Annotated in this window: 55 protein-coding genes and 1 tRNA gene (2 of these 56 only partly in view); 28 read left to right on the top strand and 28 right to left on the bottom strand. The window is 61.6% G+C overall.

All coding sequences use genetic code 11. The features are described from left to right. On the bottom strand, nt 1-233 hold the start of the coding sequence (locus QNM96_RS09560) for a thiamine pyrophosphate-dependent dehydrogenase E1 component subunit alpha (RefSeq protein ID WP_283835959.1). The gene continues 925 nt to the left of window position 1, outside the view; the window shows 233 of its 1,158 coding nt (coding positions 1-233); its start codon is at nt 231-233; its stop codon lies off the left edge, out of view. Nucleotides 234-429: 196 nt separating this feature from the next. Here QNM96_RS09560 and QNM96_RS09555 point away from each other — a divergent pair, with 196 nt between their 5' ends. From QNM96_RS09555 to QNM96_RS09545, 3 genes are all read left to right on the top strand, one after another. Beyond that, a complete protein-coding gene (locus tag QNM96_RS09555) occupies nt 430-843 on the top strand; it encodes a universal stress protein (protein ID WP_283835957.1) in 414 nt (137 codons plus the stop codon). Between the two features lie 130 nt (nt 844-973). Beyond that, nucleotides 974-1,585, top strand: coding sequence for a VOC family protein (locus QNM96_RS09550; RefSeq protein WP_283835956.1), 612 nt, complete (start codon nt 974-976; stop codon nt 1,583-1,585). 93 nt (nt 1,586-1,678) lie between these two features. Beyond that, complete coding sequence (locus tag QNM96_RS09545; protein ID WP_283835955.1) at nt 1,679-2,542, top strand: SDR family oxidoreductase; 864 nt, start codon at nt 1,679-1,681, stop codon at nt 2,540-2,542. Nucleotides 2,543-2,583: 41 nt separating this feature from the next. Here QNM96_RS09545 and QNM96_RS09540 read toward each other — a convergent pair whose 3' ends face one another. The 5 genes from QNM96_RS09540 to proS all read right to left on the bottom strand — a co-directional run bounded on the left by QNM96_RS09540 (nt 2,584) and on the right by proS (nt 12,295). After that, entirely contained in the window at nt 2,584-4,227 is a 1,644-nt protein-coding gene (locus tag QNM96_RS09540) for a hypothetical protein (protein WP_283835953.1), read from the bottom strand. 1 nt (nt 4,228) lies between these two features. Next, on the bottom strand, nt 4,229-5,104 hold the full coding sequence (locus QNM96_RS09535) for an ABC transporter ATP-binding protein (RefSeq protein WP_283835952.1): 876 nt from the start codon (nt 5,102-5,104) through the stop codon (nt 4,229-4,231). 170 nt (nt 5,105-5,274) lie between these two features. Next, a complete protein-coding gene (locus QNM96_RS09530; protein WP_283835951.1) occupies nt 5,275-5,496 on the bottom strand; it encodes a hypothetical protein in 222 nt (73 codons plus the stop codon). A 274-nt stretch (nt 5,497-5,770) separates the two neighbouring features. Beyond that, nucleotides 5,771-10,321, bottom strand: a complete 4,551-nt coding sequence (gene gltB, locus QNM96_RS09525; protein WP_283835949.1) for a glutamate synthase large subunit — start codon at nt 10,319-10,321, stop codon at nt 5,771-5,773. Between the two features lie 486 nt (nt 10,322-10,807). Continuing rightward, on the bottom strand, nt 10,808-12,295 hold the full coding sequence (proS, locus tag QNM96_RS09520; RefSeq protein WP_283835947.1) for a proline--tRNA ligase: 1,488 nt from the start codon (nt 12,293-12,295) through the stop codon (nt 10,808-10,810). 255 nt (nt 12,296-12,550) lie between these two features. On the opposite strand from proS, the gene QNM96_RS09515 reads away from it, so the two are divergent. Together QNM96_RS09515 and QNM96_RS09510 are read left to right on the top strand one after the other, a co-directional pair. Next, entirely contained in the window at nt 12,551-14,521 is a 1,971-nt protein-coding gene (locus QNM96_RS09515; RefSeq protein WP_283835945.1) for an alpha-amylase domain-containing protein, read from the top strand. Between the two features lie 197 nt (nt 14,522-14,718). Continuing rightward, nucleotides 14,719-15,690, top strand: a complete 972-nt coding sequence (locus tag QNM96_RS09510) for an NADPH:quinone oxidoreductase family protein (protein WP_283835943.1) — start codon at nt 14,719-14,721, stop codon at nt 15,688-15,690. Nucleotides 15,691-15,795: 105 nt separating this feature from the next. Here QNM96_RS09510 and QNM96_RS09505 read toward each other — a convergent pair whose 3' ends face one another. The 4 genes from QNM96_RS09505 to QNM96_RS09490 form a co-directional block, all read right to left on the bottom strand. Further along, on the bottom strand, nt 15,796-16,284 hold the full coding sequence (locus QNM96_RS09505) for an 8-oxo-dGTP diphosphatase (protein ID WP_283836365.1): 489 nt from the start codon (nt 16,282-16,284) through the stop codon (nt 15,796-15,798). Nucleotides 16,285-16,365: 81 nt separating this feature from the next. Further along, nucleotides 16,366-20,181, bottom strand: a complete 3,816-nt coding sequence (locus tag QNM96_RS09500) for an ATP-dependent DNA helicase (protein WP_283835942.1) — start codon at nt 20,179-20,181, stop codon at nt 16,366-16,368. After that, on the bottom strand, nt 20,174-21,217 hold the full coding sequence (locus tag QNM96_RS09495) for a PD-(D/E)XK nuclease family protein (protein WP_283835941.1): 1,044 nt from the start codon (nt 21,215-21,217) through the stop codon (nt 20,174-20,176). The genes QNM96_RS09500 and QNM96_RS09495 overlap by 8 nt, the downstream gene beginning before the upstream one ends. Beyond that, complete coding sequence (locus tag QNM96_RS09490) at nt 21,210-23,555, bottom strand: hypothetical protein (protein ID WP_283835940.1); 2,346 nt, start codon at nt 23,553-23,555, stop codon at nt 21,210-21,212. The genes QNM96_RS09495 and QNM96_RS09490 overlap by 8 nt, the downstream gene beginning before the upstream one ends. A 193-nt stretch (nt 23,556-23,748) precedes the next feature. On the opposite strand from QNM96_RS09490, the gene QNM96_RS09485 reads away from it, so the two are divergent. Both QNM96_RS09485 and QNM96_RS09480 read left to right on the top strand, forming a co-directional pair. After that, entirely contained in the window at nt 23,749-24,162 is a 414-nt protein-coding gene (locus QNM96_RS09485) for a CBS domain-containing protein (protein WP_283835939.1), read from the top strand. 278 nt (nt 24,163-24,440) lie between these two features. Next, a complete protein-coding gene (locus QNM96_RS09480) occupies nt 24,441-25,079 on the top strand; it encodes an NAD(P)H-binding protein (RefSeq protein ID WP_283835938.1) in 639 nt (212 codons plus the stop codon). Between the two features lie 114 nt (nt 25,080-25,193). On the opposite strand, the gene QNM96_RS09475 is transcribed toward QNM96_RS09480, so the two are convergent. Next, nucleotides 25,194-26,642, bottom strand: coding sequence for an APC family permease (locus QNM96_RS09475; protein WP_283835936.1), 1,449 nt, complete (start codon nt 26,640-26,642; stop codon nt 25,194-25,196). A gap of 214 nt (nt 26,643-26,856) precedes the next feature. Here QNM96_RS09475 and QNM96_RS09470 point away from each other — a divergent pair, with 214 nt between their 5' ends. Next, the gene (locus tag QNM96_RS09470) at nt 26,857-27,012 is read left to right on the top strand and encodes a hypothetical protein (RefSeq protein WP_283835934.1); all 156 of its coding nucleotides are present in this window, start codon (nt 26,857-26,859) and stop codon (nt 27,010-27,012) included. 199 nt (nt 27,013-27,211) lie between these two features. After that, nucleotides 27,212-27,655 (top strand): hypothetical protein, encoded by a 444-nt coding sequence (locus tag QNM96_RS09465; protein ID WP_283835933.1) that lies wholly within the window; start codon nt 27,212-27,214, stop codon nt 27,653-27,655. A gap of 295 nt (nt 27,656-27,950) precedes the next feature. Here QNM96_RS09465 and QNM96_RS09460 read toward each other — a convergent pair whose 3' ends face one another. Next, complete coding sequence (locus QNM96_RS09460; RefSeq protein WP_283835932.1) at nt 27,951-28,361, bottom strand: VOC family protein; 411 nt, start codon at nt 28,359-28,361, stop codon at nt 27,951-27,953. A 211-nt stretch (nt 28,362-28,572) separates the two neighbouring features. On the opposite strand from QNM96_RS09460, the gene QNM96_RS09455 reads away from it, so the two are divergent. Next, a complete protein-coding gene (locus QNM96_RS09455) occupies nt 28,573-28,974 on the top strand; it encodes a hypothetical protein (protein WP_283835930.1) in 402 nt (133 codons plus the stop codon). A 52-nt stretch (nt 28,975-29,026) separates the two neighbouring features. Here the strand turns inward: QNM96_RS09455 and QNM96_RS09450 are convergent, their stop codons facing one another. From QNM96_RS09450 to tuf, 7 genes are all read right to left on the bottom strand, one after another. Continuing rightward, complete coding sequence (locus QNM96_RS09450) at nt 29,027-29,242, bottom strand: hypothetical protein (RefSeq protein WP_283835928.1); 216 nt, start codon at nt 29,240-29,242, stop codon at nt 29,027-29,029. A gap of 625 nt (nt 29,243-29,867) precedes the next feature. Next, complete coding sequence (locus QNM96_RS09445) at nt 29,868-30,293, bottom strand: type II toxin-antitoxin system VapC family toxin (protein ID WP_283835927.1); 426 nt, start codon at nt 30,291-30,293, stop codon at nt 29,868-29,870. After that, nucleotides 30,293-30,517 carry a hypothetical protein gene (locus QNM96_RS09440; protein ID WP_283835926.1) on the bottom strand — a complete coding sequence of 75 codons (225 nt, stop codon included), beginning with the start codon at nt 30,515-30,517 and terminating at the stop codon, nt 30,293-30,295. Before QNM96_RS09440 ends, QNM96_RS09445 begins: the two co-directional genes overlap by 1 nt. A gap of 636 nt (nt 30,518-31,153) precedes the next feature. Next, a tRNA-Ala gene (locus tag QNM96_RS09435) sits at nt 31,154-31,225 on the bottom strand. Nucleotides 31,226-31,324: 99 nt separating this feature from the next. Next, nucleotides 31,325-31,960, bottom strand: a complete 636-nt coding sequence (locus tag QNM96_RS09430) for a rhomboid family intramembrane serine protease (protein ID WP_283835925.1) — start codon at nt 31,958-31,960, stop codon at nt 31,325-31,327. An 89-nt stretch (nt 31,961-32,049) separates the two neighbouring features. Beyond that, on the bottom strand, nt 32,050-32,358 hold the full coding sequence (gene rpsJ / locus QNM96_RS09425) for a 30S ribosomal protein S10 (RefSeq protein WP_049953579.1): 309 nt from the start codon (nt 32,356-32,358) through the stop codon (nt 32,050-32,052). A 5-nt stretch (nt 32,359-32,363) separates the two neighbouring features. Then, nucleotides 32,364-33,632, bottom strand: a complete 1,269-nt coding sequence (gene tuf / locus QNM96_RS09420) for a translation elongation factor EF-1 subunit alpha (RefSeq protein WP_283835924.1) — start codon at nt 33,630-33,632, stop codon at nt 32,364-32,366. 412 nt (nt 33,633-34,044) lie between these two features. On the opposite strand from tuf, the gene QNM96_RS09415 reads away from it, so the two are divergent. Beyond that, the gene (locus QNM96_RS09415) at nt 34,045-34,566 is read left to right on the top strand and encodes a VTT domain-containing protein (protein ID WP_283835923.1); all 522 of its coding nucleotides are present in this window, start codon (nt 34,045-34,047) and stop codon (nt 34,564-34,566) included. A gap of 62 nt (nt 34,567-34,628) precedes the next feature. Here QNM96_RS09415 and QNM96_RS09410 read toward each other — a convergent pair whose 3' ends face one another. From QNM96_RS09410 to QNM96_RS09385, 6 genes are all read right to left on the bottom strand, one after another. After that, entirely contained in the window at nt 34,629-35,576 is a 948-nt protein-coding gene (locus tag QNM96_RS09410; RefSeq protein ID WP_283835922.1) for a homoserine dehydrogenase, read from the bottom strand. Further along, nucleotides 35,576-36,169: an amino acid-binding protein gene (locus QNM96_RS09405; protein ID WP_283835921.1), complete on the bottom strand. Its 594-nt coding sequence runs from the start codon at nt 36,167-36,169 to the stop codon at nt 35,576-35,578. The genes QNM96_RS09410 and QNM96_RS09405 overlap by 1 nt, the downstream gene beginning before the upstream one ends. Before the next feature lie 311 nt (nt 36,170-36,480). Continuing rightward, the gene (locus QNM96_RS09400; RefSeq protein WP_283835920.1) at nt 36,481-36,846 is read right to left on the bottom strand and encodes a NifU family protein; all 366 of its coding nucleotides are present in this window, start codon (nt 36,844-36,846) and stop codon (nt 36,481-36,483) included. 139 nt (nt 36,847-36,985) lie between these two features. Further along, the gene (locus tag QNM96_RS09395; protein ID WP_283835919.1) at nt 36,986-38,389 is read right to left on the bottom strand and encodes a hypothetical protein; all 1,404 of its coding nucleotides are present in this window, start codon (nt 38,387-38,389) and stop codon (nt 36,986-36,988) included. A gap of 121 nt (nt 38,390-38,510) precedes the next feature. After that, the gene (locus QNM96_RS09390) at nt 38,511-39,491 is read right to left on the bottom strand and encodes an ROK family protein (RefSeq protein WP_283835917.1); all 981 of its coding nucleotides are present in this window, start codon (nt 39,489-39,491) and stop codon (nt 38,511-38,513) included. Nucleotides 39,492-39,690: 199 nt separating this feature from the next. Next, nucleotides 39,691-40,146 (bottom strand): universal stress protein, encoded by a 456-nt coding sequence (locus tag QNM96_RS09385; protein ID WP_283835916.1) that lies wholly within the window; start codon nt 40,144-40,146, stop codon nt 39,691-39,693. 114 nt (nt 40,147-40,260) lie between these two features. On the opposite strand from QNM96_RS09385, the gene QNM96_RS09380 reads away from it, so the two are divergent. Both QNM96_RS09380 and QNM96_RS09375 read left to right on the top strand, forming a co-directional pair. Continuing rightward, complete coding sequence (locus tag QNM96_RS09380; protein WP_283835915.1) at nt 40,261-41,001, top strand: SDR family oxidoreductase; 741 nt, start codon at nt 40,261-40,263, stop codon at nt 40,999-41,001. Nucleotides 41,002-41,224: 223 nt separating this feature from the next. Then, nucleotides 41,225-42,016: a CPBP family glutamic-type intramembrane protease gene (locus QNM96_RS09375; RefSeq protein ID WP_283835914.1), complete on the top strand. Its 792-nt coding sequence runs from the start codon at nt 41,225-41,227 to the stop codon at nt 42,014-42,016. A 64-nt stretch (nt 42,017-42,080) separates the two neighbouring features. Here QNM96_RS09375 and QNM96_RS09370 read toward each other — a convergent pair whose 3' ends face one another. Continuing rightward, nucleotides 42,081-43,313 carry a digeranylgeranylglycerophospholipid reductase gene (locus tag QNM96_RS09370; RefSeq protein ID WP_283835913.1) on the bottom strand — a complete coding sequence of 411 codons (1,233 nt, stop codon included), beginning with the start codon at nt 43,311-43,313 and terminating at the stop codon, nt 42,081-42,083. 363 nt (nt 43,314-43,676) lie between these two features. Here QNM96_RS09370 and QNM96_RS09365 point away from each other — a divergent pair, with 363 nt between their 5' ends. From QNM96_RS09365 to QNM96_RS09310, 12 genes are all read left to right on the top strand, one after another. Beyond that, on the top strand, nt 43,677-44,096 hold the full coding sequence (locus QNM96_RS09365) for a DUF2267 domain-containing protein (protein ID WP_283836363.1): 420 nt from the start codon (nt 43,677-43,679) through the stop codon (nt 44,094-44,096). Nucleotides 44,097-44,165: 69 nt separating this feature from the next. After that, a complete protein-coding gene (locus tag QNM96_RS09360) occupies nt 44,166-44,597 on the top strand; it encodes a universal stress protein (RefSeq protein WP_283835912.1) in 432 nt (143 codons plus the stop codon). 104 nt (nt 44,598-44,701) lie between these two features. Then, the gene (locus QNM96_RS09355; protein ID WP_283835911.1) at nt 44,702-44,941 is read left to right on the top strand and encodes a hypothetical protein; all 240 of its coding nucleotides are present in this window, start codon (nt 44,702-44,704) and stop codon (nt 44,939-44,941) included. 94 nt (nt 44,942-45,035) lie between these two features. Beyond that, nucleotides 45,036-45,542: an AsnC family transcriptional regulator gene (locus tag QNM96_RS09350; RefSeq protein WP_283835910.1), complete on the top strand. Its 507-nt coding sequence runs from the start codon at nt 45,036-45,038 to the stop codon at nt 45,540-45,542. 124 nt (nt 45,543-45,666) lie between these two features. Beyond that, nucleotides 45,667-45,969 carry a HalOD1 output domain-containing protein gene (locus QNM96_RS09345; protein ID WP_283835908.1) on the top strand — a complete coding sequence of 101 codons (303 nt, stop codon included), beginning with the start codon at nt 45,667-45,669 and terminating at the stop codon, nt 45,967-45,969. Then, nucleotides 45,953-46,153 (top strand): hypothetical protein, encoded by a 201-nt coding sequence (locus QNM96_RS09340; protein ID WP_283835907.1) that lies wholly within the window; start codon nt 45,953-45,955, stop codon nt 46,151-46,153. The genes QNM96_RS09345 and QNM96_RS09340 overlap by 17 nt, the downstream gene beginning before the upstream one ends. A 159-nt stretch (nt 46,154-46,312) precedes the next feature. Further along, a complete protein-coding gene (uvrA, locus tag QNM96_RS09335; RefSeq protein WP_283835905.1) occupies nt 46,313-49,270 on the top strand; it encodes an excinuclease ABC subunit UvrA in 2,958 nt (985 codons plus the stop codon). 243 nt (nt 49,271-49,513) lie between these two features. Continuing rightward, nucleotides 49,514-50,218 carry a helix-turn-helix domain-containing protein gene (locus tag QNM96_RS09330; RefSeq protein ID WP_283835904.1) on the top strand — a complete coding sequence of 235 codons (705 nt, stop codon included), beginning with the start codon at nt 49,514-49,516 and terminating at the stop codon, nt 50,216-50,218. Nucleotides 50,219-50,326: 108 nt separating this feature from the next. Continuing rightward, nucleotides 50,327-51,424, top strand: coding sequence for a hypothetical protein (locus QNM96_RS09325; protein ID WP_283836361.1), 1,098 nt, complete (start codon nt 50,327-50,329; stop codon nt 51,422-51,424). A gap of 175 nt (nt 51,425-51,599) precedes the next feature. Beyond that, complete coding sequence (locus tag QNM96_RS09320; RefSeq protein WP_283835903.1) at nt 51,600-51,926, top strand: 30S ribosomal protein S24e; 327 nt, start codon at nt 51,600-51,602, stop codon at nt 51,924-51,926. Between the two features lies 1 nt (nt 51,927). After that, complete coding sequence (locus QNM96_RS09315) at nt 51,928-52,062, top strand: 30S ribosomal protein S27ae (RefSeq protein ID WP_283835901.1); 135 nt, start codon at nt 51,928-51,930, stop codon at nt 52,060-52,062. A 3-nt stretch (nt 52,063-52,065) separates the two neighbouring features. Continuing rightward, nucleotides 52,066-53,805 carry a bifunctional N(6)-L-threonylcarbamoyladenine synthase/serine/threonine protein kinase gene (locus QNM96_RS09310; protein WP_283835900.1) on the top strand — a complete coding sequence of 580 codons (1,740 nt, stop codon included), beginning with the start codon at nt 52,066-52,068 and terminating at the stop codon, nt 53,803-53,805. A gap of 60 nt (nt 53,806-53,865) precedes the next feature. On the opposite strand, the gene QNM96_RS09305 is transcribed toward QNM96_RS09310, so the two are convergent. Beyond that, complete coding sequence (locus QNM96_RS09305; protein WP_283835899.1) at nt 53,866-54,087, bottom strand: DUF2892 domain-containing protein; 222 nt, start codon at nt 54,085-54,087, stop codon at nt 53,866-53,868. Nucleotides 54,088-54,182: 95 nt separating this feature from the next. Here QNM96_RS09305 and QNM96_RS09300 point away from each other — a divergent pair, with 95 nt between their 5' ends. The 3 genes from QNM96_RS09300 (at nt 54,183) to QNM96_RS09290 (ending at nt 56,010) form a co-directional block, all read left to right on the top strand. Then, the gene (locus QNM96_RS09300; RefSeq protein WP_283835898.1) at nt 54,183-54,839 is read left to right on the top strand and encodes a helix-turn-helix domain-containing protein; all 657 of its coding nucleotides are present in this window, start codon (nt 54,183-54,185) and stop codon (nt 54,837-54,839) included. 134 nt (nt 54,840-54,973) lie between these two features. Next, nucleotides 54,974-55,615 (top strand): pyroglutamyl-peptidase I, encoded by a 642-nt coding sequence (locus QNM96_RS09295; protein WP_283835897.1) that lies wholly within the window; start codon nt 54,974-54,976, stop codon nt 55,613-55,615. 101 nt (nt 55,616-55,716) lie between these two features. Beyond that, nucleotides 55,717-56,010, top strand: coding sequence for a DUF5808 domain-containing protein (locus QNM96_RS09290; protein WP_283835896.1), 294 nt, complete (start codon nt 55,717-55,719; stop codon nt 56,008-56,010). A 128-nt stretch (nt 56,011-56,138) separates the two neighbouring features. Here the strand turns inward: QNM96_RS09290 and QNM96_RS09285 are convergent, their stop codons facing one another. Continuing rightward, a protein-coding gene (locus QNM96_RS09285) for an NADH-quinone oxidoreductase subunit D (RefSeq protein WP_283835895.1) crosses the window boundary here: on the bottom strand, nt 56,139-56,362 show its end. The gene runs 1,468 nt beyond the window's last position; the window shows 224 of its 1,692 coding nt (coding positions 1,469-1,692); its start codon lies beyond the right edge, outside the window — the gene reads right to left on this strand; the stop codon is at nt 56,139-56,141.

The following is a 56,362-nucleotide window of genomic DNA, read 5'->3' as shown; positions in this document are numbered from 1 at the left end:
CCGATCTGAGAGCCCTCCTGTCCCGCGAGCGAGGCGTAGGTCCCCAGCCGACCCTGTCGCTGCAGGCTGATCATCCGCTCGTCAAAGCGCCGGCAGAACTTCATATCCCGGTACATCGAGTAGAGCGTCTCCGCCTCGAGATCGGGCACGAGATCCGGCGCGACCACGTCACCGGTCGGGTCGAGAATCTGCACACGGTCGTCGGGGTCCCGATCGAGCACGTCGCGTGACATCTGATACTCCCACGGTGGCAGTGAACCACCTTAAAATCGAGTGACGAACGGTGACCGTCAGAGAGACCGACCGGTCGAACAGAAGCGTCGTCGACCGGTCCACGAGAGCGAGTCGGGCTACTCGGTGAGAGAACCCACTCGATCGGGTTCGAAACCCGGAGTCGATTTTATAGTTGCAGAAACCGAACCGTACGGCATGTATCAGGTTCTGGTGCCTGTCGATACGGACGAAGACCGCGCTCGAGCGCAGGCGCAGTACGTCGCTTCGCTTCCACATGAAACGGACGACATCGAAGCGACCCTCCTGTTCGTCTTCGGTGACGACGACGAGATTCCCGAGGAGTACAGCCAGTACAAGACCGCGACTCGAGTCGCGTCGGTGCGTCGAGCGAAAGAGATCCTCGAGAAAGCGGATATCGAGACCGTGATTGCAGAGGATAGCGGCGACGCGGCCGAAGACATCCTCATCGAAGCCGACGACCGGGACGTCGACCTGATCGTCCTCGGCGGCAGAAAGCGTTCCCCGGTCGGCAAAGCGGTCTTCGGGAGCGTGACCCAGTCGACGATCCTCAACACGGAACGGCCGGTCGTCGTCACCGGCGGCGGGTAGCGTTCGGCTCATCTGATGGGAGTTTCAACTCCTCGAGTGTGCCGTTCTCCCGTCGGGGCGAGTACAGAAACCCGAACATGCGGAAGGGACTACAGGTATACGGATGGCACCCGTAGGCCGAACACGAACGATGACCGACGAACCCGAGATCACCGCGACGCCGCCGAAGAGTCCGATCAGCGTCACCGGAACCGACCACATCACGCTCATCGGAAGTAACGAGGAAGACACCATCGAATACTACCGCGACCTGCTCGGTATGCCGCTGGTGCTTAGACAACCGAACCTGGACGATCCGAACTCCACGCACCTGTTTTTCGACACGGGCGACGGGCGAATCCTCACCTTCTTCGTGACCGACGACCGGCAGTCAGATCACCGACCGCTTCGCAATCAGGTCGGCTCGGTCCACCACCTTTCCTTTTCTATCGACGCCGAAGAGTTCGTCGAGATCCGCGACGCGCTCGAGGAGTCCCGGTACGGTTACAACGAGTTCGATCGGGGTATCTTCCACTCGCTGTACACGCGGGATCACAACGGCCTCACGATCGAACTCTCGGCCGACAAGTACGACATCCCGGACGACCGCCGCGCCGAAGTGCTCGCGACGACCCAGCGCATCCGCGAGGAAGACGGCTCGGAGTTCGCCGAAGACGAGCATCTCGCCGCCGCGCTCGAGGAACTCGGCCTCGACGCCGAGCCGGCTGACCTGCCGGACGCGCCAACTGGCGCGGGAATCTGAGTCGTCCCCTCGCGTCCTCATCATCACCACTGACAGCGGAGACAATTCTCCACTAGGTTGAAGTTTTATAGTCCTGCTGAGCAATAGTATATCATGGCACTCGAGAAGCCGGATCTATCCGGACAGACGGCGTTCATCACTGGAACGACCCGAGGAATCGGCAAAGCGATCGCGCTCGCACTCGCCGAGCAGGGCTGTAACATCGTCTCGACCGGGAAGACGAGCGAGGAGGACGACTACGGCGAGGACCGAGACCTCGAGGGGACGATCGAGCAAACCGCTCGAGAGGTTCGCGAGAAGGGCGTCGACGCCCTGCCGATCCAGGTGAACGTCCGTGACGAAGCCGAGGTCGAGGCCGCCGCCGAACGGGCGATCGACGAGTTCGGCGAGGTCAACATCGTCATCAACAACGCGAGCGCGATTCAGATCGCCAACGTGGAAGACCTCCCCGCAGACCGCTTCGACTTGCTGACCGACGTGAACGTGCGCGGAACGCACCTCACTTCTCGAGCCTTCCTCGAGCACCTCAAAGAGGTCGAGAATTCGTGGCTGTTGACCAATGCACCACCGGTCACCGTCGACCGAGCGCCCGGCGAGGCGCCCTACGCCTGGTCGAAACTCGGCATGACCTTCCTCACGCTCTCGCTTGCGAGCGAACTCGGAAACCACGATGTCGGCTGTAACGCCTTCTGGCCCGTCACCGCGATCGACACTCGCGCAACGCGGTACTTCGGGCTCGGCACAGAAGACGACTGGCGGACACCCGAAATCGTCTCCGATACCGTCCTCGAGATTCTCAGTCGCGACCCCGCAGAGTACACCGGCAACGCCGTCTACGACGAGGAACTGCTTCGGGAGGCCGGTCTCGAGGACTTTGCTGCATACAACCTTACTGACGGAGATCCAGCCCCGATGTCGGCCCAGATGTTCGATCCCGAGTTCAGTCGCTCGGAGTGATATCCCGTCCAGCGATCGACGGCTCGAGCCGAAGAACTCCCTCAAGTCTGGCGGTATCGGTGGGTCAGCGCCGCGACCAGTGCCCCGACACCAACCGCGCCGAACAGCAGCGGCGTCGCGGTCCCGGCCGTTTCCGCGGTCGCGCCCGCGAAGTCAAGCGCCGGAACGCCGTTGAGCGGGCCGACGTACCAGAGAAGGAGGTAGAGTAACTCGAACAGGCGTCGCGTTCGGCTCCAGAGACCCATCGCCTGTGCGAGCGATGGAACGAAGACGACCGCGCCGAGGAGCACGATGATTCCGCCGATCCCCGTCTCGAGGACAACGGGCCAGAGCGCGACGCCGAAAAACGCCGCGGTCATGATCGCACCGGCGGTCCACTCCGCGAGAAGCTGTCCGTACGGTTGTCTCGAGGAGATGATAAACGGCGTCATCCGGTGTCGAATCATGCGAACACCCATCGACGACCACAGGAAGATCGGCCACACTGCCGCGGCCGAGACGATCGCTTCGGGAGGGGCCGATCCGGTGAGTCCAATAAATCCGATCAGAAGCGCGCCGGCGTACCACCACCAGGGCTGATCGCGGACGAGCAACCGAAGCTCCTGCCCGAGGAGCCGACCGAACCCGCCGGCGGATCGGTCCGTTACCGGCGTCAAGGTCGCCTCGTTCGGACGCCGAACCGTTTCGTTCGGCTCGTCGGCCGCCGATCCCAGGGACGGAACTACTCCTCGGAAGCGATCGACTAGACCGGTTCCGCTCGAGGAACTGGCGGACGAGAATCGGTCGTACGGAACGGTCGCAGCGAGCGCGAACCCGGCGCCGAGCAGAACCAGTCCGAAGCGATTCGCGTAAAACCAGAGCGGCCACGAGTCGCCGGTCCAGTGGAACCTGACGACTTCCGCGCCGGCCGACCCTGCGCCGAAGTTCGCCACGCCCAGCCCGTCGTAGCCCGACTCGATTTCGAGAACCGCGTCGTAGGTCAGTTCGCCCAGTGCGAACAGTCCGATCGTATCGGTCATCCGGGCCCAGAGCGGGATCTCCGTCGGCGCTCGATCTCCCACCGCCGGAACCGCCGCGACCGCGAGCATCATGGCGCCGAAGAAGTACACCACGTTGCCGACCGTCCCGCGCAGTCGGTCGGTCGACTGAAACAGGAGCGTAACGCCGGCGACGAAACAGCCGATCGGAAGGCCGAGCAAGAAGACCGATCCGAGGATCCAGAGCGGGTCGGTCGAGCCGGTCCCGTGAACGAGGTGATTGAGCAGGGCGGCTGCCCCGAGCGTTCCCAGTAGGACGACGACGAGGCCGACGTGACTGAACCACTTTCCGAGTAGCAATTCTCGGTCGGTGGTCGACGTACTGCCGACGAGACGCTCGACGCCGGTCGTCCGATCGCGCTCGAGCGACCCGCTGAGGACGTAGTAGCCGGCGAGAAACAGGATCGATGCGCCGGTCACGGCGGCAGTGAGACCGATGTACGCCGATGTCGGTTCGCCGGCGTACTGGTAGAGTTGTTCGTTGCTCGAGTCCTGATAGAAGATTTCGACGGTTCCGACGTTGACCAGGTAGCCGACGTACGCAATCACGGCCAACACGACGAGCAACCGGCGGGAGCGGATTCGCTGGAGAAAGTCCGCTCGAGCGACGTGGTACACCCGTCGAGTCGACAATCCGCCCGATCGCATATCAGGCCGCCCCGCGCCGTTCGATCCGGTCGAGGTAGGCGTCCTCGAGCGTCGGCGTCACGGCCGTCGCGTCGGGAGCCGGTCGCTCGTCGGCGATCACCCGCACGCTGACGCCGTCCGCCCGCTGAACGGTGCCCGAAACTTGATATTCGCGTCGAACGTCCCCGAGGTCGTCGCGGGGTACGACGTACTCGTAGACCTTGCCGTCGGTCGCCTCGACAAGCGATTCCGGATCAGTGTGGGTCACGAGTTCTCCCTCCTCGAGCAGCGCGACCGTCGTTGCCGTCGCTTCGATGTCCGGCACAATGTGGGTCGAAAGAAGGACGACGCGATCGCTCGCAGTCGAGGAAAGGACGTTTCGGAACCTGACCCGTTCCTCCGGATCGAGGCCAACCGTGGGCTCGTCGACGACCAGCAGTTCCGGATCGTTCACCAGCGCCTGCGCGATGCCGACTCGCTGGCGCATGCCGCCCGAAAACGTCCGCAGTCTGTCGTCTCGAGCCTGCTGGAGGTTCGTCAGCGCGAGCAGTTCCTCGATCCGGGCGTCGGCGGTCTCCCGATCCAGTCCGCGGAGCGCGGCGATGTACTCGAGAAACTCCGTCGCGGTCAGATCGGGGTAGACGCCGAACTGCTGTGGCAGGTAGCCGAGCACGTCCCGGACGGCAGCGGGCGTCTCACCGGTATCGGTTCCGTTCCAGTAGGTGTTCCCGGTAGTCGGTTCGGCAACAGTCGTGATGATTCGCATCAGCGTCGACTTGCCAGCACCGTTGGGCCCGAGCAGTCCGTGAATTCCCTGCTCCAACTCGAGGTCGACTTCGCGGACGCCCCAGACGCCTTCGGCGTACCGTTTGCCGACGTTCGTCAATCGCAGATTCATTGATCGAGTTAGATAGCGAACACAAATAAGTGCTAGTGAATATCATGAAGAGGACACCCGTACTGGCGTATACGACTACCGACGGCTACCTCGAGCGGCGAATTGGACGACAGCGAACAAAACAGCAACCCGCGACGACAGAAACAACAACAGCGTGCCTCGTAGCACTGTCAAATCCGTTCGTCGATGTGAGCGGCCACGTATACAAAAGAGAGGATGAGCGCCGTGACGGTTCCCACATAGTGCACGAACTCAACGAGTTCGGAGTCGAAGGGGAAGACGAAAACCCTAATCGCAGATCCGAGAAAAACGGCCAAAAGTCCGCTCGAGAGGAGGAGCCAGCCGTTGTTCCACGCTTTTCTCGTAAGCAGCTTTTTCAGTCTACTCGTCATTTGTCACTTCCCGTGACAGTCCAGTCGATAGTGTCTCTTTTATTTGTTGTTGTGTCTATGGGAATCGGTCGAATTAATGCGGTTGTGATCGGTCAGATCGGGTTAATACTCGAACTCATGCCTATTGTACCAGTATAACGTTACCGCACAGACCTATCACGTACCGAGCGAATACCGACCACTCGAGACGAGGTTCGCAAAATTGACCGACTGGATCGCTCATACAGGGAATGAATCGCTCACACCCGAAATTCAATCCAAGAAAAACCGCCGATCAGTCGTCGCTCGCCGCGTATCCCGCCGATTCGGCTTCGGCCGGACTCTCGGGCGTGGCCGGGAGTTCGGCGCGAACGTCGTCGCGGCCGTCCTCGGTGATCGCCTCGTGGTAGGCGTCGGGCATGATTTTCACGAACGACTCGAGGGTGCGTTCCCAGTTCTCGAGCAGTTCCTGCCCGCGCTCGGAGCCGGTGTAGGCGACGTGGTTCTCGACGAGTCGGCGGAGCATCGCTTCGTCCTCGTCGTCGAGCGTTTCGTGGAGGGTCACCATGCCGGTGTTGGCACGGTTGTCGAAGTCCTCGTCGGGGTCGTAGACGTAGGCGACGCCGCCGGACATCCCGGCGGCGAAGTTCTTGCCCGTCTCGCCCAGTACGGCGACGACGCCGCCGGTCATGTACTCACAGCCGTGGTCGCCGACGCCTTCGACGACCGCTTTGGCCGCGGAGTTTCGCACGGCGAATCGCTCGCCCGCGACGCCGTTGACGTAGAGTTCGCCGCCCGTCGCGCCGTAGAGTGCGACGTTGCCGATGGCGACGTTCTGAGCCGGATCGTAGCTCGCGGAGTCGGGCGTCCGGATCGTTAGCTTGCCACCGGAAAGGCCCTTGCCGACGTAGTCGTTCGCGCTGCCGTTCAGGTGCATCGAGACGCCGCTTGCGAGGAACGCGCCGAAACTCTGTCCGGCGGTTCCCTCGAGGTCGACGGTCAGCGTGTCCTCGGGCAGCCCCGCTTCGCCGTAGCGGTCGGTGACGCGGTTCGAGAGCATCGCACCGACGGCGCGGTCGACGTTCGACACGTCGGTCGCGAGCGTGACCGGCTTCTCGTTCTCGATCGCCTGCTCGCCCGCGTCGATGAGTTTGCGGTCGAGTTGCTCCTCGAGTTCGTGATCCTGTTCACGAATCTTCCGGCGGACATCGCCCTCGGGGTTGGCAAGCAGTGCGGAGAGGTCGAGCTTTCGAGCTTTCGGGTGCTCGACGTCAGTTCGTTGCTCGAGCGCTTCGACGCGGCCGACCATCTCATCGACCGTCTCGAAGCCGAGTTCGGCCATGATCTCGCGCAGTTCCTGGGCGATGAACGTCATGTAGTTAATGACGTGTTCCGGTTCGCCGGGGAACCGTTTTCGGAGGTCCTCACGCTGGGTGGCGACGCCGACCGGACAGGTGTTCTTGTGACACTGTCGGGCCATCACGCAGCCGCTGGTGACCAGCGAGCCGGTGCCGAAGATGTACTCCTCAGCACCGAGGAGTGCGGCGACGGCGACGTCGCGACCGGTCTTCAGTCCGCCGTCGGTCGAGACGCGGATCCGGTCGCGCAGTCCCGTCTCCCGGAGCATCTGGTTAGCTTCGGCGAGGCCGAGCTCCCAGGGGAGGCCGGCGCTCTTGATCGAGGTTCGGGGCGAGGCACCCGTGCCGCCGGAGTGGCCCGAAATGTGGACCACGTCGGCGTTTGCCTTCGCGACGCCCGCGGCGACCGTGCCGATGCCGGCTTCGGAGACGAGTTTGACGTTGATGTCGGCGTCCTCGTTCGCCGCTTTGAGATCGAAGATCAGCTGTTTGAGGTCCTCGATGGAGTAGATGTCGTGAAGCGGCGGCGGCGAGATGAGGCCGACGCCCGGCGTGGACTTGCGGACGTGAGCGATCATCTCGTTGACCTTCGCGCCGGGGAGGTGACCGCCCTCGCCGGGCTTGGATCCCTGGGCCATCTTGATCTGGAGTTCGTCCGCACTCGAGAGGTACGTCGAGGTGACGCCGAACCGGCCGGAAGCCACCTGTTTGACGTTGCACTCGCGTTCGGTGTCGAACCGTTCGGGCGGTTCGCCACCCTCGCCGGAGTTCGACTTCGCGCCCAAGCGATTCATCGCGATGGAGTTGTTCTCGTGGGCTTCCGGCGAGAGGCTCCCGAGACTCATTGCGGCCGTCGAGAACCGCTGGACGATGTCCTTGATCGGTTCGACATCTTCGATCGGGATCGATTTCCGATCGGAGTCGAACTCGAGCAGGCCCCGAAGCGTCTGAAGTTCCGTCTGCTGGTCGTTGATCAGTTCGGCGAACTCCTGATATCGCTCGTAGTCGTTCGATCGAACGGATTGCTGGAGCGCGCCGACGGTCTGGGGGTTCCACTGGTGATGAATGCCGTTCGATCGGTGTTCGAACTCGCCTTGACGGTCGAGTTTGGACTCGTCGTCGCCGAAGGCCGTCTCGTGACGTTCGCGGACGTCGGACTCGATCTCGGCGAGCCCGATCCCTTCGGTTCGGTTCTCGGTGCCTTCGAAGTACTCCGCGACGAGATTCGAGTCGAGTCCGACCGCTTCGAAGATCTGGGCACCCTGGTAGCTCTCGACGGTCGAGATACCCATCTTGGCCATGATCTTGAGCAGGCCGTCCTCGACCGCGCCGACGTAGGCGTCGATCGCCACATCGGTGTCCGCGCCGTCGGGACCGGCAGTGATGTCCTCGATCGTCTGGTAGGCGAGGTACGGGTTGACCGCGCCCGCACCGTAGCCGACCAGCGTTGCGAAGTGATGGACGGTCCGCGGATCCGCGGACTCGACGACGAGGCCGACGTGATTCCGGAGGCCGTTGCGAACGAGGTGGTGGTGAACCGCACCCGTCGCGAGCAGGCTCGGGATCGCCGCCGACTCGGCGGCGATGCCGCGGTCGGAGAGGACGAGAATGTCGGAGCCGTCCTCGATGGCCGCGACGGCGTCCTCGCGAACGCGTTCGATCGCCGCCTCGAGATCCGGGCCGGGTTCGTCGCTTGCGGGTTCGTACGTGATGTCGATCGTCGTCGACGTGATCCCGTTTGCCTCGCAGTCTCGAACCGACTCGAGTTCCGCGTCGGTGAGAATCGGCGAGTCGAGGACGAGCTGTCGGGCGTGTTCGGGCGACTCGTCGAGCAAGTTGCGCTGGTAGCCCAGCCGGGACTCCATCGAGGTGACGAGCTCCTCGCGGATGTAATCCAGCGGCGGATTGGTGACCTGTGCGAACAGCTGTTTGAAGTACGAAAACAGCGGGCGGTTGAACTCGGTGAGCACCGACAGCGGCGTGTCGTCGCCCATCGAGCCGACCGGGTCCTTGCCCTTCTTGGTCATCGGCTCGATCAGGTTCTCGAGTTCGTCGTGCGTGTAGCCGAAGGTGGCCTGGAAGTTACGCAGATCTGAAACCTGCTGTTGGGGCGTCTTATCGCCCGTCGAAACGATATCGTCGAGCGAAACCTGTTCGTCGGCGACCCACTCGCCGTAGCGGTCGTCGACGAGGTCCTCGAACACTTCGTCGTCGGGAATCACGCGGCCTTCCTTGGGATCGGCGAGGAACAGCTGACCGGGCTGGAGGCGACCGCGCTCGGCGATTTCATCTGGACTCGTCTCGAGCGCGCCGGCCTCGCTGGCCATAATGAGCCGGTTGTCGGTGGTCACGTCGTACCGACACGGACGGAGCCCGTTCCGATCGAGAACGGCACCGACGCGTTCGCCGTCGGTCGCCGCGACGAGTGCGGGTCCGTCCCACGGCTCGACAAGTGAGGCGTGGAAATCGTAGAAATCCTTTCGATCCTGATCCATCGAGTCATCGCCGCGCCAGGCTTCGGGGACGAGCATCCGGAGCGCGTGCTCGAGATCGCGACCGTCCTGCATGAGGAGTTCGAGCGCGTTGTCGACGCTCGCGGTATCGGACTGGTCGGGGTCGTCGATGATCGGCTTGACGGCGTCGATATCGGAGACAACATCGCTCTCGATGTCCGTCTCACGGGCGCGCATCCAGTTGATGTTGCCCTGAATCGTGTTGAACTCCCCGTTGTGGATGATATTCCGGTACGGATGGGCGAGGTGCCAGGCCCCGAGCGTGTTCGTCGAGAAACGCTCGTGGACCATCACGAAGTTCGATTTGATACGGTCGTCGCTGAGATCCGGATAGTAGGATTCGACCTGTTCGCCCTTCAACAGTCCCTTGTAGACGATGGTCTTCGAATCGAGCGAGCAGACGTAAAAGCGCTCGGCGTTCTCGATCGAGGCGGACTCGATGGAATTTTCGAGCGCACGCCGAACGACGTAGAGTCGGCGGTCGAACGTCTCCTGAGAGAGATCCCCTTCTGGGGCGAGTGCGACCTGCCAGACGTCGGGTTCAGACGCGACCGCCGTGTCGCCGAGTCCGTCGTTGTTCGTCGGGACGTCTCGCCACTCGAGAACCTCGAGATCGTAGCTCGCAAACGTCTCTTCGGCGATATCGACGAGAGCGTCACGTGCGTCGTCGTCCTGGGGCAAAAAGAGCGAACCGACGGCGTAGGTTTCGGGAAGCGAAGCGTCGAGAACGGCATCGAAGAAGGCGTCGGGTTTCTGTAACATGATCCCGGCGCCGTCACCGGTGTTTTCCTCGGCACCGGTCGTGCCGCGATGTTCGAGATTGACGAGTAATTCGAGTCCGTCGGCGACGACATCGTGATCGACTGCACCGTCTAGGTCCATCACGACGCCGACACCGCAGTTCGACCGCTCGTCCGCAGGGTCCGCAAGGCCCTGTGAACGGTCGGTGGATGATGCTCTTTGTGGCTGTGGCATACCCCCACTGTGAGCGTCTTCCATAAGAGGCTGACCCATAATGACTAGGTGTATTATAGACACATATAATCAGATATAAGGTATTGTGTTCGCAGTTTGGACTATCGAATTTACTACAAAAGTGTCAGAGGCACGTAGTGGTCGCTTGGGCAAGCGAGCACCACGTATTCAGGTTAGTTTCCGGTGGCAAGGAGTTGCGGGCTAATTGATTAGGTGTGTTCATATACAACAAGCGACGATTAGCATTGGTTACTGAGAGCAGAAAATACTCGGTCATCGTACTACTTTCCGTACTCTTTACGAGATCGAGGAGAAAGCCTCGCGCTTCAGCGTGGGAGAATATCAACAAGAACTACATTCACCTTAGTTATGAAGAACAGAATGGTGAATGGCGATGAGTTCGACCAGACGGGCACGAGTTCATCGAACGGCAGGTCCCACGCGAAAAGCGAGAGTTAGTACGCGTCAACGACCGAATCGAGCGATTTAGTACGATTTCGCGAAATACGCGATCTGATCCGCAGATTCGCCACATACTGCACACTCCGCATCGTCGTCCTCGGGCGTTTCCGGGACGCCCGTCGTCGATCCGCCCTCTTCGGCCAACGGCTGCATGACGATTTCCGCAGAGACTTTCTCCTTGATGGCCTCCTCGCAGGCCGGGTCGCCACACCACGGCACTCGAACGTAGCCGCCGTGTTTACCGATCGTCCCCATGATCTCCTCGGGACTGTCCGCCTCGCGAACGTTGTTCTTGAGGGTCTCTTCGGCGGCCGCGTACAGTTTGTCGTAGACGGTATCGAGGTTCGACTCGACGGTATCGACGATACCGGAGCGGCCCTCGAAGACCTTCTCGTTGTCGGGCCGATGAACCAGCGTAACCTCCTCGTCGTCGACCTCGTTCGGACCGATCTCGAGTCGAAGTGGAACGCCATTGAGTTCGTGTTCGTTGAACTTGAAGCCGGGATTTCGCTCGTCCCGGTCGTCGAGTTCGACGCGAACGCCGGCGTCCTCGAGTTCCGCGGCGATTTCGGACGAGTACTGTAGGACTTTATCTTTGGTATCTTCCTGCCAGATCGGGACGATGACGACCTGCGTCGGCGCGATCGTCGGCGGAAGCACGAGCCCCTGATCGTCGGAGTGTGTCATGATGAGAGCACCGAGTGCGCGCCAGGAGAGTCCCCACGACGTCGTGTAGGCGGTCTGTTCTTCCTCGTCTTCGTCGACGAAGGTGATGTCGAACGCCTCGGCGAAGCTCTGTCCGAGGTGGTGACTGGTTCCGCCCTGAACCGACTTTCCGTCGGGCATCAGCGCCTCGACGGTCGTCGTCGTATCCGCGCCGGGGAACTTGTCGTGCTCGGGCTTTTTCCCGCGAAGTACGGGGATCGCAAGCACGTCTTCGTACACTCGCTCGTACTGCCCGAGTCTGGTCCAGACTTCGTCCCACGCGCCCTCGTCGGTCGCGTGGGCGGTGTGGCCCTCCTGCCACATGAACTCCTTCGTTCGGAAGAACGGCTTGGTCTCAGTCGCTTCCCAGCGAACGACCGAACACCACTGGTTGAGCCGAAGCGGCAGGTCCCGGTGGCTTCGGGTCCAGTCGGCCATGAACGGCGCGATGATCGACTCGCTCGTCGGCCGCACCGCGAGTCGCTCCTCGAGTTCGTCGTGACCGCCGTGGGTAACCCAGGCGACTTCGGGGTCGAAGCCTTCGACGACGTCCTTCTCGCGCTCCAGGAAGGACTCGGGGATGAACATCGGGAAGTAGACGTTGTCGACGCCGGTCTCTTTGAACCAGCCGTCGAGTTCGTCCTGCAGGCGTTCCCAGAGGGCGTAGCCGCGTGGCTTCGTCACGATAAAGCCGCCCATCGGCGCGTAGTCGGCGATGTTGGCCTTCTGAACGACTTCGGCGTACCACTCGCCGGGTTTGTGCGATTTCGACTCGGTAATCCCGAGTTCCTGACTCTCGTTGCTCATACCACGACATGCAGTCAGCGCGGTCTTAAACGATGCGAAGGTGGGTCGGGGAATGTCACGGCCACTCGAAGATTCGGCCTGGATGACCAGTATCAGATCCTAGAATGATGGCGTTTCGAACTGTCGTTAAAACCATTATGTATTATTACTTCCCATGTTATTGTCTCTGTTGCCATGAGAGATAACCACAGGCAAAGCAGGAAGCGACGACAGAGTGGTATCGACCGACGGACCAGTATCGACCGACGGACAGTCATGAAAGCCAGCGCGGCGCTCGGGACGCTCGCGATTTCCGGTTCCGCGCTCGGAACGGCCGGCGCACAGTCGCTTCCGGATCAACCCGAAGCCGACGAAGACACCGTTGCCCTGCAGTTTTTCCACCGCGAGTGGACCGAGATCGAAGCCCGAATCCCAGATATCGCCGAAACCGGGTTCGGGGCAATCTGGATCCAACAGCCCGCTGAAGGAAAACTCGATTGGGACGACCTCACCTACGACGGAAGCACGGGCCACTACGACGAAGTCGGCCCCTTCGGCCACCGCGATCACCACCCCCCGCTCGGCTACCAGCCCGTCGACCTAGAGAATTTCGACTCGTCGCTCGGCACGGAAGCCGAACTCGAGTCGCTGATCGAGACCGCTCACGAGCACGGTATCAAGGTCATCGTCGACGTCGTGCTCAACCACATGGCCAACCCCGACGGCCCCGACGGAACCGTCGACTGGCCGCAGTTCGACGAGGACGAACACTTCCACGACAACGGAACGCTCGGCGACGACTGCGAGGTGGACGGCGAAGCGGCCGACTACGAGTGCGATCTGCTCGGTCTGCCGTCGCTGGACGTGGACCACCCGGAGGTACAGTCCGCTCACGAGGCGTACCTCCAGAGGGTCGCCGATCTGGGTGCCGACGGGCTCCGCTACGACGCGGCCGCCCACGTCTGGCCGTGGTATATGCAAGAGCACGTCAATCCGCTCGCCGACGACCTCGGCCTCTGGCGCGTCGCCGAAGTCTGGGACGAAGGCGACGTCGACGGCCTGCTCGAGTGGGCCGACACGGGGATGACCGTCTTTGACTTCCCGCTCTACTCGGCCATCGTGGACGCGTTCGACAACGGGAGCATGGAGAACCTCTCCCAGAACGCCTCCCCAGGCGTCGTCCATCAGGATCCGAGCGCGGCCGTCACGTTCGTCCAGAACCACGACACAGTCGGCCCGAACGTCCAGGAGACCGACGACGCCCAGACCGTCCCCGAAGGTCGCGAGGTCGAACTCGCCGAAGCGTTCGTCCTTGCTTACGCCGGCATGCCGATGATCTACCGTTCCGGGCCCAGCGATCACCACGAACTCGAGGACGACGGGCTGTCGACGCTCGTTCAGATCTCGAACGAGTACGCCCACGGCAACGTCGTCGACCGCGATGTCGGCGTCGACCACTACGTCTTCGAGCGGGACGGGACCCTCCTTGCGGGAATCAACAAAGGGAACCAGTCCGAATCCGTCGCGGTCGAAACGTCCTGGAGCGATACCACCCTCGTCGACGCCACCGGCAACGGCGACGACCTCGAGGTCGACGCTAGCGGCGAGGTCACGCTCGAGATCCCCAGCGAGGGATACGTCATGTACGTTCCCGACGACGACGCCGACCCGGATCCGGAAGCGGACGCAGTGTCGTTCAACTCAATCGAGTACGCGGTCGAGGAGGGCGAAACCGCCGAGGTCGACGTCACCGTCAGCGCCGGTGAGGAAGATCTCGAGGACGAGGTGACGCTCGCGGTCGACGGAACCGACTCGGCGAGCGAGAGCGTCTGCGTCGACGCCGAATCGTCGACCTCGGTCGACTTCGACGTGGAAACGGACGACCTCGAGGACGGCGAGTACGACCTGACGGTCGCCATCTCGGACGATTCCGACACCGCGGCGCTCGTGGTCGGCGATGACGAAGACGGAGAACTCACGTTGCGTGCGATGGTCGACGTCGGATACGGCGAATCCGTCTACTTCACCGGGAGTACCGACGAACTCACCGACTGGGGCGGCGGAATCGAAGGAACCTGGTCCGAAGGACACGTCTGGGAAGTCACCATCGACGATCCCGGCGAGTTCGAGTGGAAAACCCGACGCGGTCCGTCCGACGAAACTGGAGACACCTGGGAGGACGGCGACAATCACGATCACACCGACCTCGAGCCCGATCATCAGGGGTGGGAAGATGACTCCGCGTGATCGACGGTTCATCCCGAGATTGATGACTGCACGATCGGGACTCCCCTCCAGGTGCGGGTGGATCCGCCGTTCGAAAGTCGGTCCGATCCGCCGTTCGAAGCTTGAGTGGAACACCGTTCAACCGCTCGAGGAGAAACGGCCGCCCGGTTCTTATCAGTTCTCGTCCTTTTATGCGACTGTGTTACAAATGGTAGCCCATGCGAGCTATCGAGGTAACAGCGTACGGAGAAAGTGACGCACTCGAGGTCGTCGACGAGGAGAAACCCGAGCCCGAACCGGGCGAGGTCCGCATCGAGGTCGAAGCCGCCGGGATCAACTTCGCGGACATCATGCAACGCCGCGGAGTCTACCCGGGCGGTCCCGACGCGCCTTACACGCCCGGCATGGAAGCTGCGGGGACGGTCGAGGCCACAGGTGAAGGCGTCGACCTCGAGGAGGGCGACCGCGTCGTCGCGATGCTCAACACTGGCGGCTACGCAGAGTACGCGACCGCGAACGCACAGATGCTGTTCCCGATTCCCGAGGGAATGAGCTTCGAGGAGGCCGCCGGCTTTCCTGTCCAGTTTCTCACCGCTCACTCCTGTCTGTTCGAGTGGGGCGGCCTCGAGGAGGGCGAATCGGTGCTGATCCAGGCCGCAGCGGGCGGCGTCGGCACGGCCGCGGTACAGCTCGCCTCCCAGGCCGGTGCCGAGGTCTTTGGAACCGCGAGCACGCAGGAAAAGCTCGAACTCGCCGAAGAACTGGGATGTGATCATCCGATCCAGTACACGGAAGTGGACTTCAGAGAACCGATCGAGGAGGAAACCGACGGCGAGGGCGTCGACCTCGTCCTCGAAAGCGTCGGCGACGACGTCTTCGACCGAAGCCTCGACGCACTTTCGCACTTCGGCCGGCTCGTCACCTACGGCGTCGCCAGCGGTGTCCCGGCCGAAGCGCAGAATCGACGGCTCCTCTTCGAGAACAAAACCGTCTCCGGCTTTCACCTCGGTCAGGCGTCTTACCACGACCCGAGCAAGATTATGAAGGCCGTCCCCGAACTCACGGAGGGGCTTACGTCCGGGGACCTCGAGGTCATCGTCGGCGACTCGTTCCCGCTCGAGGACGCGGCCGAGGCCCACCAGTACATCGAGGATCGCAAGAGTGCGGGCAAAGTCGTTCTAACGCCGTAGCGAGTTTCGAAAGGGCAGAACAGCCCATCCGAAACAGTCCGAGCGCGACGCTCTTTTCGAAAGACGGTCGAGCAAAAACGATCAGCGAACCGATCCTGTGATCGATCATCGGTGCGTTCCCGGGAACGAGACGGACCACTCGAGATCGTAGTCAACAAACTCGGCCTCGTCCAGCGGTTCACCGCCCGCAAAGCGGAACTGTCCCGCGACCGTTTTCCCCTCGAGAACGCCGGGAAGCCAGTATCGGTCGTCCTCCCACATCCTGTCGTAGGGAACGTCGTCGATAGCGAACCACTCCGGTCGCGCCTCCGCAGTCATCGTCGGTTCGCCGTCGAACGAATCCGTCCGAAAAACGTGACACTTCGTGTGGAGAGATCCGTCGAGAACGAACTCGAGTGTTCCTGCCTTCTCCGGCTCCGACACCTCGATACCCACCTCCTCGCGCGTTTCCCGAATCGCACACGCCCGAGGCGTTTCGCCATCCTCGAGTTTTCCGCCGGGGCCGTTGTACAGTCCTTCGCCGAGTCCGCGGCGTTTCTCGATCAGTAGTACACAGCCGTCGCGAACGACAAAACAGAGCGTCGCTTCGATCATGTTCAACGGTGGATGCCCTACCATCAAATGTGTCCCGCAGCTCGAGCGTGAAACCGCGTCGCTCGAGCGCATCGATGCGATTCACTCTGGGATACTGCCGCCGTCTACTTCGAGCGAGCCGACTTCTTCGGGTTCGTCTACCCCCTCGAGCCCGTACTCGTCGGGACCACAGCCCAGCGAGCGGTGCGCGCAGAATCGACAGTGAGAGCCCGGCGTCGTTTCGGTAAACGCCGGCTCGTCAACGGACTCGAGCGATCCTCGAACAGTCGACCACGCGGGAAGTTCGTCTGGATCGATAAGATCCACCCGCGGCCCGTCGACGTCACCGACGTATACGTAACCCACTGCGGCGATCGGGTCCTCGAACACCTGCTCGCACGCTCGAGCGTACAACGATAGTTGAACGGCGTCGTCGGGATCGATCCGCTCGGCCGTTGCCTTGTAATCGAGGACGACCAGCTCTCCTGTAGGCGTTCGCCGCACCGAATCGGCGTAGCCAACGACATCACCCGATACGCCCGCAACGTTCTCGAGGACGAACGGGAGTTCGGCCGCGACGGGCTCCCAGTCGGCGACGGGGTCGTCGAAGTCGGGCGACTCGGCCTCGAAATACCGCTCGATGCAGGCGAGAACGGCCTCGCGGTGCTCCGGAACGTTTCGGGCGGTCAGCTGTCTGATAGCCGCATCTCGCCAGGCGTCCTCGGTGTCGTAGCCGCGGTGGAACGCCTCCTCGGCGACATCGTGGAAGAGAGAGCCGACGAGACGGCCGTGTTCCCGTCCGTCCATCGCCGACGAACTCGAGTCGGTCGGCGACGCTTCGAGGTCTCGAGCGAGCGTTCGGTCGGGATCGTCGAACGCCCGAACGACGTGATCGAGGTAGTGCTTTCGCGGACACGTCTCGTGGGTTTCGAGCGCGCTGTAACTGTGTCGGATCGTCGCCTCGAGTTCGGAGACGGTCGAGAGCGTCTCGACGGGAAACCGAACCGTCTCCGTCGTCAGCGCGCTCGCCTGTCGATCCGTCGGAACGTCGAACCGGTCCTCGAGTCCGGGCACACTCGAGGCGTCGGCGGCCGGAAGCAATCGGTTTCCGCGAAGTAGTCGACCAAGCTGGTGAACCGTCTCGATGGCCTGTCGCGTCTCGAGCGGTTCGATCCGCCGGTCGTCGTAATCCTGGTAGTAGATGATCGTTCCCGGATTCGTCCGTGTGGTGGACCCAAGCGTCTCGGTACAGTCGACGACAGTCTCCGGATACTGCTCGCGAACGGTTTCGAAGCTCTCGGTCACCGTCGTCCAGAGGTCCATTCGTTTCCCCGCGACGGACCACTCGATTTCCTCGGCGAGACAGCCCTCAGCCGTGGAAACGGACAACTGCGTCTCGTCGCCGTCATACTCGTAGGCCGATCCGAACACGAACAGGTGGTTTTCGGCTCGAGTGAGCGCGACATGTAACACGCGCCACTCCTCGCCGAGCGGGTCGGCCGCGAGGTTCTCGAGCAGGGGTGAGTCGATTTCGTCATCAAGCGTCGCCTCGAGGAGCCGGTACCGATCTCGGCGAGCGTAATCGCCGTCGACGCACCACTCCTCATCCGAGAGGAAGGGGACGAGAACGGTATCGAACTGGAGTCCCTTCGCCTGGTGGACCGTCATCACGTCGACGCTATCCGTCGATCGCGATCCGCGACTGAACGACGACTCGCTCCCGCGGAGCGTTCGCTCGAGTGCGTCGACGAACCGCGGCGTGAGCCGGTCCAGCACCGAGTCCCCGTTGTACGCCTCGACGAACCGATCGATCCGCTCGAGTTCCGTCCGCTCGTCGGCGGTCAGGAACCACTCGAGGTTCGTCCGCTCTCGGAAGCGACGGACGAACTCCGAGAGGGGATAGACGTCCTGAATGGACTCGAGCGCGCCGAGGTGATCGCGGGCCCGCTCGAGTCGGTCGAGGGCGTCGACCGATCCCTGATCGCCGTCGGTGTCACCGTTATCAGAGAACTCGAGGTCGAACAACGCCTCGTACAGCGAGTCATTGCGGCGAGCGAGCGTCTCGAGGTCCGATTCGGGGATTCGATATCGGTAGAGCAACACGCGCCGGAGATGGGCATCAGCATCCGGATCGACCAGCACGCGGAGATACGAGAGGACCGTCCGGATACCGGGTGAAATATCGCCTCGCGGCGACCCGGAAACCTCGTAGGGGATCCGGAGGTTCTCGAGTTCGTCGGCGACAGCCTGTGCCTGCCGGTTCGTTCGAACGATGATCGCGACGTCCTCGAGCGAGCGCTGCGGAACGTTCTCGAACTGCCCGTTGAGCAGTCGGGAAACCGCCGCACCGACCTGTTCGGATGGCGACCAGGGGAGTTTATCGCTTTCGACCTTCAGGACCCGGTGGGGCGGGTCGGGCTCGTCATACTCACCGATCGTTCGGTCGTTCTCCCGGAGCGTCTTCGAGGACTGCGGGCCGTACGAACAGTGGTTCGTCAGATCGAGGATCTCCTGGCGCGAGCGAAAGTTCAACTCGAGTTCGATCGACTCGTGATCGTCGTCGGTGTCGGCGAGTCGATCGAGGCCCTTCCGATCGGTGCCGCGCCAGCCGTAGATCGCCTGATCCTTGTCGCCGATGGCGAGCAGGTCGGGACGATCCGTTCCTGAAGTAAGCGACCGAATGAGTCTGAACTGCGTCTCGTCGGTATCCTGGAACTCGTCGCAGTAGACGTGTTCCCAGCGACCCGCGATTTCGTCGGCGACGGAGTTCGTTCCGGCCTCGCCCTCGGGCGGCCGCGAGTCGTCTTCGTCGGTAAGTAGTCCGGTCGCCGTTCGAACGAGTTCGTCGAAGTCGACGGCGTGCTCGTTCGCCAAGGTCTCTCGGTAATCCGCGTAGACATCGGTATAGTGTCGAGCGAGCCGTAGGAACTCGACGTAGTGTTTCAACCGACCGAACGGCGTCTGCTCGAGTCGACCCGTCGAATCGCCCCAGATTTCGTTTCCGAACAGGGCCCGGGGAAGGTGTTTGGTCGTTGGCTCCTCGAGCGAGATCGTCTCGAGCGTGTTGGTCACGCACGTCTGAAGCGCCCGGAGATATCGATCGATCGTCCGAACGACAGAATCGGCTCGAAACTCGCTCGGCGCTTCCGCGATTTTCTCGCGACAGAAGCCGACAAGCTTGCCGTACTCGATCAGCGATTCGCGTGCAGCCTCGAGATGGTCGGGATCGTTGAAGAACCGAAACGCCTCGTTGTCGAACGAAAACTCGGCAGTCGCGAGATCCTCGAGCCAGAGGACGAACTCGGTACACAGCTCGAGCGTGCGAACCGCGGGGAGCTGTGACTCGAGGGTTTCGGGACCGACGTTCTCCTGGCTCATCGTCGCGATGAACCAGTCGACGGCGTCGGCGAGGTCCTCTGGGGAGCCGTCGCCGCGAGCGGGAGCCGCCGCGAAGTCGTACTCCGTTTCGGCGAGTAGCCGGCCGACGATCCGCCGTCGCTTGCGTTCGGTCACGATTTCGAAGTCCGGCGAGAGGCCGAGGTAGTAGGCGTACTCGCGGACGAGCTGGTAACAGAACGAGTGGTAGGTGTAGACGTCAATGGCCGCCGCGGCTTCGGGGTCGAGCCGTTCGGTGACGGCTTCGCGGATGCTCGAGGCGGCCTCGTTCGCGAAGGTCAGCACCAGCACGTTCTCGGGATCGACCTCTCCGCGGTCGATAGCGCGTTCGATCCGCATGAGCATCGTCGTCGTTTTGCCGGTTCCAGCACCCGCGTCGACGGAGGTCGACGCGCTCTGACTTTCGATAACGGCTCGCTGATTGCCCTTCGGCTCGAGCGGATCTGGATCGTTCGGATCAGAGGAATCTGATCCGTCCGATCCGACGAAATCACCGATTTCCGGCTCGAGGGGCTCATCCATCGAAACGCACCTCCTGAGAGAGGTACTCGGGACAACAGACCGCGTACCCACAGTCTGGGCACGATTCGGATTCGATCTGGTCCCACTGTCTCGAGGGGTCGAATGATCCGGAAACGAGTTGTTCGACGACGGTTGCAAGTCGGTTCTCGATCGTTCCGTTTCGGTGTTCGTGCGTCATTCCGAACGTGTGATGGTCGATGAAGATGTCGGTCAGATCGATCCCCTCGACAGTCGTCTCGACGGTTTCGCTGACCCAGTTGACCGAGTTCTGGGATCGGTCGGCCAGCGGAATCAGGAGGTACCGGCAGGTTCGGCCCTCGAGACCGAGTCGATCGCACAGTTCGCGGAGTCCGTCGAGGACGACGGCCGTCTCGAGGAGCGCGCCGACCGGTCCGGGTTCGAAGGTCGAGTCGTCGGGGTCGAAGTGGTCCGCGAACAGCGTTTCGACGTCTCCTTCCCACGAGGACCGGTATCGGAGGAGCCCGAGCGAGTCGATCGTCGGAACGAAGCGGACGCCCACGAGTGAAGAACCTTCACCGTAGACGTAGTCGACGGCCGACTCGAGAGCCACGGAACGAAGCGAATCGTCGGCGTCGGACGGAGCCGAACTCGATGTCGAAACGGAAACCGTCGACGACAGCGGGAGGTCCGGACCGACCAGCTCTCCGGCCCTGCCCGTGTTTCGAAGCTTGGCGAGTCCCGACGCGTGGGCCGCCCCGACCGCATCGACGTACGCCCGCGCGGTCGCGTCGAGTACGCGACGTTCGAACTCCCGTTGCGCTCGCGAGTGAAACCGCTCGTCGTACTCGCTCCAGAGCGTCGAGAGGCGCTCGATGACGGCGCTTTCGAGGGAGTCCGGATCGGTTTCGCCGGTCCGGAGACCGTCGCAAATAGCTCGTCGGAGCAGATCGACTCGATCCGTCGACGGCGAGTCGGCCTCGTCGCTGTGTAACTCCTGGACATGGGCGAACTCGTACCGGCGAGGACAGCGGAGATACGACTCGATCGCGCCGACCGAGAGCCGTCGATCACTCACGGCGACTCACCTCCCCCGCGGCGAACTCAAACTGGGAGTAGACCGCGGTCTCAAGTTCCTCGTCGATATCGCCTTCCGCGAGAACGAGCGCGATCTCTTCGAACAGCGCTTCGGTCTCGGCGAGGTCGGCGTCGCCACCCGTGCTTGCCTCCCGCAGGAGGCGAGTGAGTTCACCGCGGGGCTGGTCGAGCAGCGCCTCGAGTGCGTTCGACTCGCCGTAGATCGCCGCCTCTCTGCCCGTCACGTCGACGTCCTTGAGCGAACAGTTCGGTTCCCGCTCGAGGAGTTTCAGATAGCGGGATTCGTCGTGCGTCCGGCGGAGCCCGCCCGAGCCGCGTTCGTACGAACAGCAGTAGAGACGCTCAGTCGCCGCTCGTGTGCCGATCGCCAATCGTCTGCGAGCGCGCTGGGCGTGATAGGTCTCGAAAGGATTCGTGACGGACTCCGCGTCTGCAACCGGCTCGAAGGTTCGCTCGAGCTCCCGCGGGTCGGGATCGGTGACGGCCGGGTAGTAAGACATTTCGCGGAGCCAAGCCGTCGGAAACAGCTGCGTGAGTGCGGGGTCACCGGGGTAGTTCGCTTCGGTCACGTCGAGCAGGAAGACGACGGCGTGTGGATCGTACGCCAGTTCATCGATCGCACAGACCGTCACCCCGCCCGTCGGAGCGCGGGTGTCGACCGCGTGGACGTGGGGTGCGTCGTACCTGATCGTCCGCTCGAGCATCCGCCGAAGCCCCTCCCAGTCGGGGCCGACGAGGTCGGTCTCCTCGACGAAACGAGCGATTTCGAGCACCCGCTGGATACCTTCGAACTGTTCTCTGGCGTCGACCCACTCCTCCTTGTTCGAGATTCGACCTTTCAAGTTCGTTCGGACGATCCAGCGCTCGACCGATCTCGAGACGCTCGCGCCGGCACACTCCTCAAGAAGGTCCGAGGAAAATCCGTCGACGCGGGCCTCAAGGCGATCGTATGCGACGGTTCGTGTTTCGTTTCGACGAGTGTCACGACGGGTCTGCGGTAGCTCTGATTCACCAAAATCTGCGGGGAGTATCCCGTCCTCACGAGCACACTGGAGCGTGACGAAGGCGTAGAGTTCGTTGACCGCCGGATCCTCCGCGAGCGAAGGGACGCCGATCGTCGCCGTCGGGATGGCGGCATCTCGAAGCCGCGTTCGGGTTTCGGGCACCTGTTCGACTCGAGGGACGGCGACCGCGATGTCGTCGTATCGAAGGGAGTCCCGTCGGTCACGGATCGACTGGATCTCGGTCGCGACCGCATCGACTTGCTCGCGACGCGTTCGAGCCCGGATGCGTCGAGCGGTCCCTGGTTCGGTTCGTGTCTCGTCCGATCCAGCCGTTCGTCCCGTTGCGAGAAATTTCGTGATCGGGCGGTGTGGGGGACGGGCGTTGGAAGTGGTATCTGGCTCACCGTCAGGGGCGGTCGCTCGTCGCTCGGAAACGGATTCGACCTCGAGCCCGTCGGCGATTTCCTCGAGCGATCCGGGTTCGACCCGCGTTCGCTCGGTGCTCGCGTGCGGTTCGCCGAGACAGACGAGCGTCGCGTCCTGGGAGAGCGCGGCGAGGTACCGTCGGTCGAGATGGCGAAACTCCTCGAATTCGAGCGCGAGCACGGCGTCGAACGACGAGGTGATGCGGGTGCGGACGCCGTCTCGGTTCTCCTCGAGAAGGTCGACCGCCTTCGGGACAACGTCGGCACGTTCGACGTATCCCCGAGCGTCGAGTTCCTCGTGGAACCGGTCGTTCATCGCGTAGAGGAACTCGAGGCAGTCGTGGAGCTCCTCGGGTGGGATCTGCGTATCGGAACGGGCGGAATCAGCTTCGTCGCGGCGGAGGCGGATCCGCTGTCGCGTCGCCTCGAGCAACAGCTGTCCGACGTCGCGGCCGAAGCTCTCGTGGTCGGCCGCCCGCTCGAGATACGGCGGCACGTCCCGGCTCGCACCGTCGATAACCAGCGAGATGAGTTCGATCCGCTCTTCGTACTCGAGGCGGTCGAGCATCGGATCGTACTCCTCGAGGACCTTCGAGGCGTGCTCGGGAAGCGACTCCAGACGCGGCGACCGGGGACCGGTAGTCACGGGGTTTTCGCCTGCACTGTTCTCGTCCGCACTCCTTCCGTTGGCCGCGGTCGTGCGCTCGCGGGCGAGCGCCTCGCGAACACGGTCGAGTCCGGTCGGATGGCGCTTCAAGACGAGGACGTTGCCCGACCCGTGTTCCCGACAGAGGGCATCGTACTCGGTTGCGACGAGCTCGAGGAGGTCGCTGGAAAGCGTCGGCAAGACTGCGAGCGTTCCCTCGAGGGTGGGTGTGGTTCCGACCATCGGTTCGTCTAGTCATCCTTTGTGGCCGTCTCGTATTTAAACGCAAGCACGACGGACTGTCTCCGGTTGAAATATATCTGCCGGGTTGATGTCCACGATCCATCAACTCGAGGATAAACTGAAGCCATTACGTTCGGCGTTGGAACAATCCGGCTCCGATACACATTATAGTGTTCACGCATAACACATCTGCATGGACGATATTTTCGTCGCGAGACTGATGTCTACGTCCCTTCACACGGTCAGCCCCGATACGCTGGTCGAAGAGGCGGGACAACGGATGCTCGAGAACGAAATCGGCTCGGTCGTCGTCGTCGACGAACAGAACCAGCTCGAGGGTATTCTCACCTCGACGGACTTCATCACGATCGTCGCCGAGAGCTATCCCAAAGCCGAGACCGAAGTCTCGCGCTATATGACGACGGACGTCATCACGGCATCAGCACAGGACAGCATACGAGAAGTTGCGGACGTGATGGTCGAGCACGGCTTCCACCACGTTCCGGTGGTAAACGGCGACGAAGGCGTCATCGGAATCATCACGACTTCGGACCTCACGGCCTATCTTTCCCACGTCGAGACGCCGAGTCCCGGCGGAGCAGAGTAACGGCACCGGTCGAGGGTACAGGGACTCAGATCGCCGAGACGAGTGGCGCTTCCAACTGCCGTTCAACGCGGTTTCTCTTCACCACCGTCGACGGTCGGTGATAACGATCCTACGTTCATAGTTGCTACGCGACTGTGTCCGTCGAATCAAAGCGGTCTCTTGGGTGGGAAGAATTACCGCCGTTTGCCGAACGAACTGGCTTTCTCGAGAGGTCCGCTCCACAGAGACCATATTTTATTTTACTGTGGGAGACAATACCAATAGCCACGAAAAACATCATGAACGTACTCCTATTCGGCGCGAGCGGACGAATCGGACGGCGAATAACGGACGAACTCACGGAGCGCGGTCACGAGGTAACCGGCGTTTCTCGAAGCGGCGAGATCGAAGGGGTCGATGATCCAAACGTCGAAGCGGTTGCCGGCGACGCGACCGACGCGGACGACGTCGCCGACCTCGCCGCGGGACACGATGCGGTCGCATCGGCGCTCGGCCCCGCAAAAAACGAGGAAGTCGACATCCTCCCCCAAATGGCGGATACCCTCATCACAGGAGTTGGGCGAACGGACGTCGACCGCCTCGTCTGGACCGGCGGCGCGGGAGGACTGAGCGTCGGCCTGGACACGAAACTCATCGAGACCGACGAGTTCCCGGACGATCTCGTTCCCCTCGCACAGGCACACATCGACGCCCTCGAGGAGATTCGCGACGCCGACGACCTCGAGTGGTCGTACGTCGCGCCGGCGGCCCGAATCGAGCCCGGTGAGCGGACCGGCGAGTACCGAACCGCCGAGGGACAGCTCGTGGCCACCGACGACGGCGAGAGTCACATCTCGATGGAGGACTTCGCCGTCGCGTTCGTCGACGAACTCGAAAGCGGCGATGCGATCCACACGCAACTCGGCGTCGGATACTGACGGCCGATCGGATCCGATCGCGGCTTCCGATTCGAGAGCGCCCTCGAGAAAATTGTGGAAGCGATCAACCGGGAGGAGCAAGCCAAACACGTCGAAGAAGTTCGGTGCTCGAGTTCAGTCGTCGCCGTCGCCACTCCCGCCGCCGATCGTTTCGTGTTTGTGTAACAGCGCCATCCGTTCGCGGAGGTCCTCTCCGTTCTTTTCGGCCGCTCGGATGCGGTAGACGTACAGCCCCGTAACGAGGGCGATCCACGAGAACACGAAGACGAGCGCGGAGGGCGCGCTGGCGGCGACCAGCACCATAAATATCCCGGAGGCGACGACGTTCCCAACCGCGACGACCTTGAGCACCGGCATCGGGAGTTTGTAAAACGAGTACTCGTAGCGTTGCGGGAACACCTTCGGGAGGTTCCAGAGCGCGACGCCACTGATCATGAAGGCGATGAAGATACCCGTCACCGTCACCGTGACCAGCCAGTCGAGGATATCGACGGCGAGAACCCCGTCGAGAGCTCCAGTAAAGGGGGCGACGAGCAACGGCGGGAGCCCGAGCAAGAGGAGCGCTCGGTGCGGCGTGTTGAACCCGTCGTGGATCCCCGCGAAGAACTCCGGAACGACATCGTCTCGAGCCGCGCGCATGATCGTCCGAGAGTAGGAGGTCAACAGGGTGTTGACCGTCGTGGCGGCCGCGACGAGCGCGCCGAAGGCGATGAAGGCGATCGCCCATCCCGGAAGGACCCCCTCGCTGACCGCCGCAAGCCCGCCGTCGACGGCCTCTCCGTCCTGGGCGACCTGCTCCCACGGAACGGCCCCCACGAGCGCGACGATGACGCCGATGGTCAACACGGCGACGAGGGTCATGCCGACCGCGAGCACTCGAGGGATGTTCTTCGCCGGCTCCTCGATCTCCTCGCCGATTTCGATGATCATCGCGAACCCCTGGAAGGGAATGTACAGCGTGACGATGGCGAGGAAAAACGGACCGAGGCCCTCGGCGAACGGTTCGCCCTCGCCGGCGGGGAACAGCGGCGTGAAGTTCGCAGTGTCCATCGAGGAGAAGCCGCCGACGATGAAGGTGATCATCGCGGCGATCAAGACGCAGACGAGTCCGATCTGGATCTTCGCGGCCATCTGGATACCCACGTAGTTGAGCGCCAGAAACGCCGTGAGCAGGAGCCAGACGGCGACGACGACGGGCGTCTCGATAAAGACGGGCAAGTACTCAGCGAAGCCAAGCGCCGCGAACAGAAGGTACGACCAGACGGCCATCACAGGAACCGCGATTCCCAGAAACCCCCAGTACGGACCGACGAGTCTCGAGGCGTAGACGTAGGTCCCGCCGGCGACCGGAATCGACCCCCCGAGCTGTAAGAGTAATAACACCCCAAGGATCATCGGGATAACGGACGCGAGAATCGCGAGCGTGATCGACGGCCCCGCGGAGGCCGCCATCTGCGTCGGTACGATAAAAATACTCATCCCCACCGCCGTTCCGATCAGCAACGCGACCGCTGCGATCGGCCCCACCTGTTCGTTGATCAATTTGTAGTCCTCAGCGGGCATCAACTATCACGATAGAGTATGACACCCAATGCACCTTCAATGTATCTCCCGTGACAAATTGTTACCAGAATAACGCCAATGGAGTAGATAACCTCTCTCTCGTTAATATATATACATTTGCATTAACCGCCGTTAACCAAGCACCGATGGTCCGCCATAGCCCGAACCTATGTGGTAAGCTTTATCGTGCACAATGATAATGTAACACACGACCATGGATCTCTATCCAGGGGTAACGAAAGTAACGGGTGTCTGTGGGAACTGTGGCGACGACCTGGTGATGTTTCTCTCACCGTACGCCGGGATTCTGGAAAACGGAGCCAACGAGTGCAGCGACTGCGAGAGCACCGACTTCCAGCGCGCAGTGTGAGCGCGGGAGTCGATCGGATCCGTGCGGAGTCGCCGTAAGGACGGAGTCGGCATCGCAGTCACTCCTGACCGGGTCATCACCGAGTACTAGCCGCTTGAGTAGACCGGAGCGAAGCCGACGAGTTGATTCGAGGACGTCCTTCGAGCGGTTCGACTCGAGCGTGCCAAACGGTTATCAGGCCGAACTCAGATATCTGAGTGTGAACGCTCGAGACGCGCTCCTGGGCGACCGCTCGCCGCGTATCCGGGCGGGAGTGCTCGCGCTCACACTCCCGATCCTTGCTTCGGTAGCGTTCTTGCTCGAGTACGACCTCGTCCTCGGCTTCTGGCCCCTGTATCTGGCGCTAGGGATCGCCCTCTACGCGGGGTTGGCCCGTGCCGGCGTCCTCGCGGGCCTCGGTGCCGTTTTCCTCGCGATCCTCTGGCGATTCGTGGTTCCGCCGCTCGTCGGCTACCTCCGGTGGTCGATGGACACACGCTACACGCCGCCCCGACTGCTCGCCTACAAACTCGATCCGTCAGGCGAACTGCAGGAGGGGCTTACCCACGGCCCCCTGTACGCGCTCGCTGGCGCGCTCGTTCTGGGTGGCCTCGCGTACCTCATCGGTGTCGGTGTGCGGAAAGTGACTGAACGTACATCCTAACGGCCCACTCTCGTTTCCCGTCACTGCAGGCCTAGTCGCTCAGTTGAGCAGGTAGGATCGCGATCCCATGAGACTCGAGCGTCTCGACGATTTCGACGGTGATCGAGGGACTCGAGATGATCACCGGAAACCACCGCCAATGTGGTGTGACTCGAGGGGAGGTGGGTCCTCAAGTAGTTGGAAAGAAACAGTGTTATCTCCGACTGCGATCGAACGCCGGCGGGAACAGCACACGGAAACCGAGGCGCTCACGCCGAATCGAAAGCACTCTCGAAAAGAAAGACGTATCCAGACGTTAGTCCTCGGATACCAGTCCGACCCGGTTCCCCTCGGAATCCGTAATAACCGCGTAGTTGCCGCCCATCTCGGGGATCGGTTCTTTCGGAATGAGAGTCTCGCCCCCGTTCGATTCGACTCGAGCGACTACGTCGTCCAGATCGCCGTCGACGGTCAGATAGATCATGAGTCCGTCGTCCATCGGGTGATAACCGATCGTATCGCCACTTTCTGTCGTATACTCGTCGGCTTCGACGATCATGCCACCGACTTCTCCGTCCTCGGTATCGAACATGCCGGCCCGTCCGGCGGGGTCGTCGTCCTCGGGCGAGTGAACCTCGATATCGCGCTCGAGAACGATCGAATAAAAGTCAATTGCCCTGTCGAAGTCGGTACTGGGGAGTTCGAACCAATTGAGTACGTGCGTCATATTGTGAATCTCCGTGGAGGGGTATTTCCCCGAGGATTCTACGCAGTCTGACACGATATAGGAGCGAGTCTGCAGGCGAAAGGTAGACCGAAGGAGGTCGCTCGAGAGAGACTGCGAACAATCGATTGGAACGACCGTTCGTCGAAGCGTCAAAATCGGAAACGGAACCCGTCCCCTCGAGAATAACCCCTTCCCCACCGTCCACTCCTCCATGGCACAGACGACACCGTGTGAAGCAGAAACGCTCCAAAACGAACTCCGTCGGTACCTAACCCAGTGCGATCGTACGGGCGATACCGAACGAATCGCCCAGGAACTCGCGAGAAAACACAGCGTCGGCTACCGGGTCATCGGCTTCCGACGCCGCGGAAACGAGGTGTTGCTCCACGAAAAACGCACGTCTGCGACCGGCAACGAACTCACCATCCACGAGGTCTGCGTCGACGGCCGGCTCCCCAAAATCGGCACCATCTGGACGGGCCGCGACCTCGAGGACTGGCTCGCTCACCACCGGTACTACCTCGAGTGGGTCCATCCCGATCTCGCGGCCGATCGGCGGTCGGTCGGCGGTCATCGGGAGCCCACAGAGACGACCGTCAGCTCGCGTTTCTGACTCAGTTCGAAATCGCGACGCAGCCGTCCCTGAGTTAATTCGAACCGCTGACTCAGTCCAGATCGATCTGCTCCCAGCCCTCCGCCTCGAGCTTCCTCCTGACCGGATCCGGAAGCTGTCCATCCTCGTCGGTCACGAACGCGGCCGCATCCGACTTTGCGTCGAGGTGGTCGTCGTCGAGCACCTGAAACGACCAGATGTTTCCGCCTCGCTTTATCTGTACGATTCGCTCGCCGTCGCTCGAGAACTCCTGATATTCGGTCGCCATCTGCTACTCGAGTGGTGGAGCCGATGCAAACTTATAGCTTGCAGTATGCTCATCGCACGCCTGCTCCGTTCGCGTATTTTCGGCTGACCCACTCCGTCGGGAGCAACCAGAAACGCGACACCATCCTCTCGGAATACGGTTCAATACATCTTCTCTCACTAGTAGGCACCACACAGCACCTCTTCCTAATTGAAGCGGATAGGCGAAACGGTACAATATAGCGAGGTTATTCGAGTTCATGTTATACTGGTGCGCAAAACCGTTTAATAACGAGGGTTCTGGTGAATCACTAGACGGCGTCCGAATTGGGGCCTTGATCGCCGGGCGATCGTGGCGAAAATTTTCTTCTGATCGTTCTTAGCGGTAGCTATCTCCCCAACAACCTCGATTGGCTCTTGTCAAGGGAAGTTACAACGCACTCTCAACAACCGAAACTCGACGCCGTATGGTGATTCACCAGAGCCATAACGAGTGAATTCACTGGGATTGAGCAAACCGAAGGTTTGCGATGTTCAGCGAGTCCATGACTGAACGAGCGAAAGCGACGTGAAGGAAATGGACTCACCTAGAGTAGATCAATGCACTCTCTCGTCCCGTTCCCGACTGTCAGATTGGAAAGTGAGAACTATAGTGAGCTATCCGTACGCACGCTATCTACTGGAATCTCTTGCTCACGTGCAGCCTTTCGAAGCGCGCTATCTTCAGTTACCAAGGTGAGATCATTACGCTCTGTGGTTGCAAGATACGCCGCGTCATAGAACGTGAGTCCGTTTGATTGGGCGAGGTCCATCGTTGTAGAGAGGTTTTCGTTAATTACGGTCTCGAGTTGAACCTCTGTACCAAGTCGTGAGAGAATAGTAACAGCGTCTTCTAATGCAGAATCAGTTAGATTATCGTGGGCAAGGCCGGTTTTCCAAAGTGCATTCGCCGCCTCATACATCGTTAAATCGAGCATATACTCATCGAACAAGATACTAACGTCTACATCGGCTCCGTTTTTACCAATGAGAATGTCTACCACTGAGCTTGCGTCAAAGAGATATTCAGACATTAGTTCTCTTGACGGGTTTCACGAACTGCTTCAACAATCTCGTCAGTTTCAACACCGTCACCTACCTTCTCTCGAAGGGAATCTACATCCCGTCTAAGTTTCTCGCGCCGGCGCTCGGTGATTTCCTCCTTGAGCGCGTTACGGATAACCTCGCTAACGTTGATATCTTCCTTTTCGAGTTCTTCCTTCATGTCATCGGGGATCTTTGCTGATACGGTAGTCATACGTGCGAGTATTACGAGACAGAATTACTAAAAAGTTCCCTGGAGAATTAATAAGGCCGTCTCGAGCAGATTGTTCTAGAACGGACCGACGCAACCAGCGACCGCCAGGGAGCCGTGAGTGAACCAATCCCCGAAGGCAACCACCGCAGGGAGCAAAGAAACGGAGCCACACCCCTCTCCGAAAAAGTAAAGTACAGAGTAATGACGTGTAATTGTAGCTACCCCCGGACGGAAGCCATGACGAAGCGAAGAACGACTCCACTCAAGCGGAGAATGTTGCTGGAGAGTCCCACCGATGGGCGATTTTGTACTTAAAGAAGTGTGTGGAATCGTCCGCCGTGTTGGGATTGTTGGCGAGGCAAAAACCGAGTGAATTCACTGGGATTGAGCAAACCGAAGGTTTGCGATGTTCAGCGAGTCCATGACTGAACGAGCGAAAGCGACGTGAAGGAAATGGACTCAACGGGAGACTTCGTCTCCCGAGCCTTCGCTCGCGTTGCTCGCGAAGACGCTGGGATTTGAACCCGTTGTGAGACGGTCGCCTCGCTTCGCTCAGCGTGCGACTCACAGGGCTTCAAATCCCAACTTCGACAGACGATTCGCGCCGCTCGCGAGCTTGCTCGCGGCGCAAAATAGTGGACTCGCGGGGATTTGAACCCCGGGCCTCTTCCTTGCGAAGGAAGCGATCTACCACTGATCTACGAGCCCTCGAGCAAACCTAACTCAGGTTTCTATTTGAGGCTTGTGTTTCGGGGACGCCTCGAAAGCCCACAGCAACCGACCTCGAGCGGGTCGTCCAAGGTGTGATTATATTGTCGGCTGATCCGGCCGCGTCGACGACTCGGTCCGCAACACTCGAGCGCGTCCGGCGAGCAAGCCGACCAGGAATCCGGTGAAGTGTGCGATCAATGCGACGCCCGGAGCGAGCGTCGTGAGCGTCACGATCACGGCGAGCGCGAAGAAGACGAGGTAGGTTACCCACCTCGGCACCTCAATCACCGATGCGAACCCACTCGAGACCCGATTGCCGGCGATGAGATACCCCAGCAGGGCGAAGACGGCACCACTCGCCCCGAGCACACCCGGAGCTGACCCGCCGATTCCCGCAACCGACATGATCCCGGACATCACCAGAACCTGTGAGACGCCCGCGATAGCGCCCGTGACGAGGAAAAAGGCATGAAAGCGAATCCTAGTCGTCGCTCGAGCGATCGGCCAGCCGAAGAGCACGAGCGCGACCGAGTTAGAGACCAGATGCCCGATACCGTTGTGAGCGTAGACGCTCGTGATGATCGTCCACGGATCGTTCGATATCGGCGGAGAGAGAACGAAAAGCCCGCTCACCATGCCAAACAGTCCCGTCACGAACTGCGCGACGAGAACGATGAGAAAGACGACTATCAACTCAAAGATCGGACTCCCGTTCCCGGAGCGAGTCGACATACCTGTACTCGGACGACGAAATACAAAAGTGTGCACTCCGTACGCGGCATCAGTCGACGGTGAAAAACGTGACCGCGATCGGCTTCGAGTTAGTCCTCGAGGACGATCTCGATCGAAACGTCGTTTGGCACCTGAATGCGCATGAGCTGACGGAGTGCGCGTTCGTCGGCGTCCAGATCGATCAGGCGCTTGTGGACGCGCATCTCCCAGTGCTCCCACGTCGCAGTCCCTTCGCCGTCTGGGGACTTCCGGGTTGGGATTTCGAGGGTTTTTGTTGGCAGTGGAATCGGTCCACTGAGGTTGACGCCGGTGTTGTTCGCAATCTCGCGGACGTCGTCACAGATATCGTCGAGGTCTTCTGGACTCGTGCCCGCGAGTCGAACGCGTGCCTGTTGCATCTATATTACTTCTCGTCGACGTCGAGGACCTTTCCTGCCGCGATGGTCTGACCCATGTCGCGGATGGCGAAGCTCCCGAGTTCTGGGATTTCGCTCGATGGCTCGATGCTGAGTGGCTTTTGTGGTCGGATCGTGACCACGGCAGCGTCACCCGACTGGATGAAGTCTGGGTTCTCCTCGGCGACTTCGCCCGAGGCTGGGTCCATCTTCTTGTCGATGGATTCGATCGTACACGCGACCTGTGCGGTGTGTGCGTGGAAGACCGGAGTGTAACCCGCCGTGATGACGGATGGGTGTTGCATGACGACGACCTGTGCCTGGAACGTCTCGGCGACGCTCGGTGGGTCGTCGGCTGGGCCACAGACGTCACCGCGGCGGATGTCGTCCTTGCCGATGCCGCGGACGTTGAATCCGACGTTGTCACCGGGGCCAGCTTCTGGCACTTCTTCGTGGTGCATTTCGATCGTCTTCACTTCGCCACCGACGTCCGATGGCTGGAAGGAGACGTTGTCACCGATGTTCATGACACCGGTCTCGAGGCGTCCGACTGGGACGGTACCGATTCCGGAGATGGTGTAAACGTCCTGAATTGGGAGTCGGAGCGGCGCGTCCGTTGGCGGCTCGGACTCCGGCAGGTCGTTAAGCGTCTCGAGGAGGGAACGGCCGTCGTACCACGGCGTGTTGTCCGACCGTTCGGCGATGTTGTCGCCTTCGAAGGCCGAAATCGGGATGAACGAGTCGTCGTCGACCTGGAAGTTAACCTGATCGAGGAGCTGGTTGACTTCTTCGACGACGTCGTTGTAGTCGTCCTCGGAGTAGTCGACGATGTCCATCTTGTTGACACCGACGATCAGTTTCTCGATACCGAGCGTTCGCGACAGGAAGACGTGCTCCTGAGTCTGAGGAGCGACGCCGTCGTCTGCCGCGACGACGAGAACTGCGTGGTCTGCCTGGGACGCGCCAGTGATCATGTTCTTGACGAAGTCCCGGTGGCCAGGCGTATCGACGATCGTGAAGTAATACTGTTCGGTGTCGAACTCCTGGTGTGCGATGTCGATGGTGACACCACGTTCTCGCTCTTCGGCGAGGTTGTCCATGACGTAGGCGAACTCGAAGCCACCCTTGCCTTTCTCTTCTGCTTCTTCGCGGTGCTGTTCGATGACGTGCTCGGGTACGCTCCCCGTCTCGTAGAGGAGTCGTCCCACGAGCGTACTCTTCCCGTGGTCAACGTGGCCGATGATGGCCAAGTTCTGGTGTGGTTTGTCTTCGCTCATTGTTGTAGCTCACGCGCAAGGCGCTTATATCGGTCTCTTTTGGCAGTAGCGGTTAAAACCATTTCGAAAGTGTATTCGAACGAGCCCGGTCACGTCTGTCGGTTTGCGCCACGTTCACACGAACAAAGGTGTCGGCGGAACCCCTTGAAGTAATCATCAGCGTTCGCCAATCCATCGAACTCGCGTCCGGCAATCCCCGTGGTTCCCAGAATATCGATGAACCCCGTGGAACAACCAGTATCGGACCAATCAGCGTTTTCCAAACCTGAAACTGCGAATCTCGTTTTATATCGTCCGGCATCGTTCATTCATTTGAAGGGTCACGCAAAACGCTCGGATCGTCTGCAGACTCAGTCCGAGTCCCGCCAACCGAACGAACACACCCCGTTCCCACACCAGTTCACGAAATCCAATGTTCGAAATCCTCCACCCACCATCGATAGTCACCGATGGATCGGTCGCGCTCCTCGGACTCCCCGTCCTGTTCGTGATCTTCACCCTGAAGGGAGCCTTCATCGGGAAGGTGTTTCCGACGAGCGTCTTCCTTCCGGGGTACGTGATCGCCAGCGGAGCGACGTATCTCCAGATTGGGATCATCACCGTCGTCGTCTCCATCGGGTACATGGTCGGCCAGTTTGCGATTTTCGTCGGGAGCAGACGCTACGGCCCGTTGTTCGTTACTCGAGTCCCCTATACGACCCTGGAACCGGAGTCCACGCAGTTCGAGCGCTTCGATAACTGGTTCGACAAATACGGTGGCCCGTCGATTTTCGTGACGAACTTCATCCCCTGGGTTCGGGGACTGCTCACCATCCCGGCCGGCGCGAGCTCGTATTCGATGACCAGATACACGCTCCATATGGGGACTTCGACGCTGCTCTATCACGTTCTGTACGTCGGGGTTGCACTCGCTGGGCTCCACGTCGTGTCCTGAACGAAGCGAAGTACCAAGCGGAGTCGAACTGTTAACGCGAAAAAAGAACCAACTGCTTCCGACTACAGTTCCGGCAGTCGGCCGACATCCGAGAGCACGGCCGTCGCCGTCTCCGGACCGCCCGCGCCACGACCGCTCGAGGCCAGCGAGCCCGCGTGTCGCGTCTCGATTTCGACGATGTTCTGCGTTCCCGTCACCGCGAGCGCGCCGTGTTCGGGGACCAATCGCGGACCGACGCGAACGCCGTCGCGGGTCGCTTCGCCGATGAGTCGAATCGTCCGGCCGTCTTCTGCGGCAAGTTGGAGCGCGCTTCCGGGAATGTTTTCGATCCCGTCGACGGTGGCGTCCTCAAGGGAGAAGCCGCCGTCGTTCAGGACGTTCGCGAGGATGACGAATTTGAGCGCCGCGTCGGTGCCGTCGACGTCGAACGACGGGTCGGCTTCGGCGACGCCCAGATCCTGCGCTTCCGTGAGCACGTGCTCGTAGTCCAGTCCTTCCGCAGCCATCCGAGTGAGGATGAAGTTCGCGGTGCCGTTGAGGACGCCCCGAACGGCCGTGACTGCTTCGGGCGTACAGTCCTCGATGGTCGAGAGGACGGGAATCGCGCCGCCGACCGTCGCTTCGAACCGGATCGAACCGGCACTCGCGGCGACGAGGTCCTGCAGTTCTTCGTACCGCTCGGCGACGGGGCCTTTATTCGCCAGGACGACGTGGCGGTCGGCTTCTAATGCGCGTTTCGTGTGCGTAAAGCCGGGCTCCGCATCGCCGAGCGTCGTCGGTGTGACCTCGACGAGGACGTCGTAATCGGTTTCAAAGACGGCATCCGGGTCGTGATCGCCGACTGGATTACCGCCGGCCTTGCGCTCGAGGGCGTTCTCAACGTCGATTCCGCCATCGTCGATCGCCGCGGTACTTGAATCCGCGAGGGCGACGACCTCGTGGCCGTACTCGCCCGCGAGGTTGACGACGGACGTGCCGACGGAGCCGGAACCTAACACGGCGAGTCGCATCAGGCGTCACCTCCGGGGAGCGGTTCGACGACAGTGAGATCCTTTTTTGCGCCGATAGATCGGATCGTCTCGAGCACCTCGTCGGCTCGGCCGGTGTCGATCGCGAGTCGCAGGCGGGCGCTGGCGGTGCCTTTCGTGCCGTCAGGGGCGGCCAGCGAGAGGTCGAGGACGACGGCGTTCGCTTCGGTTTCGATCGCGGAGAGCGTATCTGAGAGATCGGTGTCGACGACGTGGCCGACGAGGACGACAGAAACCTCGCCGCCGTAGCGTTCGGCACCGGCCTGGATGACGTTGACGCCGCCCTGACGGAGCGATTCGACAACGTCTTCGAACCGGTCCGGCGGGCACTCGAGGTCGACTTCGACGGGGATGTGTCCGCGCGGGGTGATGTTCCCGCGCTCGTGATGAATACTTAGGAGATTGCCGCCGTTTTTCGAAATCGGCTCGAGCGCGCGAAGCAACTCGCCGGGTTCGTCGACGAGTTCGAGGCGGACGGTGTAAGCACGAAGGCCGCCGTCGGCGCTCGGTTCGGCGGACGCTGCCCCGTCTACTGTGCTGGATCCGGTGTCGTCGGGGACGGACGAATCACCCATCGTCGGTACCTCCCCGAAGGCGTCTACACGTCGTCATAGTCAGTATCTGAGTAATGGGCGGGTAAAAACGTATAGTCGTTCCCAAAACTGTCCGGCCTCGCTAACGCCTACCATACATCGCCCGAGGGCTGGCCGGCTATCGACGTATCCTACCGCTGTGTCCCGGCAGGACGGGAGTCCCAGCGGGGTGAGAAAACCAAATGCAAATCCAGAAACGGTATCCCGAACACGCGATGCGGTCCGAGTTCGGCCAACTGCTCTACCCACAGATGGTCCCTGCCAGCCACCTACAGAGAGACCTTGCCAGCTACCTACAGATGGTCCTTGCCGGGGTTCGACGACCCCCAATCACCGCGACCGCCTTCGGTTCGGTCGATTCCCATGATCGATTCGGCCTGATCGGGGCCGCCGAGTTGGTCTCGAGCGTCGGGGACCCGAACGGTGATATCCTCGATTTCGTCCCATTTGAGGAGTTCCGCTTCGATGTTTCCCGTCGTCACGTCGCTCACCGAGCAGCCGCTACAGCCGCCGCCGAGTTCGATGATCACTTCGCCGGTGTCCGGATCCGCCGTCCGAACTGCGCTCGTTCCCCCGTGCATCTGGATGATCGGCATCTCCCGGGCGAGCCACTTTTCGACGCGCTCGTGGAGCGACGGTTCCTCCTGGGATTCACTCATTGGTCCCACTAGTGTCTCAAGGAAAGAATACGTTCCGCTGCGTCCGAACGATTGTGAAGGTTTAGAGGGCTGATTCGTTCGAGCCGTCGATCGGACGAACGGTGGTCGATTCGACGGTCACTTTCGTCGGAATCGACGATCACTCGTCGTCCGAACTGAAGACGCCCGAGTCGGTCAGCGACGGCGGATCGGCCTGTTCACCCGACTCGATCGGGAACGTGTACAGCCTGCTCTCCGGACCGTCCGTGTTCGTGTAGGCGGTGCTGCTCGCGACGAACGACTCGCCGGGCTCGAGCACGCGGGCCGTCCAGAAGGAGCCGTTCGTCGGTTCGCGCCACCAGGCGAGCTCTTCCGGGGACTCGAGATCGGAGAGGTCGTGGATCTTCACGCCGCCTTCGTACCACGACGAGTAGAGCTCTCCGTCCCGCAGCTCGAAGTTGTGTGAGGTCGTCCACGGCTCGCCGTTGTACGACTCGTCGTACCCCTCCGGGGCGTCGATCGTCGACCGGTAGACCGGATCGGACGGGTCGCTCAGATCGTAGATATCGATGCCACCCGCGCCGTCCGCCCCCTCGAGGCCGGTCTCCCAGCTCTCTCGGCCGATCGCAAGTATCTCGCCGGTGTCGTCGACCGCCGAGTAGTGGTCGTTTCCGGGCAGTCCGAGCTGGGCGTCCCGGATCTCCGACCGGGTGTCGTACTCGAGTTGCGTCTCGAGGTCGGTCTCGAGGAGCCTCGAGACGAACTGCGGGTCGGCGGGGTCGCTCACGTCGAGCAAGAACGTTCCCGCGTTCCAGTAGGCGAGCACCGCGAGGTCGTCGCGGACGTACACGTCGTGGAGATAGCGAAGGATCCAGTCGACGTCCGTCCACTCCGGGTCGTACTCGAGTAAGGACCAGCGCCCGATCTCCTCGATGTCGCCCCCTGAGATGTCGAAGACGACGAGCGGGTTCGTCGGCGCGTCGGTGATGTTGTCGTCGGTACCATCGTCAGCAAGCGTCGAACCGCCGCCAGCACTCGAGTCGGCGCGAACGTAGTTCGCGACCACGTAAAGCAAGTCACCGTCGACGAAGCAGTTGTGGATGTGATAGCCCGTTTCGTACGGTTCGGCCGCGAGGACCGGCTCCGCGGGGTCGCTCACGTCGTACACTAAAAACCCGTGAAAGACATCCCCCATCCCCTCGTTGGCCGGGCCGGGAACTACGAGTCGCTCGTCACCGACTTTCACGTCGAGGATATCCAAGAACGGTTCGCCCTCGAACTCGCCCGCGTTTTCGTCCTCGAGGAGGTTTTTCGGCTCGGCCAGCACCGTCAGCTCCTCCGGATCGGTCACGTCAACGGTCGCGAACCCGTCGACGCTGGCTACGTAGGCTGTCTCGCCGTCGTCGCCGACCACGGCTTCGGCGGCCCCCTCGAGCGAGGTGCTATCGAGGGGCTCGTAGAGGGGTTCGGACACGTCCTCGGGACCGGTGTCGAACAGACAGCCGGCGACCGAGAAGGACAGTCCCGCGCCGCCGGTCGCCTGCAGCACGGCTCGTCGTCGCATACTGGAAAACCGGGCGCGGCGACCAATAATGCACCGCCTCGCAAACGCGATCACCACCTCGCGAGTACGGCAACCGCCCTGCGAACGTCCGACGGCTCCTTCGAGTTCGCTCGCGCTCGTCTCAATCGCTCTCGAGCCGACGCCGATCGCCGGTTCCGCCGGTCAGAGCGCTCGCGATGGCACCTTCGACGACGACGTCGTCGCCGTGATCGGTTACGCGAATCTCAGGAACGTTCGTCATCACCATCTCCGAGACGCGTTCCCGGATCGGGTCGACGACGAGTTCCTCGTTGTGCAACGCGACGGCACCGCCGAAGGAAACGAGGAGGGGTGCAAACGAGTGGATGATGTTCGTCACGCCCATGGCGTTCCAGTGGGCGAGTTGCTCGATCGTGTAGTCGGCCAGTTCGTCCTCGCCGGCCAGGTCGAAGACGTCTTTCGCGGTAAAATCAGGGTCCTCGAGCGGGAGATCGGTCGAAATCGTCGGGTCGTCTTCGGCGAGCAGTCGGGTGTAGTCCGGGATCGCGTTCCCCGAACAGTAGGCTTCCCAGTGGCCGTCCCGGCCGCAACCGCAGGTGAGTCGCTCCCGCGGATCGACGACGCAGTGGCCGATCTCACCGACGTTGCCGTCCCATCCGGTGAGTACTTTTCCGTCGCAGCAGACGCCGGCCCCGATACCCGAGGAGAGCGTGACGTAGACCATGTCGTCCGGATTTCGGTCTGCGTGAAAGCGCTCGCCGATGACCCCCGCGGCTGTATCGTTGTGGAGGTGGACCTCGTCGGTCTCGAGGAGTTTCGAGATCGGACCCGTCAGCGGAATCCGGTCGATTGTATCAGGGAGGTTCGCCGGATCGATGACGGCCCCCTCGGCAAGATCGAACGGCCCGATCGAACCGATTCCCGCGGCGACGACCTGTTCCGGGCCGATGCCGGCCTCGTCACACGCGTTTCGTATCGTCGCCAGGACGCCTTCGGTGACATCGATTCCGGTCGGACCGTGTGGCGTCGCGTTCCGACTCCGACCGATGATCGTCCCGTCGTCCGTAGCGACGACCGCACGCACGTTCGTCGCGCCGAGATCGACGCCCGCGTAGTAGACCATTCCTATCGTATTGACGACCGCGGCGTTACTTAAGTTGCCAGTTTACTCGAATTGGAGTTAACATATACCACAGTGTTCGGGTGAGCAATTCCCAGTTCGGAGCCGATTATCGGCTCAGGCGACGGAGAACGGGTCGCCACTTGAACGCGGCCAGAACAGACCCTCCGCGGCAACGGGCGGCTACGCGGTCGTGAACCGATCAGTCTTCGCCGCGGACGAACGTGACGGGAGCCGGCGACGACAGCAGGATATCCTGTGCAGTCGAGCCGAACACCGCCTTGCCGGCCGGAGATCGTTTCCGTCCGCCGACGACGACCCGATCGGCGTCGACGGCCTCCGCGAGATCGACGATCGTCTCGCCATGGTCGCCGACGGCACCGCGGACATCGTACGCGACGTCGTGGTCGTTGAGCACGTCCTCGAGATCGCGAATCGTCGCATGGTGGTTCGCGACGTCGTCCGCGTCGAAATCCTCTCGAGCCTGATCGAAGTCGAGACGGCTACAGACTTCCTCGTACTCGTCCTGCGTGAAGACGTGTGCGAGAACGACGGTCGCGTCCGCCGGAGCGGCGACGTCGACGACTGTCTGTGCGAGCGCATCGATTCGGTCGGAGTCGGTCGGGCCGACGGCCAGTAAAATTGTATCGAGCGACATACAACCGAAAACTCACCCTACCCGCTTAAACGTTAACTGACTATCGAGTACTGAAGGTCGCGAACATCGGACACGGTGCAATACTTCTAACCCCGCGGCAGACGGAGAGCGTGTATGAACGGACCCGACCTCACGGACCAGGTCGTCCTCGTCACCGGCAGCGGACGAGGCGTGGGACGAGAACTTCTGCTGGCAACGGCCGAACGCGGTGCGAAAACCGCGGTTCACTACCACACGAGCGCCGACGAGGCTCGAGCGGTCGCCGCCACCGCCGACGAACGCGGCGCGGCCGACTCGATGACGGTGCAGGGAGATGTCACTGATCCCGACTCCGTCGACGGGCTCGTCTCGGCCGTCGAATCTGAACTCGGCTCCGTCGACGTGCTCGTGAACAACGTCGGCGACTTCGCCCCGTCACACTGGGAAGATATCGACCTCGAGACGTGGAACCAGGTCCTCGAGACGAACCTCAACGGCACCGCCCTCTGTTCGAAGCGGGTCCTCCCCGAAATGCGCGAGGCGGGCTACGGCCGGATCGTCAACGTCGGCTACGCCTCGAGCGACCGGGCGATGGTCAACCCCAAAAACTTCCCGTACTTCGTCGCCAAAACCGGCGTCCTCCAGTTCACGCGAATGCTCGCCGCCGATACGCAGGACGACGGGATCACCGTTAACGCCATCTCGCCGTACGTCGTCGAAAACTCCGAGGAGTTCCCCGAAAAGTTGCCTCGAGGGCGGCCGGCGAGCTTCGAGGATCTGATCCGACCGCTGTACTTCTTCCTCGATCCCGACAACGAGTACGTGAGCGGCGAGAACGTCGAGGTCGACGGCGGCTGGCTGCCCGAGCAGGTGTAGTCGATCGTTCTCGAAACCGTCGTTGAGACGAGCATTCGGAAAAACGATCGAGTCTCCAGTTCTCGCAGTTGTGTTAGGTAGCCGCGAGAAGATTCAAGAGAGTCGCAGTTGGGAACGCAATACGAGGCATGGGTGATGCGGATCCGAAGCGGACGGATGACGCCAACGGGGGCTGTGGCGACGGCGCTGAGAATCGCGCTTCCTGTTCGTACGGATCGCGGCCATGTTCGTCGCCGTAACGCTGATCTGGCTCGTCATCCAGTACGTGAGCCGAGCGGCCTTCGGCGCGGGCTACGATCGCACCGGACACGTCGTGTCGGCCGTCCTCGCTACCGTACTGACCGTTCCGGTGGTCGTACTGGCCTGCCGCGTTCTCGACCGACGCCCGTGGGCCGGGTTGGGACTCTCTCCGCTTCGGTCCGGCTGGTGGTCGTTCCTGATCGGAACGGCGTGTTACTTACTTCCCGCCGCCGTCGGGTTGACGGCGGTCGTGGCCCTCGGATGGGTCGAGATAACCCTCGAGACGTCCCTCGGCGAGCTACTGCTGCTCGTCGCCAGCCTGATGGTGCTCGTGTTCCTCTACGAGGCGTTTCACGAGGAGTTGGTGTTTCGCGGATACCTCCATCGTAACCTCGCCACCGCGTATCCACAGCGATTGGCGGTGGGCGGTCAGGCGGTCCTGTTTACCCTCTGGGCGGTCGCCATCGGAGCCGCGCCCACGGTCGAACGCGTCGTAATCTTCCTCGCAGTGGCCGCCGTGCTCGGACTGATCCGAGCCATCACCGGCGACGTCTGGGCGTGTATCGGTTTTCACGTCGCCTTCCAGACCGTCCAGCAGTTGTTCGCCGGCGGGTGGGCCGACGATGCGTTCGTCGTCACCAATCCGGGAACGCTCGAGATGATTGCGTTCGGGATCGTTCCCTTCGCGCTCTCGCTCGTGGCGCTCGAACTATTCGTGGATACCGAAACGGACTGGGACGAACCGGAGGTCGTCGACGGAGGCTCAATCGAGTGAGGACGGCGGAGAGAAAGAAGAGAGAATAAGTAGGAGAGAAACGCGATTCGCTCGAATAACGAGACTACCGGCCGAGTCGCTGACGGGCGAACGTCGCGAGCAACGGAAGATCGCCGGGAGACAGCAGTTGTAAAATCGCCCGTTTGCTCCCCTTGTTGGCCTTCGCGAGGGTGTCGTCGTCCAGGTCCGAGAGATCCGCCATCAGCCGGTCGTATCGTTCGTTCGACGCGAGATAGAGCAGTTCCGTCATCAGGAGCCGCGAATCCATGTTGGGTGCGACGTCTCGGTGCCAGAGAGTCTCGTAGACCTCGAGGTTCTCGGCTGTCGGCTCGAGTTCGCCGTGTTTGAGGCAAGCGTCGGCCGCGGTCGCGGCGGCCCGACCCGATCGCATACACTTGTTGATTCCTTCTCCCCAGAGCGGGTCGACGGTTGGGACGGTGTCGCCGATGGCCATGAACCGATCCGTGTACAGCTGACCCGGCATCTGGATGTGCGCCGAGCCGCGGTGTTGTTTCCCCTCGAGTCTCGAGGCGTCGGCGAATCGGGGGTCGGTGTCGAGCCAGTGTTGGAGATAGTCGTCGATGCTGAAATCGTCGCGCGCGTAGTGCTGGTGGCTGTCGTTCTGGATGTAACAGAGGCCGACCTTGGCCGTGTCCTCGCCCGTGTGGAAGATCCACGAGTAGCCCCCGGGCGCGAGGTCGTGATCCAGTCGAAGCATCATTGCGTCGGTCAGATCCGCGTAGCCCTGTCGGTCGATCTCGATCCCCTCGAGTTCGTACTCGATCCCGATGGCGTGATTCTGACGCTCCAGATCGCTGACGCCCAGTTTCTTTGCGAGCGGTGCACTCGGGCCCGTCGCGTCGATCACGACGTCGGCGTACACCTCCTCGGAGCCGTTGTATCGGACACCGATCGGCGTCCCGTTCTCCGTGATCGGCTCCGTGACGTGGGCGTCGAAAATGTACTCCGCACCGTTCTCCTGACTGTCGGCGACCAGATAGCGTTTGAACTCGGCGAACTCGAGGACCGCGCCCGGTTGCTGTCGGACGTAGTACTCGTTGGGCGACTCGAGGACGACGTTCTCGGTGTAGTTCATCACGACGTCGTCGGGTATCCCGAACGCGGACATCATCGACGGGAAGGTGCCGGCGGTCGATTTGTTCGACTGTCGCGGGAACTCGTCTTCGACCTCCGTCTCGAGGACGACGGTGTCGTAGTCCCGCGCCGCGAGATCCCGTGCACACTGGGCCCCAGCGGGGCCTGCGCCGGCGATCACCACATCGTACTCGTCGTTCATGTTATCCCGACTGTCCCGGACGATAAAGAGTGTACCTTGTCCGGGATCGGTGCGGTATTCACTATCAGTGGGGAGTTCTCGGCGTTGGATTCGGCGCGTACGCCAGTCCGTTCCTTCCTAGCGCCGGGAAATTTCAGTCCGTGTTGGCGGCCATAAACCACATTGAAAATAATACGAGATCAGGACTTGTCCCAGTTTTCCCTGCAGATCGTACGGTCACGGTTCTGATCGTATTCGGGACCAGGTGCGCGAACGAAAGTCCGCGGACGAAATCGGGTAAGACCCACGCGTGTTCGTTTGCTCCCTGCATTATATACCGGTCCCTGCGCTATATACCGCTTCACGGTGTGGCCCCCAGTGACGATGAATTACAAGGAGTTCACCGGACAGGTACACCACAGACTCGAGTTCGCACAGCTGGGCCAGGCGGTCCGCGCGATACGGGCGACCCTGACGACGCTCGGTGAGCGCCTCCACGAGGGGGAAGCGACCGATCTCGCAAGCCCGTTGCCGATGGAGATCGATCGCTACCTCACCCAAGCGGATCACGGACAGCGCTTTGACTACTCGGAGTTTCTCGACCGAGTCGCCGAGCGGGAGGGGGTCGACCGCTCCGATGCCAACTATCACGCTCAGCAAATCGTGGCCGTCATCGCCGAGGATACACCGTCGGGGAACCTCGAGAAAGCCCGCAGCCAGTTGCCTGAGGATTTCGAGCGATTGTTCGAGGCCGTCGATCACGAAGCAGACGAGGCGAGCGAGGAGACCACAGCGGAGGAGTGATCGAGGCGGCAGAACCGGCATCTCTTATATTGGTTGACAAACGAGACACGCACGACCGCTATATCCACTATGTACGACCACATCCTCGTTGCGATCGACGACAGCGATTCCGCGGAGAACGCCCTCGAGCACGCAATCTCCCTCGCAAAGAGCACCGACGCGATCGTCCACGTGCTCACCGTCGTCGAAACGACGACGTCGCCGATGACCTTCGGCGTCGAACAGGTCGACGAACTCAACGAGGCCGCGAGCCGGCTGGTCGAAGAGACGCGCGAAGCCTACGGCGGCAACGATCTCCAGATCCGAGTCGACATCTTGCGAGGGAAGCCGTCCGACACCATTCTCGAGTATGCCGAAGAGATCGACGCGGATCTGCTCGTCGTCGGCCAGCGAGGAACGAGCGGGCTGACGGGGGCGATAATCGGCAGTACGACCGAACGGCTTTCGAAGCTGACGACGACCCCGATGACGATCGTTCCCCGGCCGGAAACAGACAACTGAAACTGAGCGCAGCGACCTCTCGAGACGAATCCACCATCCGGCGCTGAAACGATGCTGGAATACGACGGGTCTAGGCTTATCCGAATAGTTTTGTTACAGCCGGTATGGCCGCTCCGCTCACCGACGACGATGTCGGCAAAACAGTCGTCGACGCCGAAGGCAAGACGCTTGGAATCGTCTCGAGTGTCGAGAACGACACTGCGTTCGTCAACCCGAATCCGAGCATGCTCGAGCAACTGCTCTCGAAAATCGGAATGGAAGACACGGACGGCGAGGATTACACCGTAACCGAGGATATGCTCGAGTCGGTAGGAGAGGAAATCGTTCTCCGCGGGGAAATTTGAGTACGGGTGTCTTCGACGAGACTTGCCGGTGTTCGCGCCGCTACTCGGGAGTACCGACGATCAACCGTCACATGAATTCCAGGGAACGACCAACATGGCAGGGGATGAACTGGACATCATGAAGCTCGACGACACGGACCGCAAGATTCTCTTCCTCTTGCAAGAGGAAATGCGAACAAACCTCAGCCACGAGGATATCGCCGAACAAATCGACGTGTCCTCGAGCACCGTTGGAAACCGGATTCGACAGCTCAAAGAACGAGAGGTATTACAGGATTATCAGCCAAAAATTAATTACGAGGAAGCTGGAATTCCGCACCACATTCTCTTCGTCTGTACGGCCCCGATCGCAGAACGCACGAAGTTCGCCAAACAGGCGACCGATATCGACGGGGTTGTCAACACCCGAGAGCTACTCACCGGACAACGAAACCTCCACGTGGAAATCGTTTGTCTCGACGCCAAGAGTATCGAAGTGGTTGCAAAGGAGTTAGACGAACTCGGACTCGAGATCGAAATGTCCGAAATGCTTCGAGAAGAGTACTCGCAACCGTTCAATCACTTCGGCCCTATATTGAGAGATGAATCAGACGAATCGTAGAACGTCTCGACCGCTACAACCTCCTTTTTCACAGTGGTCGCTGACCAGAATTGATCTTCTCTGCTGGTATAACGAGATGGAATTGTTCACAGCCCTTATACGTCTATACGGCCTTACTCTGATGATGGTAACCTACCCTCCACAGGATTCAAATCCGCAAGATTCGGTGTCAGTCCAAATCGCCAACGAGGTCGCTGCTCACGAGGGGATCGATCCGGTCGACGTCTCGCCACCGCTTCACAATGTGGTCAACACCAGTGCACTGGATGCGCTGTTCGATCCGACGATCGCTGGCCACCAGCGCACCGGGCGAGTTACGTTCGCCTATCGCGGCCACACGGTAGTTATCGAGAACAACGAGGGCATCGAAATCGACGTCAGAGAAGACAATAAACGCCAGAACAACCACGATGAAGTACTGCCATAACTGCGAGTGGGCCGTCCATGAAACTGACGGATACACCGCACAAGAACGGAAAGAACAGGCGCTCGAACATCACATCGAAACGGGTCACACGGTCGACTCGAGCGATTCCGCGATTCGGCCGCAGGTACCGACGGTCTGCGAGGAGATTCTTCTCGAGGAACTGCTGGAACCGACGACGTTCTAACGTGTTTTGCAGGCCGGCGAAACGAGTCGGCTGAGAGCGGCTGATACCACTACCTGATAGCGCCAGCGGCGGTCAACACTGCAGTTCAACGTTCACTTTCACTCCGGGCGATATCGTAACCGACAGCCCTTCATTTCTGGGGCGGTTGCCAACGTCTAGATGAGCAAAGAGTACATCGAGGTGCGGGGTGCAGAGGAACACAACCTCAAGGACCTCGACGTCTCGATTCCCCGCGAGTCGTTTACCGTCGTCACCGGCCTTTCGGGGTCGGGCAAATCCTCGCTAGCGTTCGAAACCGTCTACGCCGAAGGCCAGCGCCGATATATCGAGAGCCTCTCGGCGTACGCCCGAAACTTCCTCGGGCAGATGGACAAACCACAGGTCGAGACCGTCGAAGGGCTCTCCCCGGCGATTTCGATCGATCAGAAGAACGCGGCGAACAACCCCCGTTCGACGGTCGGGACGGTCACGGAACTGCACGACTATCTCCGACTGCTGTATGCCCGCGTGGGCACGCCACACTGTCCCGAATGTGGGCGCGAAGTCGGCGAACAGAGCGCCCAGAACATGGTCGAACGCATCCTCGAGCTTCCCGAAGGAACGAAGGTGAAGCTCGCGGCACCCGTTGTGCGCGACCAGAAGGGTGCCTTCGAGGACTTATTCGACGAACTGGTCTCTGAGGGGTACGCCCGCGTCGAAGTCGACGGCGAGGAACACGATCTCAGCCTCGAGAACCCGGACCTCGACGAGAACTTCGATCACACGGTCGACGTGATCGTCGACCGAATTTCGGTCTCGACGGAAAACCGGCCGCGGATCATCGACAGCGTCGAAACGGCGCTCGAGGAGGCCGACGGCGTCATGAAGGTGATCCTACCGGACGCGCCCGAAGACGTCGAACTCGGTTCCGAATCGCGCTCGACCGGCGCGCTCGGCGACGAGGCCGGCGACGACGACCGACTGGTCGTCGAGTTCTCGAAGGACCTGGCGTGTACCCACTGCGGGATCGACGTTCCCGAAATCGAGACGCGGAGCTTCTCGTTTAACTCGCCCCACGGCGCTTGTCCGGAGTGCGAGGGCCTCGGCGAGGCCAAGGAGGTCGACGAGGATCTCGTGGTCCAGGACGAGACAAAGATCCTGAAAAACGTCTTCGAACCCTGGAGCTACAACCGCTCGTACTACCAGACCAGACTCGACGCCGTCTCCGAGCACTTCGACGTCTCGCTCTCGACGCCGTTCGAAGAACTCGACGAAGACGTCCGGCAAGCGTTTCTCTACGGCACCGACGGTCAGGTGCTGTTCAAGCGTCAAACGAAAAACGGCACCCGGCGCAAGAAAAAGCGATTCGAAGGCGTGATCCCGAACCTCGACCGCCGATACATCGAGACCGACTCCGACTCGACTCGAGAGCACATCGAGGACTACATGAGCGTCACCGAGTGTCCGGCCTGTGACGGAACGCGTCTCAAGCCGGCCTCTCGAGCGGTCCTGGTCGACGACACGGCGATCACCGACATCAACGCTGCGAGTATCGGCGACGCGCTCGGCCACTTCGACTCGATGGAAGCCGACCTCTCCGAACGCGAGAAGGTCATCGCCGAGGAGATTTTAAAAGAGATTCGCGCTCGGCTCGGATTCATGTGCGAGGTCGGCCTCGAGTACCTCACGCTCGATCGAGAGGCCTCGACGCTTTCCGGCGGAGAGAACCAGCGGATTCGACTGGCGACCCAGATCGGCTCGGGGCTGGTGGGCGTGCTCTACGTCCTCGACGAACCCTCCATCGGGCTCCACCAGCGGGACAACGACCGACTGCTCGATACCTTAGAGGAGCTTCGGGACCTCGGAAACACCCTGATCGTCGTCGAACACGACGAGGAGACGATGCGCCGGGCCGACAACGTGATCGACATGGGTCCCGGTCCGGGCAAACGCGGCGGCGAGGTCGTCGTCAACGGCACCGTCGACGAACTCAAAGACTGCGAGGAGTCGATCACCGGCGACTACCTCTCCGGACGGAGGGCGATCCCCGTTCCCGAAGAGCGACGCGATCCCGAGGGTGCGCTGACTATTTTGGGAGCACGCCAGCACAACCTCGATGACCTCGACGTGGATATTCCGCTCGGCTGTTTCACCGCGATCACGGGCGTCTCAGGGTCCGGCAAGTCGACGCTCATGCACGACGTGTTGTACAAGGGACTCGCCCGACAGATGAACGACAACACGAGCGTTATCCCGGGCGAGCACGACTCGCTCGAGGGGCTCGACGAGATCGAAACCGTGCGCCTGATCGACCAGTCGCCGATCGGTCGGACGCCGCGGTCGAATCCGGCGACCTACACGAACGTCTTCGACTACGTCCGCAAGCTGTTCGCCGAGACCAAACTCTCGAAACAGCGCGGCTACGAGAAGGGGCGATTCTCTTTTAATGTCAAGGGCGGCCGCTGTGAGGAGTGTGGCGGCCAGGGAACGGTCAAGATCGAGATGAACTTCCTCTCGGACGTCTACGTCCCCTGCGAGGAGTGTGGCGGAGCACGGTACAACGACGCCACGCTCGACGTTACCTACAAGGACAAGACGATCGCCGATGTCCTCGAGATGTCCGTCGAGGAGGCCCACGAGTTCTTCGAGTCCTCGAGCCAGATCCGTCGTCGGCTCAAATTGCTGAAAGACGTCGGACTGGATTACATGAAACTCGGCCAGCCCTCGACGACCCTCTCTGGCGGGGAAGCCCAGCGGATCAAACTCGCCGAAGAACTCGGCAAGAAAGATTCCGGCGAGACGCTATACCTGCTCGACGAGCCCACGACCGGCCTTCACTCGGAGGACGAACGGAAGCTGATCGACGTGCTTCACCGCTTGACCGACAACGGCAACACGATCGCCGTCATCGAGCACGAACTCGATCTCGTGAAAAACGCCGACCACGTCATCGACCTCGGCCCCGAAGGCGGCGAGAACGGCGGCGAGATCGTCGCGACGGGGACACCAGAAGAGATCGCTCGACTCGAGGCCTCACACACGGGGCGGTATCTTCGGGACCTGTTGCCGGCCGTCGACCTCGAGGGGCCTCGCGGCGAACGCGTCGATCCCGTTACGGCACCGACGGACGACGACTGAATCGAGGAGACGACCACGGGTCGGGTGACCCATGGAACTCGCGCTGAGTGCCTGAGATTCGCGGACTGAGTCGGTGTTTCTTTTCGCGAGGCTACTCGAGCCGAAAAGACGGACGGGAGACCCCATTTCGACTGGCCGAAAATTCGTCCGAGAAGAGACGAGAAGAGTTTGTTACCGGCCAAGACCGTTTTGCTCAATGGCGATTCGTAATGGTTATTATCGTTAAAATAGTACGCCACCCTCATGCGATATGTGACATACGTTCTCAAGCCGCAACATGGACACTTCGATCGGGGAGAAGAGCGCCTCCGTGAGCACGGAGTCACGTTCGAGACCATCCAGGATATCGACCGGCTCACCGACGAGACCGTCATCATGCGAAAGGAACTTCGCGGCGATCAGAGAGACGTCCGGCGCTACCTCGAGGAGGGCGGCTCAAGCGTCATCGATTTCCAACTCACGAGGGTTGACACCAGTACAATCCTCCAGCTTCACTACGAGCCGAGCGATCTCACGCGGCAGTTGCTCGACATCCACCGGCGGTACGCCGTGTTGTTGGACTACCCACTCGAGTACACGGGACCCGAAAACCGGTGGCTTCGCGTCTCCGAAGTCGGCCCCGAGGAGGAACTGCGGGGACTGATCGAGGAGACACGCTCGACGATCGATGTCCAAATCGAGCGCCTCGGGAGCTACGAACCCGCCGACCGGCGGGCGTTCGCCGATCTCACGGATCGCCAGCGAGAAGTGTTGCGTCTCGCCGTCGAAGCGGGGTACTACGAGGAGCCGCGGCAGGTGACCTACGAGGATATCGCCGCCCAGCTCGATTGTTCGCCGGGTACCGTCGGGCAACACCTTCGTCGGATCGAAGCGAGGCTCATGTCCACGATCGTCGCCGGGAGTGGTTCGAGGCGAGAAACCGTTCGCGCGACGGGATCGTCGCGGTGACTCCCCCGGAAGCCGAGGAGTTCGACGTGGCCGCTGACGAATTCGGCGCGAATGGAGCGACAACTCGAGAGCCGAACACTTCTCACGGTCGCCGCCGTAAGGGCGGGCATGACTCGAGCGTACGCCGCGATGCGAGATCGACTGCTCGTCTGCGAACGGGACGACGACGGTAGCGGACCCGACGGAACCGAAGAGGGAGGGTGGCGCGTGACCGAGCGCCTCGAGGACTACGACCTCGAGTGCGTGGCCGCTTCTCCCGACGCACCCGACCGTGTCTTCGTCGGAACCTTCGAAAACGGGCTCTTTCGGAGTACGGATGGCGGCGAGACATTCGTTCGCCTCGAGACCGGATTCGTGAGACACGACGGGAGCGAACCAGAACTCGGAGGAACCGAGAGTAGCGACGGCGTCGACGCGTACGACGGCGACGAGGCCGTCATGTCGCTGGCGATCAGTCCCCACGACTCGGACGTGCTCTACGCGGGAACGGAACCCAGCCGCGTCTACCGGTCAGCAGACGGCGGCGATACCTGGACGGAACTCGAGGGCGTCGACGACCTTCCGTCCGAGCCGCAGTGGTTCTTCCCGCCGCGGCCGAGCACCCACCACGCCCGCTGGCTCGAGGTCGATCCGTTCGACCCCGATCGAATCTACGTCGGGATCGAAGCCGGGGCGTTCGTCTTCAGTACCGATGGCGGGGAAACGTGGCACGAACGGCCCGAGGGCTCGAGACGGGACAACCACACCCTGGCAGTCCACGCCGACGCGGAGGGTCGCGTCTACACCGCCTCGGGCGACGGCTACGCCGAGAGCGACGAGGGCGGCCAGTCGTGGTCCCAACCGCAGGAGGGCCTCGAGCACCGCTACTGCTGGGGACTGGCCGTCGACCCCGGCGATCCAGATTCGGTGCTCGTCTCGAGTGCGAGCGGCGCGACGACGGCCCACACCGCACATCGAGCCGACGCTCACGTCTACCGAAAACGGAACGGAACGCCGTGGGAACGACTCAATGGCCGCGGGCTTCCCACAGGCGACGGGGTTGTTCGAACCGTCTTCGCGACGACCGGGGAGCCGGGCGTCGTTTACGGCGTCAACAACCGAGGACTGTTCGCGAGCCGCGATTTCGGCGACTCGTGGGAACGGGTCGGCCTCGAGTGGCCGGACGAACTCGAGACACAGGCTCCGCGGGGACTGGTCGTCCGGTAAGCTAGAGCGCAGCCGGTTAGGACATGGCTGGCGACCGGAACGAACCAGTCACGGAGAAAACCCGCAAGAGCAGTCACCACGAAAACCCGCGAGAGAAGGGACCCACCCGTCTCGTCCCCCGCTTCGAAATCCTTTTAGGCGCTACACGGGGATAATAGAGTAACTGAGTGATATCATGGACGTCGACATCATCTCCGAAACGGAGAACCCCATGTTGCACCGAACGGACGTCACGTTCGAATTGACCCACGACGAGGCCACGCCGTCTCGTCTTCAGGTCCGTGACAGTCTCGCAGCGAAACTGAACAAAGAGGCCGGCGAAGTCGTCATCCGCAAACTCGACACCAAGTTCGGGATGCGAAAGACCGTCGGACAGGCGAAAGTCTACGAAACCGCGGACTTCGCTCGAGACGTCGAACAGGACCACATGCTCGAGCGCAATAAGATCGTCGCCGATGCAGAGGACGAGGAAACCGCCGAAGCGGAAGCGGAGGAGGCATAAGATGGCTCGACACGAAGTCTACAACGACGACGGTACCCCAGACCGCGAGAACTGCCCGCGCTGTGGCGACACCTATCTCGCCGACCACGGTGACCGCCAGCACTGCGGCAAGTGCGGCTACACCGAGTGGGAATAACGAATGCGAATCCTCGGAATCGAGGGCACCGCCTGGGCGGCCAGCGCGGCCGTCTACGATTCCGACGCCGACGCGGACATTTCTTCGAAGGCTGAACCGACGAGTCGTGCGGCCGTCGGCGAGGCGAGCGCTTCCGACGCCATCTTTATCGAAAGCGACGCGTACGAACCCGAAAGCGGCGGCATCCACCCTCGAGAAGCCGCAGAACACATGCACGAGGCGATTCCGCGCGTGGTCGAGACGGCCCTCGAGCACGCTCGAGAACGCCAAGAACGCACACAGGAGCGGTCTGACGGGGGAACAAGAGAAACGGATGGCCCACCCGTCGATGCCGTCGCCTTCGCGCGAGGCCCCGGGCTCGGCCCCTGTCTCCGCATCGTAGGAACCGCGGCCCGCGCGCTCAGCCAGACACTTGAGGTGCCGTTGATCGGGGTCAATCACATGGTCGCCCACCTCGAAATCGGCAGACACACCTCCGGATTCGACTCGCCCGTTTGCCTGAATGCCAGCGGCGCGAACGCCCACCTGCTGGCCTACCGAAACGGACGGTATCGCGTTCTCGGGGAGACAATGGATACGGGCGTCGGCAACGCCATCGACAAGTTCACCAGACACGTCGGCTGGAGCCATCCCGGCGGACCCAAGGTTGAGGCCGCGGCCAAAGACGGCGAGTACGTCGATCTTCCCTACGTCGTCAAGGGGATGGACTTCTCCTTTTCGGGGATCATGAGCGCGGCGAAACAGCGCCACGACGACGGAGTCGCCGTCGAGGACATCTGCTACTCCCTGCAGGAGAACATCTTCGCGATGCTCACCGAGGTCGCCGAGCGCGCACTCTCGCTGACTGGCAGTGACGAACTCGTCCTCGGCGGCGGCGTCGGCCAGAACGCGCGCCTGCGGGAGATGTTAGAGGAGATGTGCGAGCAGCGCGGAGCCGACTTCCACGCGCCCGACCCGCGATTCCTGCGGGACAACGCCGGCATGATCGCCGTCCTCGGCGCGAAAATGTACGAAGCGGGCGATACGCTTGAACTCGAGGACTCCCACGTCGATCCGGACTTCCGGCCCGATCAGGTGCCAATCACCTGGCGCGGGAGGTCGGACCGAAGCGACGCCCTCGAGAGCGACACCGACGACGTTCGCGGTGCCGAGGCGCTCGTCACGCTCGAACCGGAGCGAGGAAAACTCGGCCGCGTGACCAAGAACCGGCGGTCGAAGTCATATCGCCATCCGGAACTCGACGAACGACTGCGCCGCGAGCGGACGCGGATCGAGGCGAGACTGACGAACCTGGCTCGACGCGAGGGGGTTCCGACGCCCGTTCTCACCGATATCGATACCACGGAAGCAACGCTCGAGTTCGAGTACGTCGGCGAGACGGACCTTCGAGAGTCATTGACCCCCGAACGCGTTCGCGACGTGGGCCGCCACCTCGCGGTGCTCCATCGAGCAGGGTTCGTCCACGGCGATCCGACGACGCGAAACGTCAGAGTCGGGAGCGACGGCGACGACGCTGACCGCACCACCCTCATCGACTTCGGCCTCGGCTACCACACCGACCACGTCGAGGACTACGCGATGGATATCCACGTCTTCGATCAGAGCCTCGTCGGAACCGCAAACGACCCCGAACCACTCCGCGAGGCGCTCCGGAACGGGTACCGCGAAGCGGGCGAAAAACGGGTCCTCGAGCGCCTGCGGGACGTCGAGGGACGCGGTCGGTACGTGACCGACGAGGCATAGAACCGATCGGCTAGAGGACTCGAGTTGCCGGTTGCTGTGGGTACGATACTCGAGCGCTGGCTACTCGACCAAACAGGAGTCCGTACTCGTATCCACGCCGAGCAGGTAGTTCCCGCCACAGAACTGAGTCATGGCGTTCCAGCAGAGTCCGAGCCCGGCGATGATGGCGATTGCGGCGCGCTCGCGTTTGCCGTCCTGATACGCTGCGGCGCCCGTCACGACCAGCCAGATGCCGAGGACGCTGCGTACGATACGATCGGTTCCGCCGACGTTTCGCTGCATACGCGTTCGTACGTGCGGCCGAGTGGAAATCGTGTGGCCGAACAGTTCGGGTCCATTTATACGCCCCCGTGTCGACCAGCCAACACGAACGGACGATGAAACGGATTCGCATTACGCTGGACCCGGCAGGCGATTACGCGCCGCCGCTGTACGGACGACTCGCAGGTGGAGCCCCGTATCTGGAGCAGGCTCGGATCGTCAACTGGAACGTCGCGGCGCCGCCGACAGCGTTTCTGCTGTGGATTCGGGGCGACTACCAACGGTTCGAGACCGAACTCGAGGCCAGCACGAACGTCGACGAGTACGAACTCCTCCCGATCACGGATCGCGAGTGTCACTGTTTTTTCGAGGGGGCGGTCGCCGACGCTGCGCGGCTACTATTCGAGAACTTTACACAGGGGAGCCTGATCACCGTCCCGCCGGTCGAGTGCAACGACGACGGGAGTAACACGTTCTCGATCATCGGGACGGGTTCGGATATCCAGCGCGCCGTCGAAGGCGTCCCCAACGGCGTCGAGGTTACCGTCGAAGCGGTCGGCGGGAAGACCGTCGCGCCCGATAGCGCCGTCGGACGCCTCTCTCGACGGCAACGAGAGACCGTCAAAACGGCACTCGAGGTCGGCTACTACGAGGTCCCTCGAGACGCGACCACCGAAGTCCTCGCTCGCGAACTCGACTGTGCGACTGCAACCGCAGCCGAACACCTCCAGAAGGCCGAATCGAAGCTGATTAGGGCGCTGTTCGACGTGTGATACGGACTGCTGTACGTCATTGCCGGTGCAGTCCCAGGACGGTCGCGATTGTACGGTACATCGTTACAGTAGACCGTATGAGCGGCCCCGCAGCGAGTCGTGGCGTTCATCCCCCGGTAGCGTGAGTGTCGACCATGAGCGAGATTCTGCTCACCGGTTACGAACCGTTCGGAGAGTTCGAAACCAACCCTGCACGGCGACTCGCGACAGCCCTCGACGGGACGACCATCGGCGATGCCACCGTCGTCGGACGAGAGTTCCCCGTCGTCTTCGACCGACTCCAACCGGCGCTCGAGGCCGCCATCGACGAGCACGACCCCGACATCGTCTGTTCGCTCGGCCTCGCCGCGGGTCGAAACACACTCTCACTCGAGCGCGTCGGGATCAACTGCAGGGATACGACGACATCGGGAATTCCGGACAACGCCGACCGGGAGGTCGCGGACGAGCCGGTCGTCGAAGATGGCCCGGCAGCGTACTTCGCGACGCTTCCGCTACGGGAGATGAAAACGGCGATGGTCGAGGCCAGCGTTCCGACGACGCGCTCAAGCGACGCGGGAACCCACCTCTGTAACAACCTGCTGTACACCGCCTGCTACCTGGCGGAGACGAGCGCGTGTCCCGCCGAGTTCGACTCCGGGTTCATCCACGTACCCTTCTCCCATGAACAGGCCGCCCGACGGGATGACGGCGAGCCGAGTATGTCCGTAGAAACAATGGAACGCGGGCTGGTTTCGGGTCTCGAGGTCGCGGTCGAGCGGACGACGAGGCCGTAGTTGAACGGATAGCGACGGAGTAGTTGCCGGTGCAGATGTGATTCTTCGAGGGCCGAGAAGGTCACACAATATTCTTATCAGGCGAGCCCGTACGTCCGTTCATGGTAGACAAGCCGACCTCCGGAGAGATCCTCGGGGTACCGTACAACTTCGAACGCCCAAGTATCGGCCGGATGCTCTCTTCGTACTGGAAACCGGGCGAGGGAATGCTCGTCGAGAAACCCTTCGGCGTTGGCTACACGCTGAACCTCGCCAACTGGCGGTCGTGGATCGTCGTCCTTGTCGCCGGTGCCCTGCTCTACCAGCAGGAAGCGAGCGGCTCCGCGGACGAAACCGAAGACACCCAGGACGACGAACCGGTCGAAGTAATCGTTGACAACGACGGCGACGACTGATCCTCTCTTAGCGGACTCACGCTCCTCGTTCGTTTCCGATAGCCGGTACCTCGAGCGCATCGTTTCGGTGGAGCGTGAGTACTCAACGTATCAGAACGGCCTCGTACGCTACGTTTCGGGACCCATCGCTATCGATCGACTTCGCCCATTATACAATCGAGGCTCCCGATCGAGGCGATCAGGTCGGCGACGTACTCCCCCCGAGCGAGTTCGGGGAGCACGGAGAGGTTCGAGAAACAGGGGCTTCGGATCTTGAACCGCGCCGGCGTCTCGGTGCCGTCCGTTCGGATGTAGATCCCGAGTTCTCCCTTCGCGGCTTCGACGGCGCGATAGATTTCTACATCCGCGTCAG

It is taken from the genome of Halostagnicola sp. A-GB9-2 (genome assembly GCF_030068615.1).
Lineage (GTDB): Archaea > Halobacteriota > Halobacteria > Halobacteriales > Natrialbaceae > Halostagnicola.
Note: the sequence above shows the minus strand (reverse complement) of the source record. Positions and strands in the feature narration are given on the sequence as shown.

Coding starts and splice junctions, on each gene's coding strand:
- QNM96_RS09555 (WP_283835957.1), top strand. CDS start 430: ATGTATCAGGTTCTGGTGCCTGTCGATACGGACGAAGACCGCGCTCGA.
- QNM96_RS09550 (WP_283835956.1), top strand. CDS start 974: ATGACCGACGAACCCGAGATCACCGCGACGCCGCCGAAGAGTCCGATC.
- QNM96_RS09545 (WP_283835955.1), top strand. CDS start 1,679: ATGGCACTCGAGAAGCCGGATCTATCCGGACAGACGGCGTTCATCACT.
- QNM96_RS09540 (WP_283835953.1), bottom strand. CDS start 4,227: ATGCGATCGGGCGGATTGTCGACTCGACGGGTGTACCACGTCGCTCGA.
- QNM96_RS09535 (WP_283835952.1), bottom strand. CDS start 5,104: ATGAATCTGCGATTGACGAACGTCGGCAAACGGTACGCCGAAGGCGTC.
- QNM96_RS09530 (WP_283835951.1), bottom strand. CDS start 5,496: ATGACGAGTAGACTGAAAAAGCTGCTTACGAGAAAAGCGTGGAACAAC.
- gltB (WP_283835949.1), bottom strand. CDS start 10,321: ATGCCACAGCCACAAAGAGCATCATCCACCGACCGTTCACAGGGCCTT.
- proS (WP_283835947.1), bottom strand. CDS start 12,295: ATGAGCAACGAGAGTCAGGAACTCGGGATTACCGAGTCGAAATCGCAC.
- QNM96_RS09515 (WP_283835945.1), top strand. CDS start 12,551: ATGAAAGCCAGCGCGGCGCTCGGGACGCTCGCGATTTCCGGTTCCGCG.
- QNM96_RS09510 (WP_283835943.1), top strand. CDS start 14,719: ATGCGAGCTATCGAGGTAACAGCGTACGGAGAAAGTGACGCACTCGAG.
- QNM96_RS09505 (WP_283836365.1), bottom strand. CDS start 16,284: ATGATCGAAGCGACGCTCTGTTTTGTCGTTCGCGACGGCTGTGTACTA.
- QNM96_RS09500 (WP_283835942.1), bottom strand. CDS start 20,181: ATGGATGAGCCCCTCGAGCCGGAAATCGGTGATTTCGTCGGATCGGAC.
- QNM96_RS09490 (WP_283835940.1), bottom strand. CDS start 23,555: ATGGTCGGAACCACACCCACCCTCGAGGGAACGCTCGCAGTCTTGCCG.
- QNM96_RS09485 (WP_283835939.1), top strand. CDS start 23,749: ATGGACGATATTTTCGTCGCGAGACTGATGTCTACGTCCCTTCACACG.
- QNM96_RS09480 (WP_283835938.1), top strand. CDS start 24,441: ATGAACGTACTCCTATTCGGCGCGAGCGGACGAATCGGACGGCGAATA.
- QNM96_RS09475 (WP_283835936.1), bottom strand. CDS start 26,642: ATGCCCGCTGAGGACTACAAATTGATCAACGAACAGGTGGGGCCGATC.
- QNM96_RS09470 (WP_283835934.1), top strand. CDS start 26,857: ATGGATCTCTATCCAGGGGTAACGAAAGTAACGGGTGTCTGTGGGAAC.
- QNM96_RS09460 (WP_283835932.1), bottom strand. CDS start 28,361: ATGACGCACGTACTCAATTGGTTCGAACTCCCCAGTACCGACTTCGAC.
- QNM96_RS09455 (WP_283835930.1), top strand. CDS start 28,573: ATGGCACAGACGACACCGTGTGAAGCAGAAACGCTCCAAAACGAACTC.
- QNM96_RS09450 (WP_283835928.1), bottom strand. CDS start 29,242: ATGGCGACCGAATATCAGGAGTTCTCGAGCGACGGCGAGCGAATCGTA.
- QNM96_RS09445 (WP_283835927.1), bottom strand. CDS start 30,293: ATGTCTGAATATCTCTTTGACGCAAGCTCAGTGGTAGACATTCTCATT.
- QNM96_RS09440 (WP_283835926.1), bottom strand. CDS start 30,517: ATGACTACCGTATCAGCAAAGATCCCCGATGACATGAAGGAAGAACTC.
- QNM96_RS09430 (WP_283835925.1), bottom strand. CDS start 31,960: ATGTCGACTCGCTCCGGGAACGGGAGTCCGATCTTTGAGTTGATAGTC.
- rpsJ (WP_049953579.1), bottom strand. CDS start 32,358: ATGCAACAGGCACGCGTTCGACTCGCGGGCACGAGTCCAGAAGACCTC.
- tuf (WP_283835924.1), bottom strand. CDS start 33,632: ATGAGCGAAGACAAACCACACCAGAACTTGGCCATCATCGGCCACGTT.
- QNM96_RS09415 (WP_283835923.1), top strand. CDS start 34,045: ATGTTCGAAATCCTCCACCCACCATCGATAGTCACCGATGGATCGGTC.
- QNM96_RS09410 (WP_283835922.1), bottom strand. CDS start 35,576: ATGCGACTCGCCGTGTTAGGTTCCGGCTCCGTCGGCACGTCCGTCGTC.
- QNM96_RS09405 (WP_283835921.1), bottom strand. CDS start 36,169: ATGGGTGATTCGTCCGTCCCCGACGACACCGGATCCAGCACAGTAGAC.
- QNM96_RS09400 (WP_283835920.1), bottom strand. CDS start 36,846: ATGAGTGAATCCCAGGAGGAACCGTCGCTCCACGAGCGCGTCGAAAAG.
- QNM96_RS09395 (WP_283835919.1), bottom strand. CDS start 38,389: ATGCGACGACGAGCCGTGCTGCAGGCGACCGGCGGCGCGGGACTGTCC.
- QNM96_RS09390 (WP_283835917.1), bottom strand. CDS start 39,491: ATGGTCTACTACGCGGGCGTCGATCTCGGCGCGACGAACGTGCGTGCG.
- QNM96_RS09385 (WP_283835916.1), bottom strand. CDS start 40,146: ATGTCGCTCGATACAATTTTACTGGCCGTCGGCCCGACCGACTCCGAC.
- QNM96_RS09380 (WP_283835915.1), top strand. CDS start 40,261: ATGAACGGACCCGACCTCACGGACCAGGTCGTCCTCGTCACCGGCAGC.
- QNM96_RS09375 (WP_283835914.1), top strand. CDS start 41,225: ATGTTCGTCGCCGTAACGCTGATCTGGCTCGTCATCCAGTACGTGAGC.
- QNM96_RS09370 (WP_283835913.1), bottom strand. CDS start 43,313: ATGAACGACGAGTACGATGTGGTGATCGCCGGCGCAGGCCCCGCTGGG.
- QNM96_RS09365 (WP_283836363.1), top strand. CDS start 43,677: ATGAATTACAAGGAGTTCACCGGACAGGTACACCACAGACTCGAGTTC.
- QNM96_RS09360 (WP_283835912.1), top strand. CDS start 44,166: ATGTACGACCACATCCTCGTTGCGATCGACGACAGCGATTCCGCGGAG.
- QNM96_RS09355 (WP_283835911.1), top strand. CDS start 44,702: ATGGCCGCTCCGCTCACCGACGACGATGTCGGCAAAACAGTCGTCGAC.
- QNM96_RS09350 (WP_283835910.1), top strand. CDS start 45,036: ATGGCAGGGGATGAACTGGACATCATGAAGCTCGACGACACGGACCGC.
- QNM96_RS09345 (WP_283835908.1), top strand. CDS start 45,667: ATGGTAACCTACCCTCCACAGGATTCAAATCCGCAAGATTCGGTGTCA.
- QNM96_RS09340 (WP_283835907.1), top strand. CDS start 45,953: ATGAAGTACTGCCATAACTGCGAGTGGGCCGTCCATGAAACTGACGGA.
- uvrA (WP_283835905.1), top strand. CDS start 46,313: ATGAGCAAAGAGTACATCGAGGTGCGGGGTGCAGAGGAACACAACCTC.
- QNM96_RS09330 (WP_283835904.1), top strand. CDS start 49,514: ATGCGATATGTGACATACGTTCTCAAGCCGCAACATGGACACTTCGAT.
- QNM96_RS09325 (WP_283836361.1), top strand. CDS start 50,327: ATGACTCGAGCGTACGCCGCGATGCGAGATCGACTGCTCGTCTGCGAA.
- QNM96_RS09320 (WP_283835903.1), top strand. CDS start 51,600: ATGGACGTCGACATCATCTCCGAAACGGAGAACCCCATGTTGCACCGA.
- QNM96_RS09315 (WP_283835901.1), top strand. CDS start 51,928: ATGGCTCGACACGAAGTCTACAACGACGACGGTACCCCAGACCGCGAG.
- QNM96_RS09310 (WP_283835900.1), top strand. CDS start 52,066: ATGCGAATCCTCGGAATCGAGGGCACCGCCTGGGCGGCCAGCGCGGCC.
- QNM96_RS09305 (WP_283835899.1), bottom strand. CDS start 54,087: ATGCAGCGAAACGTCGGCGGAACCGATCGTATCGTACGCAGCGTCCTC.
- QNM96_RS09300 (WP_283835898.1), top strand. CDS start 54,183: ATGAAACGGATTCGCATTACGCTGGACCCGGCAGGCGATTACGCGCCG.
- QNM96_RS09295 (WP_283835897.1), top strand. CDS start 54,974: ATGAGCGAGATTCTGCTCACCGGTTACGAACCGTTCGGAGAGTTCGAA.
- QNM96_RS09290 (WP_283835896.1), top strand. CDS start 55,717: ATGGTAGACAAGCCGACCTCCGGAGAGATCCTCGGGGTACCGTACAAC.